The 55108-nt window shown below is 71.1% G+C and carries 59 protein-coding genes and 1 pseudogene (2 of these 60 running past the window's edge); 33 read left to right on the top strand and 27 right to left on the bottom strand.

Features of this window, described 5'->3' with window-relative positions; all coding sequences use genetic code 11:
- On the bottom strand, positions 1-15 hold the 5' end (the start) of the coding sequence (locus OG417_RS18400; RefSeq protein ID WP_329257215.1) for a hypothetical protein. It extends 264 nt beyond the left edge of the window; only the first 15 of its 279 coding nucleotides appear in the window; the start codon lies at positions 13-15; its stop codon lies beyond the left edge, outside the window.
- Between the two features lie 172 nt (positions 16-187).
- Between OG417_RS18400 and OG417_RS18405 the strand changes: the two genes are divergently transcribed.
- Positions 188-1393, top strand: a complete 1206-nt coding sequence (locus OG417_RS18405; protein ID WP_329257218.1) for a DUF1906 domain-containing protein — start codon at positions 188-190, stop codon at positions 1391-1393.
- Positions 1394-1475: 82 nt separating this feature from the next.
- On the opposite strand, the gene OG417_RS18410 is transcribed toward OG417_RS18405, so the two are convergent.
- Entirely contained in the window at positions 1476-2438 is a 963-nt protein-coding gene (locus OG417_RS18410; protein ID WP_329257221.1) for a MerR family transcriptional regulator, read from the bottom strand.
- 98 nt (positions 2439-2536) lie between these two features.
- On the opposite strand from OG417_RS18410, the gene OG417_RS18415 reads away from it, so the two are divergent.
- The 7 genes from OG417_RS18415 (at position 2537) to OG417_RS18445 (ending at position 9693) form a co-directional block, all read left to right on the top strand.
- The gene (locus OG417_RS18415; RefSeq protein WP_329257226.1) at positions 2537-3757 is read left to right on the top strand and encodes a glycosyltransferase; all 1221 of its coding nucleotides are present in this window, start codon (positions 2537-2539) and stop codon (positions 3755-3757) included.
- 244 nt (positions 3758-4001) lie between these two features.
- Positions 4002-5255 carry a GAF domain-containing sensor histidine kinase gene (locus OG417_RS18420; protein ID WP_329257229.1) on the top strand — a complete coding sequence of 418 codons (1254 nt, stop codon included), beginning with the start codon at positions 4002-4004 and terminating at the stop codon, positions 5253-5255.
- 25 nt (positions 5256-5280) lie between these two features.
- Positions 5281-5454 carry a CopG family transcriptional regulator gene (locus OG417_RS18425; RefSeq protein ID WP_329257232.1) on the top strand — a complete coding sequence of 58 codons (174 nt, stop codon included), beginning with the start codon at positions 5281-5283 and terminating at the stop codon, positions 5452-5454.
- Between the two features lies 1 nt (position 5455).
- Positions 5456-5800 carry a VOC family protein gene (locus tag OG417_RS18430; RefSeq protein WP_329257234.1) on the top strand — a complete coding sequence of 115 codons (345 nt, stop codon included), beginning with the start codon at positions 5456-5458 and terminating at the stop codon, positions 5798-5800.
- A gap of 5 nt (positions 5801-5805) precedes the next feature.
- The gene (locus OG417_RS18435) at positions 5806-6663 is read left to right on the top strand and encodes a class I SAM-dependent methyltransferase (protein ID WP_329257237.1); all 858 of its coding nucleotides are present in this window, start codon (positions 5806-5808) and stop codon (positions 6661-6663) included.
- Positions 6664-6869: 206 nt separating this feature from the next.
- Positions 6870-8258, top strand: a complete 1389-nt coding sequence (locus OG417_RS18440; protein ID WP_329257240.1) for a glycine--tRNA ligase — start codon at positions 6870-6872, stop codon at positions 8256-8258.
- A gap of 139 nt (positions 8259-8397) precedes the next feature.
- Complete coding sequence (locus OG417_RS18445; RefSeq protein ID WP_329257244.1) at positions 8398-9693, top strand: SGNH/GDSL hydrolase family protein; 1296 nt, start codon at positions 8398-8400, stop codon at positions 9691-9693.
- A gap of 82 nt (positions 9694-9775) precedes the next feature.
- Here the strand turns inward: OG417_RS18445 and OG417_RS18450 are convergent, their stop codons facing one another.
- A complete protein-coding gene (locus OG417_RS18450; RefSeq protein WP_329257247.1) occupies positions 9776-10693 on the bottom strand; it encodes an SDR family oxidoreductase in 918 nt (305 codons plus the stop codon).
- Between the two features lie 165 nt (positions 10694-10858).
- Here OG417_RS18450 and OG417_RS18455 point away from each other — a divergent pair, with 165 nt between their 5' ends.
- The 3 genes from OG417_RS18455 to OG417_RS18465 all read left to right on the top strand — a co-directional run bounded on the left by OG417_RS18455 (position 10859) and on the right by OG417_RS18465 (position 13016).
- Entirely contained in the window at positions 10859-11467 is a 609-nt protein-coding gene (locus OG417_RS18455; RefSeq protein WP_329257250.1) for a TetR/AcrR family transcriptional regulator, read from the top strand.
- Between the two features lie 20 nt (positions 11468-11487).
- Positions 11488-12114, top strand: coding sequence for a hypothetical protein (locus OG417_RS18460; RefSeq protein WP_329257253.1), 627 nt, complete (start codon positions 11488-11490; stop codon positions 12112-12114).
- A gap of 188 nt (positions 12115-12302) precedes the next feature.
- Positions 12303-13016 carry a hypothetical protein gene (locus OG417_RS18465; protein WP_329257256.1) on the top strand — a complete coding sequence of 238 codons (714 nt, stop codon included), beginning with the start codon at positions 12303-12305 and terminating at the stop codon, positions 13014-13016.
- Positions 13017-13022: 6 nt separating this feature from the next.
- Here the strand turns inward: OG417_RS18465 and OG417_RS18470 are convergent, their stop codons facing one another.
- Together OG417_RS18470 and OG417_RS18475 are read right to left on the bottom strand one after the other, a co-directional pair.
- A complete protein-coding gene (locus OG417_RS18470) occupies positions 13023-13568 on the bottom strand; it encodes a GNAT family N-acetyltransferase (protein WP_329257259.1) in 546 nt (181 codons plus the stop codon).
- Positions 13569-13609: 41 nt separating this feature from the next.
- Entirely contained in the window at positions 13610-14542 is a 933-nt protein-coding gene (locus OG417_RS18475) for a MerR family transcriptional regulator (protein ID WP_329257263.1), read from the bottom strand.
- Positions 14543-14584: 42 nt separating this feature from the next.
- Between OG417_RS18475 and OG417_RS18480 the strand changes: the two genes are divergently transcribed.
- The 3 genes from OG417_RS18480 to OG417_RS18490 all read left to right on the top strand — a co-directional run bounded on the left by OG417_RS18480 (position 14585) and on the right by OG417_RS18490 (position 17495).
- A complete protein-coding gene (locus OG417_RS18480; RefSeq protein ID WP_329257266.1) occupies positions 14585-15265 on the top strand; it encodes a Fic family protein in 681 nt (226 codons plus the stop codon).
- A 68-nt stretch (positions 15266-15333) separates the two neighbouring features.
- Positions 15334-15771, top strand: coding sequence for a MarR family winged helix-turn-helix transcriptional regulator (locus OG417_RS18485; RefSeq protein WP_329257268.1), 438 nt, complete (start codon positions 15334-15336; stop codon positions 15769-15771).
- Positions 15771-17495 (top strand): MFS transporter, encoded by a 1725-nt coding sequence (locus OG417_RS18490; RefSeq protein WP_329257270.1) that lies wholly within the window; start codon positions 15771-15773, stop codon positions 17493-17495. The genes OG417_RS18485 and OG417_RS18490 overlap by 1 nt, the downstream gene beginning before the upstream one ends.
- A 6-nt stretch (positions 17496-17501) precedes the next feature.
- On the opposite strand, the gene OG417_RS18495 is transcribed toward OG417_RS18490, so the two are convergent.
- Positions 17502-18128, bottom strand: a complete 627-nt coding sequence (locus OG417_RS18495; RefSeq protein ID WP_329257272.1) for a TetR/AcrR family transcriptional regulator — start codon at positions 18126-18128, stop codon at positions 17502-17504.
- Positions 18129-18258: 130 nt separating this feature from the next.
- On the opposite strand from OG417_RS18495, the gene OG417_RS18500 reads away from it, so the two are divergent.
- Entirely contained in the window at positions 18259-19710 is a 1452-nt protein-coding gene (locus OG417_RS18500; RefSeq protein ID WP_329257275.1) for an amidase, read from the top strand.
- Here the strand turns inward: OG417_RS18500 and OG417_RS18505 are convergent.
- The gene (locus OG417_RS18505; RefSeq protein ID WP_329257277.1) at positions 19695-20756 is read right to left on the bottom strand and encodes an epoxide hydrolase family protein; all 1062 of its coding nucleotides are present in this window, start codon (positions 20754-20756) and stop codon (positions 19695-19697) included. The genes OG417_RS18500 and OG417_RS18505 overlap by 16 nt on opposite strands.
- A 38-nt stretch (positions 20757-20794) precedes the next feature.
- Here OG417_RS18505 and OG417_RS18510 point away from each other — a divergent pair, with 38 nt between their 5' ends.
- A complete protein-coding gene (locus OG417_RS18510; protein WP_329257280.1) occupies positions 20795-21355 on the top strand; it encodes a TetR/AcrR family transcriptional regulator in 561 nt (186 codons plus the stop codon).
- 15 nt (positions 21356-21370) lie between these two features.
- Here the strand turns inward: OG417_RS18510 and OG417_RS18515 are convergent, their stop codons facing one another.
- Complete coding sequence (locus OG417_RS18515; RefSeq protein ID WP_329257283.1) at positions 21371-22090, bottom strand: DJ-1/PfpI family protein; 720 nt, start codon at positions 22088-22090, stop codon at positions 21371-21373.
- Positions 22090-23025 carry a GlxA family transcriptional regulator gene (locus tag OG417_RS18520; RefSeq protein ID WP_442875752.1) on the bottom strand — a complete coding sequence of 312 codons (936 nt, stop codon included), beginning with the start codon at positions 23023-23025 and terminating at the stop codon, positions 22090-22092. The genes OG417_RS18515 and OG417_RS18520 overlap by 1 nt, the downstream gene beginning before the upstream one ends.
- A gap of 168 nt (positions 23026-23193) precedes the next feature.
- Between OG417_RS18520 and OG417_RS18525 the strand changes: the two genes are divergently transcribed.
- A complete protein-coding gene (locus OG417_RS18525) occupies positions 23194-24045 on the top strand; it encodes an SAM-dependent methyltransferase (RefSeq protein WP_329262378.1) in 852 nt (283 codons plus the stop codon).
- Positions 24046-24262: 217 nt separating this feature from the next.
- Here the strand turns inward: OG417_RS18525 and OG417_RS18530 are convergent, their stop codons facing one another.
- The 3 genes from OG417_RS18530 to OG417_RS18540 are packed head-to-tail and all read right to left on the bottom strand — an operon-like array spanning position 24263 to position 25415.
- Positions 24263-24415: a DUF397 domain-containing protein gene (locus OG417_RS18530; RefSeq protein ID WP_329257290.1), complete on the bottom strand. Its 153-nt coding sequence runs from the start codon at positions 24413-24415 to the stop codon at positions 24263-24265.
- 35 nt (positions 24416-24450) lie between these two features.
- Complete coding sequence (locus tag OG417_RS18535; RefSeq protein ID WP_329257293.1) at positions 24451-24603, bottom strand: DUF397 domain-containing protein; 153 nt, start codon at positions 24601-24603, stop codon at positions 24451-24453.
- Entirely contained in the window at positions 24600-25415 is an 816-nt protein-coding gene (locus OG417_RS18540; RefSeq protein WP_329257296.1) for a helix-turn-helix domain-containing protein, read from the bottom strand. The genes OG417_RS18535 and OG417_RS18540 overlap by 4 nt, the downstream gene beginning before the upstream one ends.
- Positions 25416-25556: 141 nt before the next feature.
- Between OG417_RS18540 and OG417_RS18545 the strand changes: the two genes are divergently transcribed.
- The 6 genes from OG417_RS18545 to OG417_RS18570 all read left to right on the top strand — a co-directional run bounded on the left by OG417_RS18545 (position 25557) and on the right by OG417_RS18570 (position 30480).
- Positions 25557-26015: an ATP-binding protein gene (locus OG417_RS18545; protein ID WP_329257299.1), complete on the top strand. Its 459-nt coding sequence runs from the start codon at positions 25557-25559 to the stop codon at positions 26013-26015.
- Between the two features lie 487 nt (positions 26016-26502).
- Positions 26503-26859, top strand: a complete 357-nt coding sequence (locus OG417_RS18550) for a helix-turn-helix domain-containing protein (RefSeq protein WP_329257302.1) — start codon at positions 26503-26505, stop codon at positions 26857-26859.
- A 77-nt stretch (positions 26860-26936) separates the two neighbouring features.
- Positions 26937-27524 (top strand): TetR/AcrR family transcriptional regulator, encoded by a 588-nt coding sequence (locus OG417_RS18555; protein WP_329257303.1) that lies wholly within the window; start codon positions 26937-26939, stop codon positions 27522-27524.
- The gene (locus OG417_RS18560) at positions 27521-28345 is read left to right on the top strand and encodes an alpha/beta fold hydrolase (RefSeq protein WP_329257305.1); all 825 of its coding nucleotides are present in this window, start codon (positions 27521-27523) and stop codon (positions 28343-28345) included. Before OG417_RS18555 ends, OG417_RS18560 begins: the two co-directional genes overlap by 4 nt.
- A 77-nt stretch (positions 28346-28422) precedes the next feature.
- Positions 28423-29073: a PadR family transcriptional regulator gene (locus OG417_RS18565; RefSeq protein ID WP_329257308.1), complete on the top strand. Its 651-nt coding sequence runs from the start codon at positions 28423-28425 to the stop codon at positions 29071-29073.
- 207 nt (positions 29074-29280) lie between these two features.
- Positions 29281-30480, top strand: coding sequence for an FAD-dependent oxidoreductase (locus OG417_RS18570; RefSeq protein ID WP_329257311.1), 1200 nt, complete (start codon positions 29281-29283; stop codon positions 30478-30480).
- A 180-nt stretch (positions 30481-30660) separates the two neighbouring features.
- Here OG417_RS18570 and OG417_RS18575 read toward each other — a convergent pair whose 3' ends face one another.
- From OG417_RS18575 to OG417_RS18585, 3 genes are all read right to left on the bottom strand, one after another.
- Positions 30661-30948: a winged helix-turn-helix transcriptional regulator gene (locus OG417_RS18575; RefSeq protein WP_329257314.1), complete on the bottom strand. Its 288-nt coding sequence runs from the start codon at positions 30946-30948 to the stop codon at positions 30661-30663.
- A 79-nt stretch (positions 30949-31027) separates the two neighbouring features.
- The gene (locus OG417_RS18580; RefSeq protein ID WP_329257317.1) at positions 31028-31411 is read right to left on the bottom strand and encodes a hypothetical protein; all 384 of its coding nucleotides are present in this window, start codon (positions 31409-31411) and stop codon (positions 31028-31030) included.
- A 147-nt stretch (positions 31412-31558) separates the two neighbouring features.
- Positions 31559-32446, bottom strand: a complete 888-nt coding sequence (locus tag OG417_RS18585; RefSeq protein WP_329257320.1) for a helix-turn-helix transcriptional regulator — start codon at positions 32444-32446, stop codon at positions 31559-31561.
- A 304-nt stretch (positions 32447-32750) separates the two neighbouring features.
- On the opposite strand from OG417_RS18585, the pseudogene OG417_RS18590 reads away from it, so the two are divergent.
- Positions 32751-33494 (top strand): annotated as a pseudogene (locus OG417_RS18590) (zinc-binding dehydrogenase); the annotation flags it as partial.
- A gap of 14 nt (positions 33495-33508) precedes the next feature.
- Positions 33509-33919, top strand: a complete 411-nt coding sequence (locus OG417_RS18595; RefSeq protein WP_329257323.1) for a (R)-mandelonitrile lyase — start codon at positions 33509-33511, stop codon at positions 33917-33919.
- A 6-nt stretch (positions 33920-33925) separates the two neighbouring features.
- On the opposite strand, the gene OG417_RS18600 is transcribed toward OG417_RS18595, so the two are convergent.
- Positions 33926-35812, bottom strand: a complete 1887-nt coding sequence (locus OG417_RS18600) for a glycoside hydrolase family 15 protein (RefSeq protein ID WP_329257325.1) — start codon at positions 35810-35812, stop codon at positions 33926-33928.
- Between the two features lie 233 nt (positions 35813-36045).
- Here OG417_RS18600 and ppdK point away from each other — a divergent pair, with 233 nt between their 5' ends.
- The gene (ppdK, locus tag OG417_RS18605; RefSeq protein ID WP_329257328.1) at positions 36046-38697 is read left to right on the top strand and encodes a pyruvate, phosphate dikinase; all 2652 of its coding nucleotides are present in this window, start codon (positions 36046-36048) and stop codon (positions 38695-38697) included.
- Positions 38698-38745: 48 nt separating this feature from the next.
- Positions 38746-39597 (top strand): YdcF family protein, encoded by an 852-nt coding sequence (locus OG417_RS18610; protein WP_329262381.1) that lies wholly within the window; start codon positions 38746-38748, stop codon positions 39595-39597.
- Positions 39598-39613: 16 nt separating this feature from the next.
- On the opposite strand, the gene OG417_RS18615 is transcribed toward OG417_RS18610, so the two are convergent.
- Complete coding sequence (locus OG417_RS18615) at positions 39614-40576, bottom strand: zinc-binding dehydrogenase (RefSeq protein ID WP_329257331.1); 963 nt, start codon at positions 40574-40576, stop codon at positions 39614-39616.
- A 107-nt stretch (positions 40577-40683) separates the two neighbouring features.
- On the opposite strand from OG417_RS18615, the gene OG417_RS18620 reads away from it, so the two are divergent.
- Positions 40684-41319, top strand: coding sequence for a TetR/AcrR family transcriptional regulator (locus OG417_RS18620; protein ID WP_329257334.1), 636 nt, complete (start codon positions 40684-40686; stop codon positions 41317-41319).
- A gap of 38 nt (positions 41320-41357) precedes the next feature.
- On the opposite strand, the gene OG417_RS18625 is transcribed toward OG417_RS18620, so the two are convergent.
- Positions 41358-41795, bottom strand: coding sequence for a helix-turn-helix transcriptional regulator (locus tag OG417_RS18625; protein WP_329257337.1), 438 nt, complete (start codon positions 41793-41795; stop codon positions 41358-41360).
- Between the two features lie 75 nt (positions 41796-41870).
- Complete coding sequence (locus OG417_RS18630; RefSeq protein WP_329257340.1) at positions 41871-42815, bottom strand: ABC transporter permease; 945 nt, start codon at positions 42813-42815, stop codon at positions 41871-41873.
- Positions 42816-43142: 327 nt separating this feature from the next.
- Between OG417_RS18630 and OG417_RS18635 the strand changes: the two genes are divergently transcribed.
- The 3 genes from OG417_RS18635 (at position 43143) to OG417_RS18645 (ending at position 45459) form a co-directional block, all read left to right on the top strand.
- Positions 43143-44150, top strand: coding sequence for a chitinase (locus OG417_RS18635; protein WP_329257343.1), 1008 nt, complete (start codon positions 43143-43145; stop codon positions 44148-44150).
- 80 nt (positions 44151-44230) lie between these two features.
- On the top strand, positions 44231-45181 hold the full coding sequence (locus OG417_RS18640; RefSeq protein WP_329257347.1) for a chitinase: 951 nt from the start codon (positions 44231-44233) through the stop codon (positions 45179-45181).
- Positions 45182-45219: 38 nt separating this feature from the next.
- A complete protein-coding gene (locus OG417_RS18645) occupies positions 45220-45459 on the top strand; it encodes a hypothetical protein (RefSeq protein ID WP_329257350.1) in 240 nt (79 codons plus the stop codon).
- A gap of 39 nt (positions 45460-45498) precedes the next feature.
- Here OG417_RS18645 and OG417_RS18650 read toward each other — a convergent pair whose 3' ends face one another.
- The 8 genes from OG417_RS18650 to bioB all read right to left on the bottom strand — a co-directional run bounded on the left by OG417_RS18650 (position 45499) and on the right by bioB (position 52343).
- On the bottom strand, positions 45499-46056 hold the full coding sequence (locus tag OG417_RS18650; protein WP_329257353.1) for a GNAT family N-acetyltransferase: 558 nt from the start codon (positions 46054-46056) through the stop codon (positions 45499-45501).
- Positions 46057-46077: 21 nt separating this feature from the next.
- The gene (locus OG417_RS18655) at positions 46078-46536 is read right to left on the bottom strand and encodes a hypothetical protein (protein WP_329257357.1); all 459 of its coding nucleotides are present in this window, start codon (positions 46534-46536) and stop codon (positions 46078-46080) included.
- Between the two features lie 41 nt (positions 46537-46577).
- On the bottom strand, positions 46578-47108 hold the full coding sequence (locus tag OG417_RS18660) for a DUF805 domain-containing protein (RefSeq protein WP_329257360.1): 531 nt from the start codon (positions 47106-47108) through the stop codon (positions 46578-46580).
- Between the two features lie 67 nt (positions 47109-47175).
- Positions 47176-48123, bottom strand: a complete 948-nt coding sequence (locus OG417_RS18665; protein WP_329257363.1) for a hypothetical protein — start codon at positions 48121-48123, stop codon at positions 47176-47178.
- Between the two features lie 90 nt (positions 48124-48213).
- Positions 48214-49134, bottom strand: a complete 921-nt coding sequence (locus tag OG417_RS18670; protein WP_329257366.1) for an MmpS family transport accessory protein — start codon at positions 49132-49134, stop codon at positions 48214-48216.
- Positions 49135-49230: 96 nt separating this feature from the next.
- Positions 49231-50703, bottom strand: coding sequence for a M48 family metallopeptidase (locus OG417_RS18675; protein ID WP_329257370.1), 1473 nt, complete (start codon positions 50701-50703; stop codon positions 49231-49233).
- Positions 50704-50747: 44 nt separating this feature from the next.
- Positions 50748-51284, bottom strand: coding sequence for a GNAT family N-acetyltransferase (locus OG417_RS18680; protein WP_329257375.1), 537 nt, complete (start codon positions 51282-51284; stop codon positions 50748-50750).
- 3 nt (positions 51285-51287) lie between these two features.
- Positions 51288-52343 (bottom strand): biotin synthase BioB, encoded by a 1056-nt coding sequence (bioB, locus tag OG417_RS18685; RefSeq protein ID WP_329257378.1) that lies wholly within the window; start codon positions 52341-52343, stop codon positions 51288-51290.
- A 271-nt stretch (positions 52344-52614) separates the two neighbouring features.
- On the opposite strand from bioB, the gene OG417_RS18690 reads away from it, so the two are divergent.
- The gene (locus OG417_RS18690) at positions 52615-53853 is read left to right on the top strand and encodes a deoxyguanosinetriphosphate triphosphohydrolase (RefSeq protein WP_329257380.1); all 1239 of its coding nucleotides are present in this window, start codon (positions 52615-52617) and stop codon (positions 53851-53853) included.
- Positions 53854-53911: 58 nt separating this feature from the next.
- Positions 53912-55108: the 5' portion of an NAD(P)/FAD-dependent oxidoreductase gene (locus OG417_RS18695; protein WP_329257384.1), read on the top strand. It continues 45 nt past the right edge of the window; the window shows 1197 of its 1242 coding nt (coding positions 1-1197); the start codon lies at positions 53912-53914; its stop codon lies off the right edge, out of view.

The raw sequence follows: 55108 nt of genomic DNA on the forward strand, positions 1-55108 counted from the left end.
CTGCAGGTCATTCATCATCGGCCTCCCCGCCGTTGTGAGGCGGGAGCGTAGCAGCGGCCGAGCCGCGCGCGCCGGGTAAAGAGCCGGGCGAGTCCGCCCGAAAGACCGCACAAGTACGCCGCGCGCTCCCGTCCTCCGGTGCCTCCCATGCCGATCATGGCCGGGACGACGACCACGGGGAGACGCGATGCGACGTGCCGGCCTGCTCGCCTGCCTTCTGGCAGCGCTCGTCCCGACACCCGCGGCCCACGCGGACACGACCGTCGACTACCAGGGCCTGCGGATCAGCGTGCCCGCCGGCTGGCCCGTGTACCGCCTCGGCCCCCGCTCCACCGAGTGCGTGCGCTTCGACCGGCACGCGCTCTACCTCGGATCGGCGGGGACGGACCAGTTCTGCCCGGCGCACGTCGTCGGCCGTACGGAGGCGCTGCACGTCGAACCGCTCACCGAGCAGACGGCCGCGTTCGCCACGGGCATGATCAGCGCCGTCCCGCCGTCGTCCGTGGCCGGAATGCCCGCCGTGACGGTGACCGACACGGCGGCGGGGGAGATCCGCGCGGCCGTCCCCGGCGCCGGGGTGCTGATCACCGGCTCGTACGGCGCCGGACCCGGCGCGGGGGAGTTGCGCCGCCTGATCGCGGGGATCACCCCGGCGGCATCCGGCCCGGTCCCGCTCGCCGGCGCCGCCGGGGAGCGGCGCAGCGGCGACCGCCGCCGGTGGGTGACGGGCGCGGGCTTCGACACCTGCTCGGCGCCGTCGCTGGCCGCGATGCGCGCCTGGCGTGACGACTTCGTCGCGGCCAACATCTACATCGGCGGCCCGGCACGCGCGTGCCCGGACGGGCGGCTGTCCCGCCACTGGGTCAGGGCCGTACGGGCGATGGGCTGGCGCCTGATCCCGACGTACGTCGGCCCGCAGGCGCCGTGCACCTCCTCCCGGCCGCGTTTCTCCCCGTCGACCGCGGCCCTGGCCGGCCAGCTCTCGGCCGTGGACGCGACGCACCGCGCCGCCGCCCTCGGCCTGCCGCCCGGGTCGCCGATCTACATGGACCTGGAGGCGTACGGACGCGGATCGTGGTGCCGGCAGGCGGTGCTGACGTTCGTGGACTCGTGGACCAGGGGCGTGCGGGCACTGGAGTACGTCCCGGGGCTGTACAGCAGTGTGGCGTCGGGCATCCGCGACGTGGCCGAGGCGGACGGCATCAGCCGCCCCGAGGCCGTCTGGTTCGCCCACTGGGACCACAAGCCGAACGTGTGGGGCGACCGGCTCATGCGCGATGAGTGGTGGGCGGACCACCGCCGCATCAAACAGTTCCGCGGCGACCACGTGGAGAAGCACGGCGGCGTGAAGCTCAAGATCGACAGCGACGCGGTCGACGGCTACGTCGGTTAGAACGGACGATCCGCACGACGGGCCACAGCCGCGTCTCATCTCACCTGTCTGCTTTGTCGCCGCGGCTCGAAGGGGCCCACGCTCACGGCGCGGATGGACGGTTCGCGGTCAGGGGGACGCCGGCGACCTGCTGGTGCAGGGCGGCGAGCGGCGCGGCGAGATGTCCAGGGCCGGAGGTGGTGGGGCACGGCGGGGTCTGGCCGGTGACGGCGACGACCTGCCGCCAGTAGCGCAGCGAGAACGAACCGGCGCGCGCTCCGTGGCGGTACCGGGCGCGTAGATGGGCGCGGAACGCCGGAGTGTCGTCGTGATCGCCGACGCGGGCGTAAGCGCCCACGAAGTGGTCGAGCGCCTCGGCGTGCCGGTCCGGGCAGCCGGCGACCAGGGCCTCGGTGGCCAGCGTGCAGGCGTCCAGGACACCGGCATAGAACGACGCGACGTCGCCGACCTGGTGCCGCTGTGGTTGCCGCCGCCGGTCGTCGCCGACCGCCAGGGCGTGGAGTTCGGCGTAGGCGAGGACCGACGAGGCGCTCGGGACGGCCGGTGGCGCGGGCACGGCACCGTCGATGACGGATTGCGCCAGGCGGTGCGGCAGACCGGGCGGAAGTGCCCAGTGCCAGTAGCGCACCAGGCGGTCGTGGGCATCGTCGAACCTGCCCACCCCGGCGAGCAGTGACAGGCGGTGCGGTTTTTCCGGCGCGGGGCAGTCGGTCAGGGCACGAAGCATCTCTTGGCGCCACGTCATCTCACGCACCTTCGCCTGGACCGCCTCCAGCTCGCATGCGAGGAGTTCATCAAGCGAGCGTTCCCCGGCCGTCATCGCGCCGATGGCGGCGATGGAGGCGCCGAGCGCACGGAGACGCTGGATCAGCCGCAGCCGGGACAGCGCGTCCGCGGCGTACCTGCGATGGCCGCCGGGGCTGCGTCCGCTCTCGGGCAGCAGTCCGGCGTCGGAGTAGTAGCGGATGGTCTTCACCGAAAGCCCGGTACGTGCGGCCAGCTCGCCGATGCTGACCGTGTCCCGGCCTTGTGTGTCGTGCGTCACAGCTTGTTGAACCTCCACCGTGCAGGAGCCTTTAGCGTGCCTGCGGCCGCCGCCCTCCGCGGGTGCCCAGGGCGGCCATCGCCGACAAGGAGCATTGAATGCGAATTCTGATCGTCACCGCCGGTTCGCGGGGGGACGTCGCACCGTTCACCGGCCTGGGGCGGCGTCTGCTGGATGCCGGACACCAGGTCACCGTGGCCGCTCACCCTCCCTTCGCCGGGCTCATCGCCGCCTGCGGCCTGGAACACCGGCCGTTGCCGGGCGACCCCCAGGAGCTCATCCGCGCCAGAACCGCGGCGACGTCGCCGCAGGACGCGCGGGCGGTGACGACGGATTTTCTGGATCGCCTGGCCGACGGTGTGGCGGCGGCCGTGGCGGAAGGTACCGATCTGATCCTGACCGCGTTCGGTCCGGCGGCGCTCAGCCGCACGGCCGGCGAGGCGTTCGCCACGCCCGTCGTCGGCGCCTACCTCGCACCTTCCTTCGCCACGGCGGAGTTCCCGCTGCCCGGCGTGCCGGGCGCCGACGACCTCGGCCCGGACGGCAACCTCGCCGCGGGACGAGAGCTCTTGGCGCGGGCGCAGGCGCTCCAGGCGGGTGTCGTGAGCGGGCTGCGCATCCGCCTTGGGCTGCCCGCCGTCCCGCCGGCGCCGGACGCGGGCATCCGGCCGGTCTTCCACGGCTTCAGCCCGTTGGTGGTGCCGCGCCCGGCGGACTGGCCGGCCCGGGTGGAGGTGGCGGGTTACTGGTGGCCCGCCCGGCCGAGTGACTGGCGCCCCCCGGCCGAGCTGGTCGACTTCCTCCAGGCCGGTCCGCCTCCGGTGTTCATCGGGTTCGGCAGCATGGCGCCGGGCCAGGGGGCGGAGCTGGGCGAGCTGGTGGCGGCGGCGGTGGGCCGGGCGGGAGTGCGCGCGGTGGTGCAGGCGGGATGGGCCGGGCTGAGCGCGGCCGGCGACGACGTCCTGGCGATCGGCGATGTCCCGCACGACTGGCTGTTCCCCCGCACGGCCGCCGTCGTCCACCACGCCGGAGCGGGCACCGCCGGGGCCGGACTGCGCGCCGGGGTACCCGCGGTGCCGGTACCCGTCATGGCCGACCAGCCGTTCTGGGCGGCCCGGCTGCACCGGCTCGGGGTCGCTCCCCGCCCGCTGCCGTTCCCGGAACTGACCGCCGATTCCCTCGCCGAGGCGATCACGGCCGGTACGGCCGGGCCGCATCGACGGCAGGCGGCCGAGCTCGCGCGTCGCATCGGTGCGGAGGACGGCGCCGCCGCGGTGCTTGCCCACATCGGCGCCATGTGCGACGGCCGAGGCCGATGAGGCCGGGGCGTGCCAGACGGGGGCGGGCCGGCCGTCGATGTCCGGCACGTGCCGGAAAGCTCAAGATCGACAGCGACGCGGTGGACGGTTACGTCGGTTGGACCGGTGACTCCTGGTGACCGCCATGGCCGTACGCGCCCGGCCGGCCGCCGCGCGGGCTCTGTCCGCAGCCGCCCGGCACCCGTAGAGTCGTACTGAAGAGTTATCCGATATCGCCTGGTCAACTGGGGCAAGCAGTGGATCGATGGCTCTTGTTCCCCCGGGCGGCGGCTGCGGCGCGAAGCACGTGATTCGCCGCCTGCGAGGTCTGTGGAGATCCCTCCACACCGCGGCGCGGGCTCTGCCGGTCGGCTGCGGCGAGGTCCGCCGGCTCGCGGATGAGCGGGGCGCGTTGCAGCATGTCGCGACCTTGGTGGCGCGCGGCGCCTCCCCGTCAGTGATCTTCAAGGCCGCCGCGGGAGAGCTCGGCTCCTTGCTGAACGCCGACTACACCGCGATCAAACGGTACGAGTCGGATCAGACGGAGTCGGTGGTCACGCTGTGGCGTGCTCCCGGCTCACCTCCCGCCAAGGTTCCGTTCGGCGGGCGATGGCCGGTCGGGCACGACGCCGCTTCGGCGGCGGTGTGGCGGAGCCACCGGCCGGTCCAGATGACGACCGAGTCCTTCGACGACCGGTTCGCCGACTGGCTCCAGGAGCAGCGGATCGGCCGGGTGGTGGTCTGCCCGGTCATCAGCGGCGATCGCCTCTGGGGGACGATGAACGCGCTGTACCTCGGCTCGGAACCGCTGCCCGACGACACCGAGGAACGCATGGACAGGTTCGTGGAACTGCTGTCCTGCGCGATCACCCAGGCCGAAACCCGCACGGAGCTCGTCGCCTCGCGCGCTCGGCTCGTCACCACGGCCGACGCCACGCGTCGCCGTATCGAGCGCGATCTGCACGACGGGCCACAGCAGCATCTGATCTCACTCTCGCTCCGCCTCCGCGAGGCCGAGTCGGAGATTCCGCCCGAGCAGCGGGAGGCCAGACGGCACCTGTCCGACACCGCCCGGGACCTGTCCGCCGCGCTCACCGAACTCCAGGAGATCGCCCGGGGCCTGCGCCCGCCGCTGCCGGCGCGCCGGGGCCTCAAGGGCGCGCTGAGAGGGCTGGTGGCCCGGTCTCCCGTGCCGGTCGAACTCCACGTCGACGCGGACGATCGCCTGCCGGAGCAGGTCGAGGTGAGCCTCTACTACGTCGTATCCGAGGCGCTGACGAACGTCTTCAAGCACGCGCACGCGTCCGTGGTGCACATCGATCTCACCGAAGAGGACGCCGAGATCCGCCTCAGCGTGCGTGACGACGGGGTCGGCGGCGCCGACCGGTCCGGCGGCTCGGGCCTGACCGGGATGACGGACCGCGTCGAAGCGCTCGGCGGCACCATGCGCGTCACCAGCCCCACCGGGCAGGGAACATCGCTGGTCGTCACGATCCCGTCCGCTCGCAAGCACGACTAGCCCGCTAGTTTGCTAGCATGCGAGCATGGGCGACGAGGACGTCAAGCAGTTCAACGTGTACCTGCCGATCGGGCTGATCAAGCAGGTGAAGCACCAGGCCATCGAGTCGGGCCAGTCCCTTTCGGCGCTGGTCGCCGACGCGCTGCGTGCCTACCTCGCCGACGCCCAGGGGCAGCGACCGTTCGAGGAGGAGAGCTGACATGACGACCGAGGGCATCGAGGCGGTGTTCCTGACCACTCACAACTGGGGCAAGGCGGCGAAGTTCTTCCAGGCGCTGGGGTTCGAGCTGGAGTTCTCGACCGACCACGACTCCGGGCAGCTGCGCAACGGCGACGGCCCGTACGTGTTCATCGCCGAGGTCCCGGAGGACCAGGAGCCCCAGGCGCGGCTCGTCCTGAAGGTGGCGGACGCGGACGCGTTGCGCCGGGACCCGGCCGTCGAGGTGGTCACACCGTTCGAGGACACCCACTACGGCACCCGGGAGATGACCGTGCGCGACCCCGACGGGCGTCTCTGGAGCCTGCAGGCTCCGGCGGGAAGGTGAACGCCGTGGCGGGCGAGGAGGCCGTGGCGCCGGACCACACCGCCGTACGGGTGGCGCTGTGGCGGGCGATGCACGTCCAGGCCGACGCGCCGCCGCACGTGATCGAGGACGAGGTCGGCCTGCGCCTGGTGGACCCCGATGACGGCTGGCGGGGCCGCCCGGACATGGACCCGCGGGCCACCGCCGGGTACCGCGCGTCCATCGTGGCCCGTGCGCGGTTCATCGAGGATTTGGTCGCCGAGCAGGCCGGCCGCGGTGTCGGCCAGTACGTGATCCTGGGCGCGGGCCTGGACACCTTCGCCCAGCGCAGGCCGGAGTTCGCCGACCGTCTGCGGATATTCGAGGTCGACCGGCCCGGTCCGCAGGAGTGGAAGCGCCGGCGGCTGGCCGAGCTCGGCCACGGCGTCCCCGAGTGGCTGCGGCTGGTGCCGGTCGACTTCGAGGAGGACGGATCCTGGTGGGGGCGGCTACCCGCGGCCGGCTTCGACCCCGGCCGCCCGGCGGTCGTCGTCTCGACCGGCGTCACGATGTACCTCACCAAGGACGCCAACGCCGCCACACTGCGCCAGATCGCCGGGTTCGCCCCCGGCTCGACGCTCGCCATGACGTTCCTGCTGCCGGCCGGCCTCCTCGACGCCGCCGACCGTCCGGGACTCCGGGCGGCCGAAGGCGGCGCGCGGGCCTCCGGCACACCGTTCGTCAGCTTCTACACGCCGGAGGAGATGCTGGCGGCGGCGCGTGACGCGGGGTTCGCCGCCGTACGGCACGTGCCGGGCGCCTCGCTCGCCGAGCGCTACTTCGCCGGACGGGCCGACGGCCTGCGCCCGGCGAGCGGGGAGGACCTGCTCGTGGCCACGACCTGACGACGGCCCGGCCGGTTCCGTGGCCGGGGCGGGTGGTGCGGGATGACACTCCGGTGGCGTCGCGGGGCGTTTCGGGGCGTGGCATCACCGGTGGTGTCCTAAGCTGATCCTGGGCGCCGAGGCCGTCACCGCAGGTCGGTGAGGTCGGGCGCCATACGTCGTATTTCGCGGAAAACCGCCGACCGCCAGCCGGATGGAGATCACTCATGGCCCGTCGTTCCGATGTGATGGAGACCATCGTCAACCTCAGCAAGCGCCGGGGTCTGGTCTTCCCCTCCAGTGAGATCTACGGCGGGCTGCGGGCGTCCTGGGACTACGGGCCGCTCGGCGTCGAGCTGAAGAACAACGTCAAGCGCCAGTGGTGGAAGTCGATGGTGCAGGGCCGTGACGACGTCGTCGGCCTCGACTCCTGCGTGATCCTCGGCCGTGAGGTCTGGGAGGCCAGCGGCCACGTACGCGAGTTCACCGACCCGCTGACCGAGTGCCAGTCGTGTCACAGGCGGCACCGCGCCGACCACCTCGCCGAGGCGTACGAGGCCAAGCACGGCAAGGCCCCGGAGAACGGCCTGGCCGACCTGGTCTGCCCCGACTGCGGCACGCGCGGCGCGTTCACCGAGCCCCGGGAGTTCAGCGGGCTGCTCAAGACCTACCTCGGCCCGGTGCAGGACGAGTCCGGCCTGGCGTATCTGCGGCCCGAGACGGCGCAGGGCATCTTCATCAACTACTCGCTGGTGCAGCAGGCCGCGCGCCGCAAGCCGCCGTTCGGCATCGGGCAGATCGGCAAGTCGTTCCGCAACGAGATCACGCCGGGCAACTTCATCTTCCGCACGCGCGAGTTCGAGCAGATGGAGATGGAGTTCTTCGTCGAGCCGGGCACCGATGAGGAATGGCACCAGTACTGGATCGACACCCGTTTCCAGTGGTACGTCGACCTGGGCATCAACAAGGAGAACCTCCGGCTGTACGAGCACCCGAAGGAGAAGCTCGCCCACTACGCCAAGCGCACCGTGGACGTGGAGTACCGCTTCGACTTCCCGGGCAGCGAGTGGGGCGAGCTGGAGGGCGTCGCGAACCGCACCGACTACGACCTGTCCACCCACGCCAAGCACTCCGGCCAGGACCTGTCCTTCTTCGACCAGGAGAAGAACGAGCGGTACGTCCCGTGGGTGATCGAGCCGGCGGCCGGCGTCGACCGGTGCGTGCTGACGTTCATGATGGACGCCTACAGCGAGGACGAGGCGCCGAACGCCAAGGGCAAGATGGAAAAGCGCGTGGTCATGCGCCTTGACCACCGCCTCGCGCCGGTCAAGGTCGCGGTGCTGCCGCTGTCGCGCAACGCCGACCTGTCGCCGAAGGCGCGTGACCTGGCCGCGCAGCTCCGCCGCAGCTGGAACGTCGAGTTCGACGACGCGGGTGCGATCGGCCGCCGCTACCGCCGCCAGGACGAGATCGGCACGCCGTACTGCGTGACCGTCGACTTCGACACGCTCGACGACAACGCCGTGACCGTACGCGAGCGCGACTCGATGGCCCAGGAGCGCATCGGCCTCGACCAGGTGGAGGCCTTCCTCGCCACCCGCCTCCTCGGCTGCTGACCCCCCGCCCGGGCCCCGGGCGATGAGGGGCCGGACGTGACGGCGCCGCCTGCCCGCGCGCCGTAGGACTCGACGAGTGCCGTCGGGGGCGTTTTTTGATGCTTTACGGCTTTTAATGACAAATGTACGTTCATAAGTCATGAAGCGAATTCGCATGGGGAAACTCGCCGCGGCGATCGGCGTTTTCCTGGCAGCCGCCGGCATCACCGGCTCCAGTGGGTCCGCGAGCGCGGACGGCGCGTCACACGGTGGCAAGGGCGCGTGGTTCACCTCGTGGGCGCAGTCGCAGCAAGGCCTGGCGAACACCATGCTGAAGAACCAGTCGGTCCGTATGATCACGCATCTCAGCCAGGGCGGCGACGCGCTGCGGGTGCGGATCCAGAACCAGTTCGGCACCTCTCCGCTCACCGTCGACGCGGTCGCCGTGGCCGTCAGCGGTGACGGCGCCGCCATCGTGGGCGGCAGCCATCCGGCGACGTTCCCGGGTCCGGACCACCGCGCCGTCACCTCGGTGACGATCGCGCCGGGCGGTGAGGTCTGGAGCAATCCGATCCGGATCGGCACGCGACCGCAGGACGACATCGCGGTGAGCATGTACCTGGCCGGCCAGGCGGTGCCGGGCCTGCACGGCTCCGCCCTGCGGGACAACTACGTCACGGCCGCCGGAGCGGGGAACCACGTGGCCGACGCCTCCGGCGCGGCGTACACCCAGAAGGTCACCTCCACCTACCTCGTCAGCGCCGTCGACGTCCGCAACACCCACCTGGCCGGCACGGTCGTGGCCTACGGCAGCTCGGTCGTGGACGGTACGGGCAGCACCAACTGCGGCCCCGGATGCACCGTCACGGGCAACAACCGGCGGTGGGCCGACGACCTCGCCCGCCGCGTCGTCACGGAGTTGCCCGCCCGCCGGCAGGTCGCCATCGCCAACGCCGGCATCGGCGGCACCACCAGCTCGCCCGAGTGCGTGCACGAGCCCGACGGGGTCAAGGGCCTGGAGGCCGCCGCGCGGCTGGACCGCGACGTGCTCGCGCTCCACGGCGTGACCGCGGTGATCTACTACTACGGCACCAACGACCTGCAGGACGACTGCACCGCGGACCAGATCCTCAGCAGCTACGACACGGTGTTCCAGCGTCTCCGGCAGGCCGGGGTCAAGGTGTACGTCACGCCGATCACGCCCCGGCCCATCTACACCGACCAGATGAACCTCTACCGCTACGCGGTCGACAGCTTCGTGCACAAGTGGAACGACTGCAGCGACCACTGCGACGAGGTTCTCGACTTCGACCAGGTCCTCAAGGACCCGCTGCACCCCAACGCGATCAACCCGTCGTACGACAACGGCGACGGGATCCACGCGAACATCGCCGGTCAGCAGGCCATCGCGGACAGCATCTCGCTGCCGCTCCTCGCGCGTTCGGGCGACGGCTGACGGAGGCGGTGCCGGGCCGTCCCGTCGTGCGCGGCAGAGTCTTCTCAGCGGTGACGAGGGGACGGCCCCGGCGTAGCCCTGATCAGGGCGTGGGCGCGGGCTGGGCGAAGTAGTCGCCGTTCTGCAGGTCTTCCAGCAGGGTCGGGTGGGTCGGCGACCACCCGAGCAGCGTCCGGGTGTGGGTGCTGGAGACGGGGATGTCGGCGCCGTACACGGTGGCCATGAACGGGCTGTCGAAGTGCGCGGCGGCCTCCTCGGGAGTCAGGGACACGGTGGGCACGCCGAGGATCTCGCCGATCTTTCCGGCGATGCTCTTGAAGGCGACCGCGGCCTCGCCGGTGCCGTGCAGCACGCTGCCCGCCGGCGCCTTCTCCAGCGCGAGGCGGAAGAGGCCGGCCGCGTCGACGCGGTGGACCGCGGGCCAGCGGTTGGCGCCGTCGCCGATGAACGCGGAGACGCCCGTCTTCCGGGCGGTCGCGATCAGCATCGGGATGAATCCGTAGTCGCGGGGGCCGTGAACCGTGGGCGCGAGCCGGACCACGCAGGCCCTCACTCCCCGCCCGGCGAACCCGAGGCACGCCTGCTCGCCCGGGATCCGGAAGGCGGCGAACGAGTCCGGGTCGGGCGGGTCCTGCTCGGTGCTCACCCGCCCGGCGGGCATGACCAGGGTGCCCGACGTGCTGATGAACGGCTTGCCGGACCCGACCAGGGCCTCGCCGAGCGCGTTGATCGCCGTACGATCGCGTCTGACCAGGTCCTCGGGGTCGGCGAAGTCGCCGCCGAAGGCCATGTGCAGGACGCCCTCGGCCTGGGCCGCGCCGGTCCGCAGGCTCTCGAGGTCTTCCAGTGAGCCACGGTGCGGCCGGGCCCCGAGCGCCTCCAGCCGGGACGCGGCGGTGTCGGAGCGAGCCAGGCCGGTGACCGTGTGACCCGCCGCGATGAGCTCGGAGACGACGGTGGGACCGGTGAGCCCGGAACCGCCGGTGACGAAGACATGCATGACGCTCTCCCTGAGCGGATGATGACAGAGGATAACGACAGAGACTGTCGCTACCTCGGAACGCTACCACGTAACGTCAGAGTCTGTCGCTACGTGCTCTGGGGCCGGCGCGCCCTGGGACGGTCGTAATGACAGCCTCTGTCGATACCGGCCTATACTGGGGAGATGCCGCGCGATGGAGGGCCGGCGCGCCTGCGCCTTCAGCAAGCAGCCCTCGACCTGTACGCCGAACGCGGCTTCGACCGGGTCACGACGGCCGAGATCGCCGCGCGGGCCGGCGTCACCGAGCGCACCTTCTACCGGCATTTCGCCGACAAGCGCGAAGTCCTCTTCGACGGTGAGAAGACCGTGCGCGACGCCCTGGTCGCCGGAGTGGCCGGCGCCCCCGACTCCCTGGCTCCGCTGCCGGCCCTGCTGTGGTCCCTCCGTACGGTGGTGCCCCTGCTGGAGGGCAACCGCCCGTTCTCCGTGCCGAGGCATCGCATCATCGCCGCGACGCCGGCGCTCCGCGAGCGAGAACAGGCGAAGAACGCCGGCATGACCGAGGCCCTGGCGAGCGCGTTGCGCGACCGGGGCGCGTCCGAATCCACCGCCTCACTGGTGGCCCACGTCGGCATGGCCGCCTTCACCCACGCCGCCGCCGTCTGGTTCCTGGACCCTGATCGCGACCTCGACGGGCTCCTCTGCGACGTCTTCGGCGAACTCCACCCCCTCACCGCGCCCCTGGCCGCCGCCGGCGCACCTGAGATTCCCGCGAAGGCCGCGTCGAGTTAGCTTTCGGATAGGGTCCGGTGGTGACCGATCGCTGGCTCGAAATCGACTGGAAAGCGAATCTCCCCGACAAGCACGCGATCGCGCGTTCCAGGGAACGCCTGAGATTCGAACAGGTCTTGCTCGAACATTCCGCGATCGATGCGATGCTCGCCGAGTTGCGACGGCTGTTCGCGAACGGCGGCGCGCTCTTCGCATCGTTCCGGGCGGTCGACGACGACGAGGTGGCCCAGTGGTTCGCCAGCCATAACCGCCTGGAAGAGTACGGGTTCTTCGAGCACTTCCTGACCTCCGAGGCGGTCCGGACCGCGCTGCCGGAGCTGGGGGCGCCGCATCGGCTGGACAAGAAGTCCCTGGGTTGCGAATGGCTGCCCGGAAACTCTTTCGCCCTGGACGGGATCCTGGCGGCACTGCTGTACGCCGGCGGCTGCTACGAGAAGTTTCACGGCTCACCCGTCGAGGCCAAGCGCATGGCCGGTGATTTCGTCCACGCCATCATCGAGGACCGCTACGACGAATTCCTGATCCATCACACGGAGCGAGCCTGGGCCGGCTTCTTCGACCGATACATTCCCGCGAACAACACCTTCGTCATCGTCGACAAAAGGAACGCGCGGATCACCCTCCTCTGCCTCGCCGACGAGGATTAGGAGCGCGCGAGCCCGCCGCCCGGTTCAGCCGTCGCAGACCATGCTCGCCCGGGGAATGCCCCACGGCCACCTCAATGTGCCTCCCGTCGGCGAGCTTCCCGAGATCCGCCGTTCCATCGACTTCCTCGCGGCCGCTCTGCGCTGAAAACCCTCCGCGTGGACGGTCGCCGGCGTGTCATGCTCGCGGCATGGACCACCGGCTGACCCCGCGGACGCTCACCTGGGACGAGGTCGACCCGGGACGCCACCCGTTCGACGCCGCCTCGGCGCATGAGGTCGTACGGGGACTCGCGCCCGCGTCGGCGGTGCCGGCACGCCCCGCGGGCCAGGCCGGACAGCGGCACGTCATCGCCTGGTCGCACGAGGTCGGCGCGGCGTGGGCGGACTCGATGACACGTGCGCTGATCGAGCGGTACGGGCGGTGGGCGGCCGGATGGCGCTGGGCCGTGGACGAGGGCGACTTCGGCGGAGGCCCCGTCCAGACCTGGTGTTGCCCGAACGACTCGATCACCGGTGCCGACGAGACCGTGGCCTGCGTGGCGGACTCGCTGGTCGAGTGGCGCGGGTGGTTGGACGACCTCGCGGAACGGTTCGAGCGCTTCCCGCTGGGCGACCCCGTCGACAGGGACGAAGTGTGGGAGCGCGCCGCCGTGCACCTGGTCCACCACGTGGTGGACCGTACGGGCGCGGGCGACGCCTGGTACGGGCACTGCGCGCAGGTGCTGACCTGGTTCCTGGCCCGGTGGGGTGTCGCGGACGGCGTGGCCGGGCACCTGGTCGACCAGGCCATCGGCGGCCGGTTCGAGAGCTGGGTCGGGCCCGCCGAGACCCTGGTGACCGACGTCGCCGAGCGGTTCGCCCGCGCCGCCGAGGACGCGGTCGCCGCGCCGGACCGCGACTGACGGGCGTCAGGCGTCCCCGCGCCGTACGTGCAGATGACCCTCGCGGGGAAAGCCGGGCGGCAGCGGGGGCAGGGTTCGGTCGAAGTCGTACCCGCTCTTCTCAGCCACGCGGCACGAGGCCGCGTTGTCCACCTGGTGCAGGAGTTCGAGACGCTCCAGGCCGCCGGTCCCGAAGGCGTCGAAGGCCCAGCTCGTGAGAGCCTCCAGAGCGCGGGGAGCCACGCCACGGCCGCGCGCGTACGCCGCGGTCCAGTAGCCCACCTCGGCCGACGGTTCGCCGGGAGTCACGTCCTTGAGGACGACGTTGCCGACCAGCGATGCGCCGGCTGAGGGGTCGAGGACGGCGAAGCCGAACCGTTCTCCCGCCGCCCATTTCCGCTCTTGAGCCTGTACCCATCGCATCGCGTCGGCGTGGTCCTCCACGGCAGAGCCCGTCCAGCGGCGGAGCACGGGATCCCGATGCGCCTCGACCAGTGAGGGCACGTCCTCTGTGCGCCACGGACGAAGAATGAGAGCGGGCGCGGCCGTACGCAGGATGACGGTGTCGCTCACCGGCCGATCGTACGCGGCGGCGTTCCGCCCCGACGCCTCCACTACCGTTCGATCCTTACGCGCACGGCCTGGGCGGACCAGCCGAACGCCGGGGCCACACTCTCCGGGGCGGGCCAGCCGTTGATCACGGCGAGCGACCGGAGGTACCGATCCCGGCGAGGGTCGGTCACGCTCTCCAGCCGGGCCAGCAGCCGGCGGCGAAGCTCGGCGTCGTCGGGCCGGTCGAGGAGGTTCGCGTAGTGGTCCGTCAGTGCCGCGACGATCGGATCGGCGCGGCGCGAGGCCGGGGCGATGCCGGCCGCCAGGGCGGGAACGGCCTGGTCCTGGACGACCGCGGCGAGGTCGCGGCGCGGTCCCGTGATCGATGCCCGTTCGGCCGCCTGGTCCTCCGCCATCCGCCGCATGCCGGCGCGGAAGTCCGGGTCCAGTGCGAGCTCGGCCCACTCGACCCAGGCCCGGACCTGCTCGGCCTCGGGGTCGCCGGGCAGCTCCGGGGTCATCGAGCGCATGATCCCCGCGAACGTGGAGCCGACGCCGAGACCGCCGAAGACGGCGTCGAGGAAGTCTCCGATGAGATGCCGGCGTTCGTCCTCGGACAGCCGGGCCAGCTGGTGCATAAGATCGGTCTCCTCATCGGTGAGTCCGCGTTCGGCCACCGCCGTCAGCACCGCGTGCCGCAGGCGCAGGGCGCAGATCTGCGCCGCCAGGGCTTCGGCGTGCGTCGCGGCGGCCTCGGGAAGGGAGAGCTCCCGGTCGACAACCTTGCGGATCATGGGGAGGTCCAGTCCCAGGCTCCGCAGGGTCCGTACGAGGTTCAGGCGCGCGACGGCATCGATGCTGTAGAGGCGGTAGCCGGCCGGGCTGCGGTCCGTCGGCGCCACGATTCCGCGATCGGAGTAGAACCGGATGGTCTTGACCGTGAGACCGGTCCGCCGGGCCAGCTCGCCGATCGGGTACAGAGTGTCGCCGTCCATGCCCTTCAGCCTGGCATCTCCCCTTACGGGAGACTCAAGCCGGTGCGTCTGCCGGGCCGGGCCGTGACCGGCGACCACCTGCGCAGCTGGTGCGAGATCCGCGAGCGCGTGGCCTGGCGGGAGGTCCGCCACAGATCCGGCGGGCCGGACGGCTCGGTACACGGGCGCCGGGACGGGATCGTCCATCGGATCGCCACGGTCGAGAACGCGCGCGACCCGCTACGGGCGCGACGGCTGCTGGTCGCGTACGAGCGGGTGCGGGCAGACGCCGCCGCGGGCAGGACTCTTGACTTCGGGCTGCTGGCGGATTGGCAGCGGACCGTCCTGGGCGTGCCTCGCGCGCCGTTCCGCAGCGGCGTGGCCTTCGCCAAGGGCGGCCGGGAGCGCTACGGGCTCGACGAGGACACACCCGAGCGGTTCGCGGCGTGCCTGGCCGACAGCCGGGAGGACGGGGTGCCGGTCGCGTCGCGTGCCGCCCGTGCCTACCTCGACGTCTGCTTCTTCCATCCGTTCTCCGACGGCAACGCGCGTGCGGCACTGCTGACCCTCGCCTTCGTCCTGGCCGAGGAAGAGATCGTGCTCGACCAGGTCGGACCGCTCGTACAGCTCCGGCGGCACGCCGACGACCTCGACGGCGCCAGGGGAACGGCCGAGCTGGTCGGCACGCTCATCGACGGCACCCGGCGCCGCCGCGACGGAACGTCCCACGCCGCCGGCGGATGACCCCTCGGCGAAGCCCTTCCGCGCCGGCACATTGATAAGGCCAGTCTTATCAGGCTAGCCTTACGGACATGACGGATGATCTGGGCGCGGAGGACGTCGCCGCGGCGCTGCTCGTCAGCATGAGCCTGTTCCGCAGACGGATGCGGCAGGTGCCGGTTCAGGAGGAGCTCACCCTTCCCGAGACGGCCGCGCTCTCGCGGCTCGACCGTTCCGGGCCGACCACGGCGAGTGCGATGGCCCGCGCGGAGCAGATCAGTCCGCAGTCGATGGGTGCCACGCTCGGCGCTCTCGAGTCGCGCGGCCTGGTCGACCGGCGGCCCGATCCCGAGGACGGCAGGCGCGTCGTGCTGTCGGTGACCGAGGCGGGCCGGGCGCTGCTGCGCGACAAGCGCACCGCGCGGATCCAGCAGATCGCCCAGGTCCTGGCCGCCGAGTTCACCCCAGAAGAGCTGCGTCGGCTCATGGCGGCGGTGCCGCTGATCGAGCGCCTCGCGCAGAGCATCTGATGGCGTCCACCGCGCGGCCGGGCGACCGTGACCGGCTCGACGACCGGGTACGAGACGACGAGCGGGAGCGGCCGGGGGACCGGTACAAATGGGTCGCCCTCGCCAACACCACGGCGGCCGTGTTCATGGCCGTGCTCGACGGGTCGATCGTCCTCATCGCGCTACCGGCGATCTTCCGCGGCATCCACCTGAACCCGCTCGCGCCCGCCAACGTCGGCTACCTGCTCTGGATGATCATGGGCTACCGGCTCGTCCAGGCGGTCTTCGTCGTCCCCGTCGGGCGGCTCGGCGACATGTACGGCCGGGTGAAGATCTACAACGCCGGGTTCCTCGTCTTCACCGTCGCGTCGATCCTGCTGTCGTTCGACCCGTTCCAGGGGCAGCGCGGGGCGATGTGGCTGATCGGCTGGCGGATGCTCCAGGCGATCGGCGGTTCCATGCTCACCGCCAACTCCGCCGCGATCCTCACCGACGCGTTCCCCGCGCGGCAGCGCGGTTTCGCGCTCGGCATCAACCAGGTCGCGGGCCTGGCCGGGCAGTTCGTCGGCCTCGTGGCCGGGGGACTGCTGGCGATCTGGGACTGGCGCGCGGTCTTCTGGGTCAACGTGCCGGTCGGTGTCTTCGGCACCTGGTGGGCGTACCGCCGGCTCCGCGACAACGGCGAGCGCAACCCCGGCCGCATCGACTGGTGGGGCAACATCACGTTCGCCGTCGGGCTGAGCGCGGTGCTCGTCGCCATCACCGAGGGCATCCACCCGTACGGCCATCACTCCATGGGCTGGACGAACCCCACGGTGTACGGCGCGCTGATCGGCGGCGTCCTGCTCCTCGCGGTGTTCGCCGTGGTGGAGACCAAGGTGGCGCAGCCGATGTTCCAGATCGGGCTGCTGCGCATCCGGGCGTTCACCGCGGGCAACGCGGCGAGCTTCGCGACCCGCCTGGCCCAGGGCGGCCTGCAGTTCATGCTGATCATCTGGTTGCAGGGCATCTGGCTGCCGCTGCACGGCTACGACTACAGCGACACGCCCCTGTGGGCCGGGATCTTCCTGCTGCCGCTGACCGGCGGGTTCCTCGTGGCCGGGCCGATCTCGGGGCTGCTGTCGGACCGGTTCGGCGCCCGCGGGTTCGCCACGGCCGGGATGGTGGTGTTCGGCGCCAGCTTCGTCGGGCTGATGCTGCTGCCCGCCGACTTCTCGTACGGGGCGTTCGCCCTGCTCATCGCCGCCAACGGCATCGGTACGGGCATGTTCAGCTCGCCGAACTCCTCGGCCATCATGAGCAGCGTGCCCGCCCGCCAGCGCGGCGCGGCGTCGGGGATGCGCTCGACGTTCCAGAACTCCGGCACGTCACTGTCGATCGGGGTGTTCTTCTCGCTGATGATCGCGGGCCTGGCGGGCAGCCTGCCGCACACGCTGACCGGCGGCCTTCAGCGGTACGGCGTGTCCGCCGGCGTCGCCCACCAGGTCGGCGCGCTTCCGCCGGTGTCGTCGCTGTTCGCCGCGATCCTCGGCGTGAACCCGATCGAGTCGCTGCTCGCGCCCACCGGAGCCCTGCCCACCCTCTCCCCGGCGAACCGCCAGACCCTCACCGGCCGGGAGTTCTTCCCGCACCTGATCGCGGCGCCGTTCCACCACGGCCTCGTCGTGGTCTTCGCCGTGTCGGCGGTGCTCGCGGCCGTCGCCGCCTTCGCCTCGCTCATGCGAGGTGGACGGCCTCGGGACTAGCGCGGGTCAGTCGGAGGTCGCCCGGGATGTGCCGAGGGGAGAGCGGTGCTGATCTACGATCGCCTCGACGATCCTCATTAGTCGATCACCTGCCTGATCGATGCTTCCGTTCTGCGTGCTGACCTGGGCGCCTTCGAGCACGAAGGTGATCTCGGCCGCGGCCTGCTCGGGGTCGGGCAGCCCGGCCTCGGCGCACATGCCGACCAGTCTGCGGGTCTGGCGGGCCTTGTGCTTCTCGATCACTTGCCGTGCGGGATGGGAGCGGTCGGGCAGCTCGGCGATCGAGTTGATGAACGGGCAGCCCCGGTGCGAGATCGCCGGCAGTCCCTCGGCGATGAAGCGGGCCAGGCCCAGGATCTGCTCCCTGGGCCGGCCAGGGTGTTCGGCCTCGACCCGGTCGAAGGCCGCCTGGTAGTCGGCGGCGACGATCCGCAGCCACTCCGCGACCAGCGCGTCCTTGGTTTCGAAGTGCCGGTAGATCGCCATTTTGGTGGTCTCGGCCTTCTCGGCGATCGCCTGGACGCCCACCCGCCGGATCCCCTCGCTTTGGAACAGTTCTTCCGCCGCGTCGAGGATGCGCTCACGGGGCGGCAGTTTCGCCACCCTGCTCGGCCTTCTGGCGGTCGGTGCCATGACTGCTCCGTAGATGTCCAGTCCCATCGTGGGATCCCTCACTCCCCGCTACGATACCAGCCAGTCCCCCATGATACCGTCCGGTATCACAAGAGACCCAGAGGTATCGTTTTTCTGCAGGGGAGTGACAGTGAGAATCGCCGAGTATGCGAGCTTCGACGCGGTCGGGCTCGCGGAACTGGTGGCCGAACGCGAGGTGACCCCGGCCGAACTGGAGGCAGCCGCACGCGAGGCCGCGCAGGCGGTCAATCCGCGGATCAACGCCATCGTGGAGACATGGCCCACCGACGACGACCCCGACCCGGGCAGCACACCGCTGGCCGGGGTTCCTTTCCTGATCAAGGACATCGGAGTCTCCATGGCCGGGAGACGAATGGAGCTGGGCAGCCGTCTCGCGGTGGGCAACGTCGCCGGTGCCGACTCCTTCCTGATGCGGCGCTTCCGTCGCGCCGGCCTCGTGACGTTCGGGCGTACGGCGACACCGGAGCTGGCCTACAGCACCACGACGGAACCAGTGCTGTACGGCGCGACCCGCAACCCGTGGAACCTGGAGCGGAGCGCAGGGGGATCCAGTGGCGGCGCGGGTGCGGCCGTCGCCGCCGGGGTGGTCCCGATCGCACACGCCACCGACGCCGCCGGCTCGCTCCGCATCCCCGCCGCCTACAACGGCCTCTTCGGGTTGAAGCCCACCCGTGGCCGGGTCTCCATGGGTCCGGATGTCGACGAGAGCTTCAACGGCCTGGCCGTGCACGGCAGCGTCAGCCGCACGGTACGCGACAGCGCGGCACTGCTCGACCAGATCCGCGGCCCGGAACCGGGCGACCCCTACTTCGCCCAGGAGCCGTCCCGGCCGTACGCGGAGGAGGTCACCCGCCACCCGGGCTCGCTGCGGATCGGCGTCCTCGCCCAGGCGTGGGGCGGACGCCGCACCACCCCACCGGTCGCCGATGCTCTCTCTCGCACCGTAGGCCTGCTCGAATCCCTCGGCCACCAGGTGGAGGAGGTCAAGGTCGACCTCGGGGTCGACTGGGAGGAGTTCGTCCTGGCCGCCGCCCGTCAGTGGACGGCGAATCTCACGGCCTCGATCGATGAGCTGGCCGCCGCCTTCGACCGGCCCATCGACTCCTCAACCCTCGAGCCGCCCACCCTTGCCGGCTACCACTACGGACAGCGGGTCAGCGGAGCGCAGTTCGTCACCGCTCTCGCCGTCCGGAACCGGATCGCCCGAAGCCTGGCACGGTACTTCGACACTCACGACGTGCTGCTCACCCCGACCCTGCCGGAGCTCCCCGTGCCCTTGGGCACCCATGCCGAGGACGTCGAGGCGCTGGACGGCCTTGGCTGGCTTCGCCGCATCCTCGACCTCGCGCCGTTCACCACGGCGTTCAATGTGGCGGGCACGCCCGCCATGTCCGTGCCGGTGACGGCCGATGCGGAGACGGGGCTCCCGATCGGTATGCAGTTCGCTGCCGGCTACGGGCTCGAAGGCCGCCTCTTCCGCCTCGCCGGACAACTCGAGCAGGCGAGCCCGTGGTCGGGCCGAACCCCCGCGGTGTGGGCAGGGAATCACACGGGCGGCTGAGGAGCACTCGTGGAGAGCCGGACCGCCCGGTGTACGTCGTCGGCGTAGGCCCGGGGCTGTTCCCAGGCCGCGAAGTGGCCGCCGGCACGGTGTTGCACATACTCGCGAACGTTGAGGAACGCCTCGGCGTAGCTTCGCGGCTCCGGCTTGCTGTCGTGCGGGAACACCGAGAGCACGGTCGGCGTGTCGACCCGGCCGGGGAGGGGGACCGGTTCCGCGTAGGTGGCGAAGGAGGTGCCGATCGTGCCGGTGACCCAGTAGGCGGTGACCCAGGTGAGGAGCTCGTCCGTCGTGAAGGCCGAGTCGTCGGACCAGCACTCCAGTTTCTCGACGATCCACGCCGCGAGGCCCGCGGGTGAGTCGCCGAGGGCGACGGCGAGCGTGTTCGGCCGCGTCGACTGCTCCGCGATGTACCCGCCCTCGGTACGGAACCACTGTGCCGCCCGGCCGAGGTAGGCCGCGGCGTCGGGCGCGAGTTTCGCCGGGTCCGCGGTGAGGACGCGCTGCGGGGCGACGTTGGTGAGGTGCAGGGCGGCCACCCGGTCCGGGTGTTCGGCCGCGAGGATCTCCGCGACGGTGCCGCCCACGTCGCCGCCGGACACCGTGTACCTCGGGTAGCCGAGCTCATCGAGAGCGTCCGCGACGATCCCGGCGATCCGGTCGACCGACATGCCGGGCGTGGTGAGCGGGGCCGCGAACGGGAAGCCCGGCAGCGCGGGAACCACCACGTGCAGGTCGGTGAGCAGAGGCAGGACGCGCTCGAACCGCAACACCGAGTCCGGCCAGCCGTGGAGCAGCACGACGACCGGGGCGCCGGGATCCTCGGACCGTTGGTGGATCACACGCAGGTCGGTGTCGCCTGCCCGTACCGTCACCCAGGGGAGTTCGCCGATGCGGCGCTCGTGTACGCCCCAGTCGTACCCGTTCGCCCAGCGCTGGAGTAGTTCGTCGAGGCGGGTGCCGGTGATGCCGCGCGTCTTGTCGTCGGTCCACGGGCTGGTGACACGCCGCGTCCGCCGGAGTCGTTCCCGTACGTCCTCGTTCATGTGTATCAGCGTACACATAGATGTGTACGCTGATACACATGAGTTCGCGCAACGCGGCCGCCACCAGGCAGCGGATCCTGGAGCACGCGCAACGCCGGTTCGCCCAGCACGGGTACGCGGCGACCACGGTCAAAGGCGTGGCCGACGCGGCGGGCGTGTCGCCCAACCTCATCACGCGCTATTTCGGCGGCAAGGACGGCCTCTTCCTGGCGGCGACCCAGGTGGAGATCCCGGTCTCCGACTCGTTCGGCGGCGACCGTTCCGCGCTGGGCTCGCGCCTGGCGGCGAGCATCGTCCAGCGCTGGTTCGGTGCGTCCGGGGAGGATCCGCTGCTGGTGCTGCAACGCGCGTCCGGCGAACGCCCGGAGGCGGCCGAGGCGCTGGCCGCCTTCCTGGACACCAACTCGCTGGAGCCGCTGCACCGCTACCTGCGGGACAGCGGCCTGGACGACGCGAGCGCCCGCAGCCGGGCCGCGGCGATCGACGCCTTCGTGCTCGGCGTCTCGACCCGCCGGCGGGTCCTGCGCTCCGAACTCGGCGACCCCGCTGACCTCCAGGCCTGGCTGAGCGCCACCATCCAACGCCTCGCCGACGGGTGATGCACGACGGCCACTTCAAGAATGCGTGTGGCCGCGGAACGATTCGATGGCCTGGCGCCACGGCGCCTGCGGCACGGCGATCGCGTCCTGGCCGTCGGCGACGGCCTGGAGCAGTTCCGCTCGCGCCTTTTCGCGTACGGTCTCGGCGGCCTTGCTCGGATGACCGGCGTCGAACGGCGGCCGTGGGTCGTACTCGGCCATGAGCTGGATGACCTCGGCGCGCTCGCGGCCGCAGACCTCGCCGGCCAGCCACAACGCCAGATCGATGCCCGCGGACACCCCTGCCGCGGTCGCGATCCTTCCCGACCGTACGATCCGCTGGTCGGGCCGGGGCTCGGCGCCCAACGTGGCCAGCATCGGCTGCACGAGCCAGTGCGTCGTCGCCGGAACCCCCTCCAGGATGCCCGCCGCCGCGAGGATCAGCGCTCCCGAGCAGACCGAGGTCGTCCAGGCGGTCGTCTCGTGCACCCGGCGCAGCCAGCCGGTCAGCTCCTCGTCGGCCATCGCGGTGGCGGTCGCGACCGACGATCCGGGCACCAGCACGATGTCCGGCGCCGGCGTCTCGGCGTACGAATGCGTGACGCCGAGGAACAGTACGCCGCTGTCGGCCACGACCGGCCCGGGCTCCGCGCCGACGAACCGTACCTCCGCGTCGGGCATGAGGTGGAGCACCTCGTACGGGCCGACGGCGTCCAGGGCGGTGATCCCGGGATACAGCACGATGGCGATCTGCATCAACGAACCTCCGGTGAGGGATGGGCGGACTGGAAACGGTCGCGGTAGTCGCTGGGCGCCACGCCGAGCACGCGCAGGAACGCGCGGCGCATGGTCTCGTCGCTGCGGAACCCGCTGCGCTGCGACACACCCTCCACCGGGAGCGCCGAGCGTTCGAGCAGGTCACGGGCGGCCTCGACACGTACGCGCTCCACGAACCTCGCCGGCGTGGTGCCGGTCTGCTCGCCGAACAACCGTCCGAGGTGGCGTTCGGACATGTGCGCGCGCTCGGCGAGACGCGGCACGCTGTGATCGGCGGCGGGGTCGGCGGTGATCGCGTCGAGCACCGGGCGAAGCGGCGAGTCGGCCGTGACCCCGTGGTCCAGGCGCGCGGAGAACTGGGACTGCCCGCCGGGTCGTTGCAGGAAGACCACCAGCCCACGGGCGACGCTCCTCGCCACCTCCGTGCCGTGGTCCGCCTCGACCAGCGCGAGCGCGAGATCGATCCCCGCGGTCACCCCGGCGGAGGTGTACACGTCGCCGTCCCGTACGAAGATCCGGTCGGGCTCGACGGTGATCTCCGGATACCTGCGGGCCAGCTCGCCGCACACCAGCCAGTGCGTGGTGGCCGACCTTCCGGCCAGCAGACCCGCCGCCGCGAGCAGGAACGCGCCACTGCACACCGAGCACACCCGGCGGGCCCGGCGCGCCAGAGACCCGACGGCGTCGAGGAGTTCCGGCGTGGTCGCCGCGTCGAACCCGAACCCGCCCGCCACGATCAGCGTGTCCACCGGATCATCGACGTCGGAGAGCCCGGCGTCCACCTCCAGCCGCAGGCCCGAGTCCGAGCGCACCGACTCGCCGTCCGGCGAGGCCACGAGCAACCGGTAACCACGCCCGCGCAGCCCCACCGTCGCGAGCGCGAACACCTCGGCCGGCCCGACGGCGTCGAGCATCTGGATACCGGGGTAGACGACGAGCAGGACGAGACGATCGGGGCAGGTCACGGACCCAGCGTCGCCGGTCCCGGGGGATGGCGGCAAGGACGACCATCCCTCGGATTCGGACATCGGCTCGATGGGCGGAAGTGACCGTGACTGGTGATCTTCCGCGCCATAATGGCCATGGATATCGGTCTATTCTCGTACGGGGGGATTTTATTGACGCGCGAAGTCAGGTCTCCGGTCGACCCGACAAAGGCCAGCATCGCCCGCGTGTACGACGTGTTCCTCGGCGGTAAGGACAACTTCGAGGTCGACCGCGCGGTCGCCGGGCAGGTCATCGAGCAGATTCCGCAGACCCTACGGTTCGCGCAGGACCACCGCGCCTGGCTGATCCGGGCGGTGCGCTTTCTGACGAAGGCCGGCATCGACCAGTTCCTCGACTGTGGCTCGGGCCTGCCGACCGCGGAGAACACGCACCAGGCGGTGCAGCGCGTCAACCGTGACGCTCGTGTCGTGTACGTCGACATCGATCCGATCGTCGCGTCCCACGGGCGGGCCCTCCTGGAGGAGAACAAGAACACCCGTTTCGTGGTGGGCGACCTCACGCGTCCCCGCGAGCTGCTGAGCGACCCGGCGATCAGCGAGTTCCTGGATCTGGACCGTCCGCTGGGGCTGATCCAGTGCTCGACGATTCACCATGTCGCGGACGAACAGCGCCCGCACGAGATCATGCGGGAGTATGTCGATCTCTTGCCGTCCGGCTCGTACCTGGCTCTGACGCATTGGCACGACCCCGCGGACGGCAGCGAGGGCAGCCGGATCGCCCAGTACATCTCCGAGGTGTTCAACAACAGTTCGATGGGCTCGGGAAGTTTCCGGAGCCGAGCGGAGATCGAGCGATTCTTCACCGGAATGGAACTCGTCGAGCCCGGCCTGACCCTCTTGCGCGACTGGTGGCCCGACGGCCCGAACCTCACACCGCCCGACGGCGTCGACCACATCGTCCTCGCGGGCGTGGCCCGAAAGCCATGACCACCGACCGAGTCCGGGCCGCCGCCTGACAGCGGCCCGACCGCCGCGACGAGGAACTGCCTCAAAGCCCCGCCGCCGGGGACACGCGCCGCCGGGGACACGCCCCGCCCACCCAGGGGGCCGATCCCACTTCCATTGTCCAGGGATCTCCCGCGCCGGGGAAGACGGCGGGACGAGGCTGTGGACAACCCACGGCCCAGCCCCATTGAGACAGGCGCTAATCCTGAGCCGACTCCACCACGGCGACCTCGACACACTCGTCGCCACTCGCTCCGCTGCGGCTGCTCTTCCGCCAGAGGGCGGCGACCTCGACGCAGTTGCCTCCGCTGCCTCCGCTGCGGCTGCTTTTCCGCCAGTCCAGGGAGTTCATAGGCGCTCCAAGGTGGACTCGATCAATTTCCGGGACTAGTCCCGAGTCGACTCGACCACGGCGACTTCGACGCAGTCGCCGCCACTCGCTCCGCTGCGGCTGCTCTTCCGCCAGAGGGCGGCGACTTCGACGCAGTTGCCGCCGCTCGCGTCGCTGCGGCTGCTCTTCCGCCAGTCGAGGGAGTTCATAGGCCCTCCAGGATCGACTCGATCATTTTCCGGGACTCCGCCACGGGGAGGGCGTGCCCCCTGATCAAGTCGTACCTTACTTGGAAATCGGACACACCGGCAGCGTCCTCCACGACCTGGCCACGCCCGGCCGATTCGGTGTAGGCGATGTCAGCCTCGTTCTCAAAGCTCAGAAGCACGAGGTCGCCGCCAAGGCCGACGTGCGAGGCCGCGTCCTGTGGCACCACGTCGATCATGACGTTGGGGCGCTCGGCCAGTTCTAGCAGGTGCTTGAGCTGGCCTCGCATCACGTCCCGGCCGCCGAGCATGCAGCGCAGGGCTCGTTCGTCCACGGTGGCCCACAGACGCGGCGGCTTTTCCCGGGTTAGGATCGCCTGCCGTTCCATACGCGCGTTCACGAATTGATCGACCGTGTCCGGTGGTTGCATGGCCAGTAGAATCGCGCGTGCGTATTCCTCGGTCTGGAGGAGTCCTTGAAGGAGGACGAGACTATAGGTTCGTACCGTCCCCGCCCTGCCCTCCAGGTCGACATATTTGGAGAAACCCGGCGGTAGCGCGGCCAGGCGGCGGGTCTCCATGATCAGTGTCCACAGTCGCACGAAGAGGCCGTTGGTCTTGAAATAGGTATCGCAGTCTTCGGCGAACTGCTTGGAGGGTATGTTCTTACCTCCCTCGATCTGGCCGATGAGCTGGGGAGTGTAGCCGAGCCGCTCGGCCAGCTCCACCTTGGACATCGTGCAGCGCCAGGCCGTTAATTCGGCGGCGAACGCACGGATGGCCGGGACTTCGTACGGCTCGCGTTGGGCGACCATGGGACCTCCGAACGAAACCGGATCTGGCTGGTTTCGTTAATCTAGAAAGGGGGCGATGAATCGGTGTCCTTCGGTTCGTAGCTCAGTGTAATCACTCGTGTGAGTCTGGTCGCCGGATTTCAGAAAATGAAGAGGCGGAAATTGCGAGTGATACCCGAGACCGAAGAGACGGCATGGCCACCCCGAATCGGCGAGAGCCGGATCCACCGATTCCCCCTCCCGCCGCATCCGATCGCGGCCGAACAGGCCCGGCTCCTGACGAAGATGGCGCTCGCCGGGTGGGGACTCGACGAGGCCCTCGACAACGCGCTGATCGTCGTCGCCGAGCTGGCCACCAACGCCACGAAGACCGGCGAGGTGTTCCGTCTCTCGCTGACCCGCCAGGGCGGCACCGTACTGATCGAGTTCTGGGACACGAGCGAGGCCCTGCCCGACCGCCGGCGGCGTTCGATGGACCGGGTGGACGGGCGCGGCCTGCTGCTGGTGGAGGGTTGCTCGAAGGACTGGGGCTGGCGACTGGAGGAACAGGGCGGCAAGACGGTGTGGGCCCTCTGCGACGCCGGCCCAGCGGAGCCCCCACCGCCCAGCCCACGCATGTGACCTTCGGCCCCCGCGCGACCCCGCCCCTGCGTGGCCCCACCCATGCACGGCGGCGCTTCCACGCGCCCGCGCTCCTGCGTGGCCCCGCTTCTGTGCGACTGCGCTCCTGTGTGGCCCCGTTCCCGCGCGACTGCGTTCCCGCGCGACTGCGTTCCCGCGCGACTGCGTTCCCGCGCGACTGCGTTCCCGCAGGACCCCGTTCCCACGCGACCCCGCTCCTGCGTGGCCCTGCTCCTGCGCGACCGCGCTCCTCCGTGGCCCCGCTCCTGTGTGACCGCGCCCCCGCGTGACCCGGCCCGTGCATGACGCCGCCCGTGCATGACCCGGCCCGTGCATGACCCGGCCCCGTGCGTGGCCCCGGCCTCGCGTGGCCCCATCTCGACCTGTGGCCTTGTCTCCAGGTGGGACACCGCTCCACGGGTGGCCAGCCCTGGGTCCCGTACGTGTTCCCCGTTTTTTCAGACCGACCTCTCCCCGGAAAGAAATCGTGCTCCCCGACGAGTTCCCTCCCAACGACGATCTGCTCAAGCCGCGTGAGGTCGCCGAGTTGTTCGGCGTCCGTACGACGACGATCGCCCGCTGGGCCCGTGAGGGCCGCCTGTCGCCCCTGCGTACGCCGGGCGGCCACCGCCGCTACTCCCGCGCGAGCCTGCGCGCTCTCCTCGCCGACGCCCGAGCCGCCGACGAACCGGCCGCCGCCGACGACGCCGTACGCCTGTACGAGCAGGGCTGGAGCATCCGCCAGGTCGCCCAGCGGTTCGACGTGAGCTACGGGACGATGCGCCGCCTCCTCCTCGACAGGACCACCCTGCGCACCCGTGGCGGCCGCCTACCCGGCGACTGACGCGAAACCCGCTTGCGCGGCCGAGCCTTCTCTTCCTAGGTTTTTACCTAGAGACCCTAGGAAGCGGGAGGTGGCGCATGGTTCGTGCCGGGCTCAGTGCGGTCAGGCTCACGGAGGCGGCGGCGGAGATGGCGGACGAGGTCGGGTTCGAGCACGTCACCGTCTCGGCGCTCGCGCGCCGTTTCGGCGTGAAGGACGCCAGCCTGTACTCCCATGTGAAGAACATCCGGGACCTGCGCGTACGGGTCGCGCTGCTCGCCGGTGAGGAGATGACCGAGCGCATCGCCATCGCGGTGGCGGGGCGGGCGGGCAAGGAGGCGCTCGTCGCCTTCGCCGACGCGTACCGGCGGTACGCGCTCGACCACCCCGGCCGCTACGCGGCGACCCAGATGCGGATCACGCCGGAGGAGGCCGCCGGGTCGGTGGGGCTGCGCCGCAGCATCGAGCTGACCCACGGCATGCTCCACGCCTACGGCCTGGCCGAGCCCGACGTGACCGACGCCGGCCGCCTGCTGCGGGCCACCTTCCACGGCTACATCCACCTGGAGCTGGGCGAGGGTTTCAACCACCCTCGCGACGTCCAGGAGTCCTGGTCGCGCTCGCTCGACGCGCTTCACGTGCTCCTGGAGAACTGGCCGTCCCGACGAGAAGAAAGCACACGATGAACACGCCCCTGACCGGCACGCTCACGGTGCCCGGTGCCACCCTCCACTACGAAAAGCGCGGCAGCGGACCGGTCCTGCTGCTGATCCCCGGCGGCGCCGCCGACGCCGGGCTGTACGCGGGCATGGCCGCGGACCTGGCCACCCGGTACACCGTGGTCTCCTACGACCCGCGCGGCCTGTCCCGCAGCCCCCTCGACGGCCCCCTCGCCGACCAGGAGGTGGCCGTGTGGAGCGACGACGCCCGCCGGCTGCTCGACCTGCTCAGCCCGCACGAGGAGGTCTCCGTGCTCGGCTGCAGCTCCGGCGCCATCGTGGCGGTCGACCTGCTCGCCCGGCACCCCGGCCGGCTGCGTCGCGTCGTCGCGCACGAGCCGCCGCTGCTCGAACTCCTCGACGACCCGGCTCCGCACCGGGAGCTGTTCGCCGAAGTGCGTGAGGTCTTCCGCGCCGAAGGGGCGGGACCGGCGATGGCCCGGCTCGGCGAAGGGCTGGGGGGCCGGCCCTCGGCGGAGGCGACCGAACCGCCGCCCGAGATCCAGGAGATGGCCCCCCGGATGCACGCCAACCTGCCGGTGTTCCTGGGACACATGCTGGTCCCGTTCTCCTCGACCGTTCCCGACCTGGCCGCGCTCCGTCCCGCCGCCCGCAAGCTGGTGCCGGCGGCCGGGCGCGACTCGCGCGCCCAGGTGCCGCTGTACGGGCCGGTCGCGCGGCTCGCGGAGCTGCTCGGATCCCAGGTCGTCGAGTTCCCGGGCGGGCACCTCGGGGCGGTCGAGTCACCGAAGGAGTTCGCCAAGGAGCTTCTGGCGGTTCTCGACTGATCTCGCGCGGATCCGGCCTTGCGGGCCATTACTCGTATGCGTATATTCGTATACGAGTAAAGCGGAAGGCGGGCGTCATGGTCGAGAAGCGCAAGGTCGGCAATCTGTTGGCCCTCGCGGTGCTGGCCACGGTCTACACCCGGCCCATGCACCGGTACGAGATGGCTTCGGTGATGCGTGCCCGTGGCAAGGACCAGGACATGGACGTCAAGTGGGGCTCGCTCTACACCGTGGTCCAGAACATGACCAAGCACGGCTTCCTCGAGGTCGTCGGGACCGACCGGGCGGGCGCCCGCCCGGAGCGCACGATCTACGCGATCACCGAGGCGGGCAAGCGCGAGCTGGTCGACTGGACCCGGGAGCTGATCTCGGTGCCGCGGACCGAGCACCCGAGGTTCGCGGCGGGTCTCTCGGTGCTCGCCGTGCTGCCTCCGCAGGAGGCGATCGCCCTGCTCCAGGAGCGGCTCGGCCGCCTGGAGGAGTCGATCGGCGACCAGCGGGCGGCGCTCGCGCGGACCGGCGACGAGGGCATTCCCCGGCTGTTCCTCATCGAGAACGAGTACGGCCTGGCGATGCTCGAGGCGGAGGCGGCCTGGAGCCGCTCGCTGCTCGACGAGCTGACGTCCGGTGCGTTCCCGGGCCTCGACGTATGGCAGGCGTGGCATCAGACCGGCGAGATGCCCGACGAGATGGCGGAGATCGCCGAGAGGGGGCTGCCACCGGACTGAGGGTCGAAGGCCGGTTCCACGATCTGCCCCGGTGGCGGTGCGGCAACACCGCCACCGGGACCTTCCTCGAACCGATGCCCGCGTACACGAACCCGGCCACGAGGCGGCAACCGAAGGATATCCGGGTTCTCACGCGGGGGCGGTTCGCGCTCACCCACGAATCAGCACGTCGGCGCCCCGCGCCGGCGCACCCCACAGGAGAGAACCATGTCCAACGTACGTACCGCGGTCGTCATCGGCGGCGGGATCGCCGGTCCGGTCGTGGCCACCGCACTGGCCAAGGCGGGGATCGAGGCGACCGTCCACGAGGCGTACCCGGCGGATTCGGACGGCATCGGCGGCGCGCTCGCCCTCGCCCCGAACGGCCTCGCGGCGCTCGGCGTCATCGACGCCGACGACGTCGTCCGTGCCATCGCCGTCCCGATACGGCGGACGGCGATGACGTTCGGCAGGGGAGAGCCCCGCGCGCTGCCCGGCCTGCGGGACGTGGCGCCCCTGCAGGTGGTCGAGCGCGGCGACCTGCACCGGGTGCTGCGGCAGCGGGCGCTGGAGGCCGGTGTGCGGTTCGCGTACGGCAAGCGCCTGGTGGGCGCCGACGACGGGCCGGGCGGCGTCACCGCGCGGTTCGCCGACGGCTCCAGCGCCGACGCCGACGTCCTGATCGGGGCCGACGGCGTCCGCTCCACCGTACGGACGCTGATCGACCCGGACGCGCCCGGCCCCGACTTCACCGGCCTGCTCGGCTTCGGCGGGCACGCCGACGTCGACCTCGACCTCGAGCCCGGAACGATGACCTTCGCGTACGGCAGCCGGGCGTACTACCTGTACTGGCCGCAGCCCGGCGGCGGGATCGCATGGGGCGCCAACCTGCCCTCGCGCACGTACATGACGCTGAGCGAGGCGCGGGCGATCCCGGCGGAGAAGTGGCTGCGCACGCTGCGGGAGACGTACGCGGGCGACGTCCCGGGCGGCCGGCTGGCCGAACGCACGGTCCCGGAGACCCTGCAGGTCGTCGGGGCGCTCCACATCATGCCGCCCGTGCCGCACTGGCACCGCGGCCGCATGGTGCTGGTCGGCGACGCCGTGCACGCGCCCTCCAACAGCACCGGACAGGGCGCCTCGCTGGCCATCGAGAGTGCGATCGAACTGGCCCGCTGCCTGCGCGACCTGCCCGACCCCTCCTCGGCGTTCGCCGCGTACGAACGCCTCCGCCGTACGCGGGTCGAGAAGATCGCGGCGCGTGGCCGGAAGGTCAACAGCACCAAGACCCCGGGCCCGGTGGCGCGCCGGGCCATGTCGGTGCTGATGCCGCTCGCGTTCAAGGCCATGAACATCGAGAAGTCCATGGGCTGGGAACAGCGCCACACGATCGACTGGGACGCCCCGGTGGCGGAGACGGTGGGCTGACCCGGGTTCACGTACGGCCCGGTCCGGAACCGCTCCGGACCGGGCCGTCGCGGTGCCCGCTCAGGGGGAGAGGACGAGCCGGCGGCCCATCGGGTTCGGTCTTTCGACGGGCCGCCGGCGCAGGGGTTCCACCCCGACCACGCTCACCGCGTGAGCCCGTCCCGGGACGCGGATCGAGGCTCACCGGTCGGTGTCAGTGAGATCGCGGCTCCAGTCTCGTGCCCAGGCCAGCACCGGTTCCAGGCTGCGGACGAGGTCGTGGCCGGTCGCGGTCAACACATAGCCGTCGCTGACCCGCTCGACGATCCGGGCTTCGGTGAGTTCACCCAATCGCCGGGTGAGCACGCTCGACGAGAGATCGTCGCAGGCGGCGCGCAGCCCGCGGAAGGTCAGCGGCCGGGCGGCCTGCTCGAGTTCCCAGATGACCCGCAGCGTCCACCGCCGCCCCACCAGGTCGAACAGGGCCATGATCGGCCGCCCGGTCGTCGACCCGCGAACGGGCCGTCCGGGCCGTGGTGTGGTCGCCATCGCTCGCGTACCGCCGCGCTCACGCCCGGGCCGGCAGCGGCGAGCGTTCCAACGCCTCCCGCATTCCGCCGATCGCCGTCCTCAGCGCCGCGTACGGCCGCAGGAACAGGGTCACGTGCGTCAGTTCCCCCGTTTCGGTCCGCTCCTCACGCACGATGCCCTGCACCTGCCGATCGCCGACGCGGGCGGTGAAGGCGTACACGCCGTCGCGCTCGTCGCCGTACGCTCCGGTCTGGTCGACCTCTTCGAGCAATTCGGCGATCAACCCGAGGAGGTGCGACGCGTTCGGACGGCCGTGGTAGTCGGCGACCGGACTCGAGAACGTCACGGCCTCGGCCAGGACGTCGTGGAGCGAGTCGCCGTCACCCGACCGCCAGGCGGCCAAGACCGAAGAGTCATTCATGCCTCTAATATAGAGGCACCGTCACTTCCTCGGCCTGGTGTCCGAGCAGAGGGCTCGACGAGATCTGGCCCGGTCCCGGAGGCGAAGCCCCGGAGGCGTACGCCTGGTAGAGCCGCGCCGCGACCCGTCTCTCGGGCTGCGTGGGGTTCAGCCGGTGGATCGGCGCGTGGGTGAGCCGGCCTGTTCGGTGGCGGCCCAGGAGGCGAGCAGGCGCAGGGCCTCCTCGGAGGGCGATCCGGGTTCGGCGGTGTAGACGGTGAGGGTGAGGCCGGGTTCGGCGGCCATCTCCAGGCCCTCGTAGGCCAGAGTGAGCTCGCCGACGACCGGGTGATGGAACCGCTTGGTGCCGGTGCCGTGGTGGCGGACGTTGTGGGCGCCCCAGCGGGTGCGGAACTCCTCGCTGCGGGTGCACAGCTCGCCGACGAGGTCGTGCAGGTCCTTGTCGTGGGGGTTGCGGCCGGCTTCGGTGCGCAGGATGGCCACCGCCATGTCGGCGAAGAGGTCCCAGTCGGGGTAGAAGCGCCGCGAGGCGGGGTCGAGGAAGTTGAAGCGGGCGAGGTTCGCCTGGTTGCCGGGGTCGGCGTAGATGTCGCCGTAGAACGCGCGGCCGAGCTGGTTGGTCGCGAGAACGTCCATGCGGGCGTTGCGCACGAACGCGGGCCCGGCGGTGATCGCGTCGAGGGTCCACTGCAGGCTGCGGTGCGGCGTCCACTGCCGTGCTGGGCGGCGCCGGGGGCGGGTGAGGGCGTCCGACCCGTCGGCGGCCTGGGCCAGATTGAGGAGATGGGCGCGTTCGGCGTCGTCCAGTTGCAGGGCGCGGGCGACGGCCTCCAGAACGGCCGGGGAGACACCGGCGAGGTCGCCGCGCTCGAGTTTCGCGTAGTACTCGACGCTCATGTCGGCCAGGGCCGCGACCTCGCTCCTGCGCAGCCCCGGCACGCGCCGCCTGCTCCCGCTGGGCAGCCCGGCCCGCTCCGGAGTGATCTTCGCTCGCCGCGAGGTGAGGAACTCGCGGACCTCGTCACGGTTGTCCACACCTCGACCGTACGACCTGCGCGCCGTGGGAGGGGTGTACCGGGAGTACACCTCTCGCTGGTGACTCGCTGACCGCGCGCAGAGCCGGTTACCTGGAGGACGTGGCACTTCCCACCTGCGGCGCGACGGCGCCGCGTCCGGGGGAGCGCCCGCCCGGGACGCGCGTACGAGGACGGCGCCGCCGCCCTCGAACCCCCCGGTACACGACCGCATACGGGCACCAGCGGCGTGCCCTTTCCTCACCGGACAAGGAGCCCCCCATGCGCGGAGCAGTGATCCACGCTCCCGGCGATGTGCGCTTCCCTGCGCGAACTGCCGCAACGGCTTCCAGTCCAACTGCCTCGACCGGGAGTTCATGAGCACCTGCCAGGCGGAGTACGTGCGCATCCCCAACGCCCACGGCACCCTGGTCGCCACCGAGGAGGTGCCGGGCGAAGAGTTCTGGCCCGGCCTGCTGGCCGTCTCCGACGTCATGGGCACCGGCTGGTGGGCGGCCGAGGCCGCGGAGGTGAAGCCGGGCTCCACCGCCGTGGTGGTCGGCGACGGGGCGGTGGGCCTGTGCGCGGTGATCGCCGCGAAGGAGATGGGCGCGGAGCGGATCATCGCGATGAGCCGCCACGAGAGCCGCCAGAACCTCGCCCGGGAGTTCGGCGCCACCGACATCGTCACCGAGCGCGGCGACGAGGGCGTCGCCCGCGTCAAGGACCTCACCGGCGGGATCGGCGCCGACGCGGTGCTGGAATGCGTGGGCACCGCCCAGGCGATGCGGCAGGCCCTGGGCTCGGCGCGGCCGGGCGGCGACGTCGGCTTCGTCGGCGTCCCCCACGAGGTGCAGGTCGACGGCCAGGAGCTCTTCCACTCCCACGTCGGCCTCCGCGGCGGCCCCGCCCCCGTACGCCGCTACCTGCCCGACCTGATCGACCGCGTCCTGTCGGGCCGGATCGACCCGGGCAGGGTCTTCGACCTCACCCTGCCCCTGGAACAGGTCGCCGAGGGCTACAAGGCCATGGACGAGCGGCGCGCCGTCAAGGCGCTCCTCAAGCCCTGACAGAGAGAACGACCATGCAGATCACCCGAAGCTCGATCGACACCGTCAAGGGCCCGGCCGACTGGTTCACCGGCGACGTCTACATCGACACCGTCGCCGCCGCACCCGAACCGTCCCGGGTCAGCGCGAGCCTGGTGCACTTCACCCCCGGCGCGCGCACCCACTGGCACCGCCACCCGCTGGGCCAGACCGTCTTCGTCACCGAGGGGGTCGGCCTGTGCCAGCGCCGGGGCGGCCCCATCGAGGTCATCCGCCCCGGCGACCGCGTCCTGTTCGAGGCCGGTGAGGAGCACTGGCACGGCGCCGCCCCGAACCGGCTGATGGTCCACCTGGCCATCAACGAGAGCGACGCCGACCACGACGTCGTGCACTGGCTGACCCCCGTCACCGACGAGGAGTACGCCACCGCCCCACCTCGAACGTGAGGGCGGTCAGACGAAGGGGGCGCGGGGTTCGCGGCGTTCGGCGCGGATGACCATCATCACCGCGTTGATCAGGGCCAGGTGGGTGAAGGCCTGCGGGAAGTTGCCCAGGTGGCGGCCGCTGTGCACGTCGATCTCCTCGGCGTACAGCTGGAGCGGGCTGGCGTAGGACAGGATCTTCTCGCACAGGGCGATCGCGCGGTCCAACTCGCCGATCAGCACGAACGCCGAGACGAGCCAGAACGAGCACATCGTGAAGGTGCCCTCGCGGCAGCCGCCGAAGCCGTCGTCGGTCTCGTGGGGCCAGTAGCGGTAGACCAGGTCGTCCTCGGTCAGCTCGTCGGCGATCGCGAAGACGGTCGCGCGGACCCGTGGGTCGTCCGGGGGCAGGAAGCCGACCAGCGGGATCAGCAGCGCCGACGCGTCGAGTGCGGTCGTGTCGTAGTGCTGGACGAACACCCCGCGCTCGTCGACGGCGTTCGCCAGGATGTCGGTGTGGATCTCGTCGGCGGCCTCCTGCCACTCCATCGCCCGGTCGGTGTCGCCACGGATCAGCGCGAGCTGCGCGCCGCGGTGGGCGGCCACCCAGCAGAAGAGCTTGGAGGAGGTGAAGTGCCTGCGCTCGCCGCGCACCTCCCACATGCCGTGGTCCGGCTCGCGCCAGTGCGCCAGGGCGACCTCGACCTGCTTGACGATGATCGACCAGAGCCGGTCGTCGAGCCGGTCGCGCTTGCGGACGTACAGGAAGATCGAGCCGATGATGCCGCCCCACACGTCGTGCTGTCCTTGCAGGTAGGCGCCGTTCCCGACGCGTACGGGACGGGCGCCGTCGTATCCGGTGAGGTGGTCGAGGACGGTCTCCTCCAGGTTCGCGCGGCCGTCGACCCCGTACATGATCTGCACGTGCCCGCCGGCGGCCTCGGCGACGTCGGCGATGAAGTAGAAGAAGTCGTTGGCCTCCCAGTCGAAGCCGAGCGTGTAGAAGGCCCACAGGGCCATCGTCGCGTCGCGGATCCAGGTGAAGCGGTAGTCCCAGTTGCGGTCGGCCCCCGGCTTCTCGGGCAGTGACGTGGTCGGTGCGGCGACGACCGCGCCGGTCGGCGCGTACGTCAGGCCCTTGAGGGTGAGCGCGCTGCGCTGGAGGTGGCCACGCCAGGGGTGGTCGGGGAACCTGCCGCGGTCCAGCCAGTGCTGCCAGTGGTGCACGGTCCAGATCAGCCGGCTCTGCGCCTCGTCGTAGGTCTTCGGCGGCGGGTGCTCGCTCCAGGAGAGCGTGACGAAACGGGTGTCGCCCTGTTTGAGGAGCGTACGGGCGGTGGCGAGGGAGCTTTCGAAACCGACGTTCATGTCGGTGGCCAGCCGCAGCTCGACACCGTCGGCGGAGGCGACCGCCTCGTGGTAGCCCGGCCCGGCGTACTCCCAGGCGGCCGGCACCCGGCCGTAGTCGAACACCGGCAGGCAGTCCAGGCGCAGCTGGACCTGGCCGTTCACGCAGCGGATCATGCGCAGGAGCACGTGGTCGGCGTCGTAGTCGGTGGGCGCGCGCCGGTGCGTGTGCGAACGCTCGGTCTCGTGGTGCCAGGGGCCCATCAGCAGGGTGTCGAGGACGACCAGCCAGCCGCCGGGCGTCCACCAGGTGGTCTCCACCACCAGCGTGCCGGGGATGTAGCGGCGGGCGGCGGGCACGTCCACGCCGGCCGGGCCCACGCGGAAGTAGCCGGCGTCCCGGTCGAGCAGCGAGCCGAACACACTCGGGGAGTCGAACTTCGGCAGGCACATCCACTCCACGTTGCCGCTCGGTGCGAGCAGCGCGGTGGTCTCGGCGTCGGACAAGAAGCCGTACTCCGCGATGGGGGCGAAGGGCTCGCCCGTGCCCCCGTCCGTCACGGGCCTCATGGCGGCATCATCCCCAGAGAGGGGCGCGGGTATGTCCATACTCGCAGCCGCCCGAAAGTAGATCATCCTCGGGGGTTATTTGGGTATATCGCCGGGAATGTCGGTATTGGAATAGACCACTTTGCCTACTCTGACCTGCGGAAATAACCATGAAAGCCGACAGTGACGGGCGAATCACGGAGAGGTGGGTAGAGTCACCGCATTCGTCGCGCCGGGAGTGAGGAAGCGTCCCAATGCCGAAGTATGTGTACGACTTCACCGAGGGCAACAAGGATCTCAAAGACCTGCTTGGTGGCAAAGGCGCCAACCTCGCCGAGATGACCAACCTGGGCCTGCCCGTGCCGCCCGGATTCACGATCACTTCGGAGGCCTGCCGCTACTACCTGGACCACGAGGCCATGCCCGAGGGGCTCGACGCGGAGGTGGGCCGCCACCTGGAGGCGCTGGAGCGGGAGATGGGCAAGCGCCTCGGCCAGCCGGACGACCCGCTGCTGGTCAGTGTCCGCTCCGGGGCGAAGTTCTCGATGCCCGGCATGATGGAGACGGTCCTCAACGTGGGGCTGAACGACGAGTCGGTGCACGGCCTCGCCGAACGCTCCGGCAACGAGCGGTTCGCCTGGGACTCCTACCGCCGGCTGATCCAGATGTTCGGCAAGACCGTGCTGGACATCGACGGCGACCTGTTCGAGACGGCCATCGACGAGGCGAAGGCGGCCAAGGGCGTCGAGTCCGACCTCGACCTGGACACGGATGACTTCAAGGGCCTGGTCGCGACGTACAAGACGATCGTCCGGGAGCACGCCGGGCGGGAGTTCCCCACCGACCCGCGCGAGCAGATGGACCTGGCGATCAAGGCGGTCTTCGGCTCCTGGAACGCCCCTCGCGCCATCCTCTACCGCCGGCAGGAGCGCATCCCGGCCGACCTCGGCACCGCGGTCAACATCGTCGCCATGGTCTTCGGCAACCTGGGCATGGACTCCGGCACCGGCGTGGCCTTCACCCGCGACCCGGCCTCCGGCCAGCAGGGCATCTACGGCGACTACCTCCAGAACGCCCAGGGCGAGGACGTCGTCGCCGGCATCCGCAGCACCGTGCCGCTGGCCGAGCTCGAACAGATCGACAAGAAGTCCTACGCCGAGCTTCTGCAGATCATGGAGACGCTCGAGAACCACTACCGCGACCTGTGCGACATCGAGTTCACCATCGAGGGCGGCAAGCTCTGGATGCTCCAGACCCGCGTGGGCAAGCGGACCGCGGCCGCGGCGTTCCGCATCGCCACCCAGCTCGTCGACCAGGAGCTCATCGACGAGGACGAGGCCGTACGCCGCGTGACCGGCGACCAGCTCGCGCAGCTGATGTTCCCCCGGTTCGGCGAGGTCGCCGACGACGTCAAGAAGATCACCGAGGGCATGGGCGCCTCGCCCGGCGCCGCCGTCGGCAAGGCCGTGTTCAGCTCCGGCCGCGCCGTCGAGCTGGCCGACGACGGCGAGGACGTCATCCTCCTGCGCCGCGAGACCAGCCCGGACGACCTCGACGGCATGATCGCCGCCCGCGGCATCCTCACCTCCCGCGGCGGCAAGACCTCGCACGCGGCGGTGGTCGCCCGCGGCATGGGCAAGACCTGCGTGTGCGGCGCGGAGGAACTGGAGATCGACGTCAAGGCCCGCCAGGCGACCGCGCCCGGCGGCGTGACGATCAAAGAGGGCGACGTGATCTCCATCGACGGCACCACCGGCGCCGTCTACCTCGGCGAGGTCGCGGTCGTGGACTCGCCGGTGGTCCAGTACTTCGAGGGCACGCTCGCGGCCTCCGACGGCGACGAGCTGGTCGCGTCGGTGGACCGGCTCATGCGCCACGCCGACTCCCGGCGCCGCCTGGCCGTACGCGCCAACGCCGACAACGGCGAGGACGCCGCCCGCGCCCGCAGGTTCGGCGCGCAGGGGATCGGGCTGTGCCGGACCGAGCACATGTTCCTCGGCGAGCGCCGCCAGTACGTCGAGGACCTCATCCTCGCCGAGACCAAGGAGGACCGCAGCGCCGCCCTGCGGGCCCTGGAGCCGCTGCAGAAACAGGACTTCAAGGAGATCTTCGCGGCGATGGACGGCCTGCCGGTGACGATCCGGCTGATCGACCCGCCGCTGCACGAGTTCCTGCCCGACCTGACCGACCTGACCGTACGGGTCGCCACCGGAGACGCCTCCTCCGACGACGAGCGGCTGCTGGAGGCGGTGCGCCGGCTGCACGAGCAGAACCCCATGCTCGGCCTGCGCGGCGTACGGCTCGGCGTGGTGATCCCCGGCCTGTTCGGCATGCAGGTACGCGCGATCGCCGAGGCGGCGGCCGAGCTCAAGGAGGCCGGCAAGGAGCCGCACGCGGAGATCATGATTCCGCTCGTCGGCGCCGTGCAGGAGCTGGAGTACATCCGCGAGGAGGCCGAGAAGGTGCTCGCCGACGTCGGCGTCGAGGCGCTGATCGGCACGATGATCGAGCTGCCCCGCGCCGCGATGACGGCCGGGCAGATCGCCGAGGCCGCCGAGTTCTTCTCCTTCGGCACCAACGACCTCACCCAGACCACGTGGGGCTTCTCACGCGACGACGTGGAGTCGGCGTTCTTCGGCCGCTACCTCGAACTCGGCATCTTCGGCGTCTCCCCGTTCGAGACCCTCGACGTCGACGGGGTCGGGCGGCTGGTGCGCATCGCCGCGGAGGAGGGCCGGGCGACGCGACCAGGCCTCAAGCTGGGCATCTGCGGCGAACACGGCGGTGACCCGGAGTCGGTCCACTTCTTCCACGAGGTCGGCCTGGACTACGTCTCCTGCTCGCCGTTCCGCATCCCCGTGGCACGCCTGGAGGCGGGCCGCGCGGCGATACAGTCGAAGGGGTAGCGAGCGTCACCGAACCATCGGCCCGTCACACTCGTCTGACCGGTCGTGATGGATGGAGGAGCGATCACCGGACGACCGGACGGCACCGAACCGACCCTTGAGATCCGCCGGGAGACCGGCGGGTCACCGCGCACGCGGGTCGACCTGCCCCGGCGGCAGGCCGACCCGACACGCGAGGATCTGCCCCGGCGGCCCCGCGCCGTGCCGGAGGCGGACGAGCCCCTGGTCCCGTACGACGAGCCCCGCGGCCCGTACGAGGAGGGCGGTGGGGGTGAGCGGCGTCGGCGGCGCGGGCCGTGGCGCTGGGTGGTGCGGACCTTCTTCCTGATCGTCGCGATCGTGGTCGGCACGCCGCTGGCCGCCGGCTTCTACGTCTGGTACGTCGCGCGGGAGGACGTCCGTACGCACTCGGACGCGATCATCGTGCTGGGCGCCACCCAGAACAACGGGACCCCCGGCGACGTGCTCGAATGGCGGCTGCGGCACGCCCTCACCCTCTACAAGGACGGTGTCGCGCCGCACATCCTGACGGTCGGCGGCAACCAGCCGGGTGACCACTACACCGAGGCGGGCACCGGGAAGACCTGGCTCAACGAGCACGGCGTGCCGGCGAGCCGGCTGGTCGCCGTGCCGACGGGCAAGGACACGCTGCAGAGCATGGTCGCGGCGGGGGAGGAGTTCCGTAAGCTCCACTGGCACACCGCGGTCATCGTCACCGACCCGCCGCACGAGCTGCGCTCCCGCACCATGGCACGTGCCAACGGGATCAAGGCGGTGACGTCGCCGACGCGCAGCGGCCCGATGGTCTACTCGCGCGACACGCAGGTCCAGTACATCATGCGCGAGACCGGCGGCTACCTGTACTTCCAGCTGATCGGCCGCTGGCGCGACGAACCCTAGAGGGAGCGGGCGAGGGTCATGGCGTCAGCACGATGCGGCCGAACACCTCGCCGGCGTCCATCTTCCGGTGCGCCGACACGGCCCGGTCCAGCGGCAGCAGCTCGTGCACGACCATCTCCAGCTCGCCACGGCCCGCGGCGGCGAACTGCCCGGCCCTCACGGCACGCCGATCGGACACCGGCACGGTGTCGGCGCTGAAGGTGGCGAACGACATCGACTTGCGGAACGCCGCCATCATCGTCATGCCGAAGTCCGCCGGCGGCGGACCCCCGACCATGCCGACGGCCACCATGCGCCCGTTCGGGTTGAGCCTGGCGAAGAACGAAGGCAGGTCCGCTCCGGCGACGATGTCGACGATGACGTCGTAGCCCGGGGGAGCGTCCGCGTCTCCCTCGCCGGAGCGGTCCAGCACGTGGGTCGCGCCGAGCTTGCGCAGGCGATCGCCGCGCTCGGCCGAGGACGTCGTGACCGCCACCGCGCCGGCCCCACCACGAGCGGCGAGCTGGACCGTCGTGACCCCGATGCTGCCGGCCGCGCCGCGGACCAGCACCGACTCTCCGGGGGCGAAGTGGGCATGGGCGAGGGCGAAGTGGGCCACCACCCCCGAGCCTCCGAGCGTCACCGCGTCGACGGCCGACAGGCCCGCCGGCAGGGGGAGGACCTCCTCGATCGAGGCGACCGCCTGTTCGACGTAGCCGCCGCCCACGCCGGTGAACGCCCACACGCGCCGGCCGATCCATGACGTGTCGACGCCGTCGCCGACCGCCGTCACGGTGCCCGCCACCTCGCTGCCGGGGATGTGGCCCTCCGCGAAGCCGTAGTCGGCGAGGGCACCGCTCCGGATCAGGACGTCGACGCCGCCGACACCGATCGCCTCAGTGGCGATCAGTACCTGTCCGCCGGCGGGGGCCGGGACCGGGAGGTCGATGACCGCCAGGCCCGAGGGACTTCCGAACGACTGGATCGCTACCGCCTTCAATGCTCGCCTCCATGTACCGGGTTCACGCGGCGTTCTGGGATCACGCAGCGTTTCCATCCGTCCGGACGCTAACGGACGCCCCCGTCCGGTTGGCTAAAGTGAGAGCGGTGACCGACCGTTTGCCTCACATGCTGCGCTCCGACGCCCTGGACAACCGTGAGCGCATCCTCGATGCGGCCCGCGCGCTGTTCGCCGCGGAAGGTCTGAACGTGCCCATGCGGGAGATCGCCCGGCGTGCCGGGGTCGGCCCCGCCACCCTCTACCGCCGGTTTCCGACCAAGCAGCTGCTGCTCACCGAGGCGTTCACGGACGAGATGCGGGCGTGTCACGCCATCGTCGAGGAGGGCCTCGCCGAGCCCGATCCGTGGCGCGGCTTCTGCCTGCTGCTGGAGAGGATCTGCGAACAGCACGCGCGCAACCGGGGCTTCACCGCCGCCTTCATGTCGGCCCTCCCCGATGCCATGGACTTCGCCGCGGACCGCGAACGGGTGCTGAAGTCGATCGCCGAACTGGCCGGCCGTGCCAAGGAGACCGGCCGGCTACGCCCCGACTGGGTGCTGGACGACCTGTTCCTCATGCTCATGGCCAACCGGGGCATCCACGCCCCCTCGACGGCCGCCCGGGTCGCGGCCTCCCGGCGCTTCGCCGCGCTCATGATCCAGGCGTTCCAGGTCTCCCCGGAGCGCTCGCCGCTACCGCCGGTGGCCCGGTTGGCGCCCCTGGAGCCACGCGAGAACGCCTGACGGCGACATCGAGCGTCGCGGTCTCTGGAGTGAGTGCGCTAGGCGGCCGCTTCTCGGTCTTTGCCCGTCGCGCCCCGGGTGGGCCGGGTGGGCCGGGTGGCGACCTTCGCCACGCAGGCGGGCATGGCCGCCATGGCGCCGTGCTCGCGGAGCCGGTAGGCGCTCGGCGTCTCTCCCACGATCTCGGTGAACCGGGAGCTGAACGAGCCCAGCGAGGTGCAGCCGACCGTCATGCACGCGTCGGTCACGCTCATCCCCGCGCGCAGCAGCGCCATCGCCCGCTCGATCCGGCGGGTCATGAGGTAGCTGTACGGGGTCTCGCCGTAGGCCGCCCGGAACTGCCGCGCGAAGTGCGCCGGTGACATGAGCGCCTGCCGGGCCATGGTCGCGACGTCGAGCGGACGTGCGTACTCCCGGTCGATCAGATCCCGCGCGCGACGCAGGTGCGCGAGCTTGGCGAGGTCCTGTGCGGCCATGGCAGGAGAGTACCAATCCGCACCGTCAAAGCGCCGCTGACCTGTTAGGACGGATTCTTTCCCGGAGGTCGCACGTCAGGTGAGGCGTACGCGGGGGTCGAGGAGGGCGTAGGCGGCGTCGACGAGGATGTTGGCGACCACGGTGCCCAGGGCGGCGAGCAGCACGACGGCCATGATGACCGGCAGGTCGCCGGAGGTCATCGACCGTACGGTGAGCTCGCCCATGCCCTGCAGGCCGAAGACGGTCTCGGTGACCAGGGCGCCGCCCAGCACCGCCCCGAGGTCCATGCCGAACTGCGTGACGATCGGCGTCAGTGCCGATCGCAGGCCGTGGCGGTAGACCACCCGGCGTTCGGACAGGCCTTTCGCGCGTGCCGTACGGACGTAGTCCTCATCGAGCACGTCCAGCAGCGAGCCACGGGTCAGCCGGGTGTAGACGGCCGACTGCAGCAGCGCACCCGTGATCCACGGAAGCATCAGGTGGTAGAACCACTCCACCGGGTCCTCGTGGAGCGGGACGTACCCGCCGAGGGGGAAGACCGGCAGCTTGAAGGCCAGCAGGTAGAGCAAGGTCGCCGCGGTGACGAAGACCGGCACGGACATGCCCAGGATCACGAGCAGTGTGATGCCCCGGTCCATGACGGAGCGCGCCCGGGTCGCGCTGACGACCCCGGTGACCACCCCGGTGAGGAGCCACAGCACGGCGGCGCCGCAGACCAGCGACACGGTGACCGGCAGCGCGTTCTCGATCAGCCCGCCGACCGGGCTGCGGGTGGCGTACGAGTAGCCGAGGTCGCCCGACAGCAACCGCGTCACGAAGTGCCAGTACTGCAGCGGCAGGGGTTCGTCCAGGCCCATCCGGTGGCGGAGCAGCGCGAGCGTCTCCGGGGTGGCGGACTTGCCGGCGAACCGTGCGGCCGGGTCGCGGGAGGTGGCGAAGAACAGCAGGAACACGACGGTGGTGACGAGCCACATGACGAGCACGCCGGACAGGACCCGGCGGATCAGGAAACGAAGCATCGCCCGCGGCCTCCCGTCCGGGGAACAGCGCCATCCACCGACCTCCAGCCGATCAAACCATACGTCGCCGCCGAACGGGGCCTCCATCCCCGGCCCGTTCGGTTCACGCCCGAGGACCGTCCACCGGCCGCGCGCCCGGAGCGCCGATGGGCACGATTCTTAGGAAACTTTCCTTTTAGATATTGACGGATCCTGACCGGATCTAGTGCACTCTTGTCAATGCCGCGTCGGCACGGTGCGGGTACGGGGGCGCGCCCGGACGCCGCGACAGCGACTGCCACCCGCGACCCCTGCCCGCCCTCGTGCGGGCGCCCGCAAGGAGGACTCGTGCGTGTCCGCCACCGCGCATGGGCGGCCCTGGCCGCCTGCCTGCTGCTCCTCACCGCCCGCCCCGCATCCGCCTCGTCCGCTCCCCGTGCGGCGGCGGCTCCGCTGCGCGCCGCGCCGTACTTCATGCCGCTGGACAACGACCCCCAGCCGATCTCCGAGATCACCGGCAACGTCCGGCAGCTCATCCTGGCCTTCGTGCTCGCCCCGTCCGGTGGCGGCTGCACGCCGACCTGGGACGGCACGCGATCCGCGCTGAACGACACCACCGTGAAGGCCGACGTCGACGCGGTACGCGCGGCCGGCGGTGACGTCGCGGTGTCCTTCGGCGGCTACAACGGCGTCGAGCTCGGCGCCGCCTGCCCGGACGCCTCCTCGCTCGCGCAGGCGTACCAGCAGGTCATCGATGCGTACGGGCTCACGCACATCGACCTGGACATCGAGGGCGACGACCTCGGCGACGTCGCCGGAGAGACACGCCGGTTCCAGGCCGTACGGATGCTGAAGCAGAACGCCGCCGCCGCGGGGCGCGCCCTCGACGTCTCCCTGACCATGCCCGTGACCACGGTCGGGCTGAGCGACCTGGACCGGGCCGAGATCCAGCGGGCGAAGGACAACGGCGCGGACATCGACACGTACGCGGTCATGGCGTTCGACTACGGCGGTCCCGCGGCGACCATGGCGGCCGACGTGGAGAAGGTGATGGAGGCCGCGCACGCCCAGCTCGCCGCGCTGCGGCCCGACCTGTCCTCCGACGAGATCTACGCCCGAACCGGCCTGACGCTCATGAACGGCCACACCGACCAGCCCAGCGAGCTGTTCACCACCGGCACGTTCACCACACTGCTCGGCTACGCGAGCGCCCACCACCTCGCCCGGCTGTCGTTCTGGTCCCTCAACCGGGACCGCGCGTGCACCGGAAACGTCGGCTGGGTCGACGGCGCGTGCAGCGGCGTGGACCAGCAGCCGTACGACTTCGCCCGGATCGTCGCCCGGTTCACCGGCTGAGCCCCGGTTCCCGGTCGCGGCGTCCCGCCAGGCCGCGGCCGGGAACCGGTCATCCCCCGCATCGAAAGGTTCCCCGCCCCATGAAGAGAGTCATCCTCGGAGCACTCCTGCTGCCCCTCGCCCTCCTGCTGTCGCCCGCCGCGCCGGCGCACGCCGCCGCGGGCTCCGGGCGGTTCTCCCCGTACGTGGACATCACGATGGCCACGCCCACGCTTCGGGACGTGGCGAACGCGACCGGCCAGAAACACTTCACGCTCGCCTTCGCCCTGGCCGACAGCGCCGGCTGCGACCCGTCCTGGGGCGGCACGGTGGCGCTGAACGACTCGCGTGTCATCGGTGAGGTCAACGACCTCAAGGGCGTCGGCGGCGACGTGACCGTGGCCACCGGCGGCGCCGCCGGGCCGTACCTGGAGAACACCTGCTCCTCCAGCGCCGCGCTGGAGGACGCGTACAAGAAGGCGCTGGACGCCGTGGGCGGCAACCGCCTGGACGTCGACGTGGAGGCCGCGATCCCGGTGGCGACCGTGAACACGGCGCTCAAGCAGCTGCAGAGCGAGCGCGGCACCGCCATCACCTACACGCTGCGGGTCCAGGGCCAGGACTACGGTGTGGACCCGTTCTCGGTGCAGATCCTGCAGGACGCCGCCTCCCGCGGGCTGAACGTCACGGTCAACCCGATGCTGATGGACTTCGGCTACACGGGCGACTGGGGCAGCGCGATAATCTCGGCCGCGAACGCGACGCTGGCCCAGATGAAGCAGATCTGGCCGGGAAAGAGCGACGCGGACCTGAAGGGCATGCTGGGCCTGACCCCGATGATCGGCAAGAACGACACGGGCCCGACGACCACCCAGGCCATCGCCCGCCAGGTGCTGAGCTACGCCCAGTCGAACCACGTGGGCTACATCGGCTTCTGGTCGGTCGGCCGGGACAACGGCGGCTGCCCGAACGGCAGCGTGTCCCCGACGTGCAGCGGCATCAGCCAGAGCACCTACGAGTTCACCGACATTTTCACGGGTTTCACCGGGTAGGTCGGTTCCGGCCTAGCAAAACCGTTCTGTTCGGTCCGGTGGCGACCGGTGCGCGCACCGACATGGGGATCGTCCCCAGGTTGGTCACCGAGCACCACCTTCGCGCCCGCTGCGACAGGCCGGCCGACGTCCTGGCCACCTCACTGGCACGGCGGTCCGTCCTGTGCGGCCTGATCAGCGCCCAGAGCGCGGTGCTGGAGCGCAACATCGTGGTGCGCCGCACGACGGAGGTGACCATCTCCGGACTCCTCGCACGCCGGCGGAAAGAGGACGCGTGAGGGCCGCCGTGCGTCCCCGGCGGGCGGGAGGGCGTGCCGTCAGCGGCGCGTGCCCTCCCAGTCGGCTCTGGTCAGGGCGTACTCGGCCACGCCGTGCTCGGTGCCTTCGGTGGTGCGCACCGTTCTCGTGTGCACGAGTGTCAGGCCGGCCTTCTCCAGCACGCGCCGGGAGCCGGCGTTGATCGTCATCGTCTCCGCGACCACGCGGTCGACGCCGAGCTCGGTGAAGCCCTTGTGGATCAGCGCCCGCGACCCCTCGGTCGCGTAGCCCTTGCCCCACGCCGGCCTGCGCAGCCGGTAGCCGAGTTCGATGTCTCCGTCACGGGGGCCGTTCCGGTACGGCCGGAAGTGGAACCAGCCCAGGAATCGTCCGGTTGATCTCTCCTCCGCCGCCCAGGCTCCGAGGTCTTCGAACCGCTCGTAGTAGTCGAGGATCGTCGGCAGGATCCGGCCGCGGACCTCCTCCCGGGACGTCGGCCGGCCGCCGGTGAGGAAGCGCATGACCTCCGGATCGCTGTCGAGCTCGACCAGGTCGTCCTCGTCGGCCTTGGTGAAACGGCGCAGTGTGAGCCGGCCGGTCTCCAGGAAGATTGACATTTGTCGATTATCAGCCGTCGGTCACTTCCCCGGGCGCAGGGAGATGACCGCTTTGGACCCGTCGGAGGCCACCACGGTCATGACGAGCTGTTGCTTGCCGGTGGGGCCGACCCACGATCCGCTGTAGGGGGGTTCCAGCCATTTCAGGCGCCCGCTGCCGCCGATCGGATAGGTGTAGCGCCACGTGGAGTCGGAGGGGTCGAAGGAGAAGGTCTTGAAGCCGAAACGGGGGTCGAGCGGGATCTTCGTCCGCTTGGTGACCAGGATCTCGCAGCTTCCGTCGTGACAGGCGCGGACGTTCTTGCCGTCGGCGGCCTGCGGGAAGCCGGGGGTCCGCGCCGGGGTCCGGCTCGCGGCGACGGTGGGGCGGACGGGTGTCTCCCGCGGCTTCTGGTCGCCTCCGGATCCGCTTCCGCAGCCGGCGGCCGTCAGGGCGAGGAGGATGACGGCCGGTACCGGCCGCGTCACGCTTCTGTCCATGACGCCGCATACTCGCATCGACTCGCCGGGACCGGTCCCGATCAGGCGACGGCGACGTCGACGACGCGTCCCCGCTCGAACGTGAGCATCGTCTCCCGGCCCTCGTCCGGCAGTCCCAGATAGTGCCAATAGCCGCGCGCGGGCGCCTCCGTCGTCTCATGAGGCTGTCCGAGCAGCCGGGTGACCTGCCACCTGGTCATGCCCCGCCGTACGGTGGTGTTTCCGCCGAAGGGCACGGGCGGTGGGCCGTACCGGTTGTCGACCGCGTGACCGCGCTCGCAACAGAAGACGAGCAGCGCGATGGAGACGAGCGGCACGAAGCCCAGGAAGTAGAACCAGCCGGTCCGCCCAGTGTCGTGCAGCCGGCGCACGGTGACGCCGAGCACGGGCGCGACGAGCGCCAGAGGAACGAGAAGCAGGAGCTCGGATCCGACCAGTGCACCTACAAACCCCGCCAAATACCAAGAAATCAGGTACAGCAGGTAGAACAGCCAGCATTCAGCTCGTGAGGCCCTGCCTCGCCAGTCGAAGCTCTGCCTCAGTGCGCTTTCGATCGCCGCTACGAATGCCATGTGCCGCCCTCCCAGGACGGGCACGGTAGACCGGCCGTTCCGGGCCCCCTCCCGGAATGGCGGACGCTCAGCCGACCGGCTCGTACGCGGCGGGCTGGGCGCTCGAGTCGGAGTCGTCCTCGGGGATCCCGCCCTTGCACTCCACCAGGCCGCCCGCCGTGGGGCGCTGCGCGTCGACCGGGACGCCGTCGACCAGGATGAGGCAGCCCACCTTGGTCTTCGCCGAGGCCGTCTGCACCCGCAGGCTCGCCAGGTGGGGCTGGGTTCCCGAGCCCGTCGCCATCGACACCTTCCGTATCCACGGGATGCGGGTGTTCTCCACCGAGCCGCCGCTGTTGATGTCGGTGAAGTCCTCCCACCAGATCGAGGTCGCCCGGCCCAGGCCGATCACCTCGTACTCCACCTTGTGGTTCGTGCCGGTGTCCTTCGTGCCGGCGAGGGGGAGGCGGTGCAGGACGAGGTCGGCCAGGGCCGTCAGGACGCTGCGCGGGTCGCCCTCCTTCTTGCCCCGGGCGCCGCTGAGGGTGATGCTCAGCACCAGCCCGCCGCGGCGTACGCGGATCTCGTGGGCGTTCTGCTCGGCGGTGCCCACCGCCCAGTTGTCGAACCAGCTCTCGTCGGCGAGGGCCACGACGTTCTTGGCGAGCACCGACGAACGGTGGCCGGAGGCCAGTTGCCGCTTGTGGTCCTCCAGGTCGGCGGCGAAGTAGTACCGGGCGGCCTCGGCGGTCGGCTTCAGGGCGATCGTCATCGCGTCGATCGACTGGTACGTGCAGTCGAGCGTGTTCGTGCGGTCGTTCACCGTGCCCGACACGCCCGCGCGCCGGGCGTGGCCGAGTTTGGCGTAGTCCGCCTTGGTCAGCAGCCCGCACATCTCCTTGGTGACCCGGTCGCCGCCGGACGGCTGCGGCCAGCCGCCCGGCGGCGGCTCGGCGGTCTGGTCGGCGCCGCCCGTCAGACGGCATCCCGTCAGGACGAGCGTCAGCGCGAGCGCCAACGGAAGACCACGCCTCATCGCCAGGTTCCCCCCTTGTTTCGGCAAACGCCTACAAAGGACGCGAGAGGCGGTCGATCGGTGTACGCCGGTGACGGTTTTTCTTCGCGCTCACTTGGGCGGCGTGAACGACCGCATGCAGTTCGCGAAACCGCCGACCTTCGGCTGTTCCTGGACCACGGTCTCGCCGTCGACGGAGATGTTGCATCCGATCGCGGCCAGCGGCGAGCTGCTCGTGGCGCTCAGGTTGAGCATGACCTGGGCCTGGCCGGTGTAGATGAGCGGCTTCTCGACGTGCCAGGGCAGCTTGACGTTCTTGAGCGTCGTCGTCTCGCCGGACGTGGGGTCGTTGAAGACGATCTGCCGGGCCCGGCCCGCGCCGGCCACCGCGAACTCGGCCTTGTGCGTCTTTCCCGTGTCGGTCCGGCCGACGTTCGGGATGCGCTGGAGCACCAGCCCGGCGAGGCCGGTCAGCACCGTACGCGGGTCCTTCTCGCTCTTGCCCTTGAGCCCGCTGAGGACGATGCCGACGATCAGCGACCCCCGCCGCACGCTGATCTCGTACTCCTTGAACTGTGAGTCGGCCGTGCCGAGCGTCCAGTAGTCGAACCAGCTCTCGTCGGCGCCCTGGACGACGTTCGTGGCCAGGACCGTCGGACGGTGGTCCTCGGCGAGCCGCTCCTTGTGGTCCTTCAGGCCTGCGGCGTACTGCACCTTGGCGGCCTCCGCGGTCGGCTGGAGGCCGAGGCTCAGCTCGTCGTTGGTCGTGTAGAGGCAGTCGATGGCGTTGGGCGCGTTGTCGACGCGCTTCTGGGAGATGACCGGCAGCCGCTCATGGCCGTACTTCGCGTAGTCGTCATCGGTGAGAAGCCCGCACATCTGCGGGGTGAGCTGCCCGTTCACCGGCTGCGGCCAGCCACCCTTCGGCGGTCCGCCGCCGCTGTCTTTCGGGTGCCCGCCCGAGGACCCCGACCCGCACGCCGTCAGCGCGGCCGTCAGCACGAGCGACACCAGCGTTGCCCCGCGTTTCACCCAAAGCTCCCCGTGTGGATATCCGGTTTTTCGCGGACATCAAACCAGGAGACCGGCGGAGACAGGGGTGATCCGCGCGAAGACGTGCGTTTCGCATTAAGGGTGCGCGTCGGCGGTGACGCCATAACGGGCCAAACACTCAAATAGGGCATTCACCTGCCGGGGGTCGTCGACCGCGTTCCGTACGATCCCGGAAAGGTCGATCTCGTCGCCGTTCGGGTCGCGGAGCTTCGCCAGGTCCGACCAGGAGAAGACATATCGGGCGCGGCCCGCCTGGATCAGCAGGCCCTCGAAGGCCCGGGCCACCACGCGCGAGACCAGCTCGGCCGTGTCGTCCCCCCGCCAGCCCGCCCTCCGCAGGCGTGCGCCCAGGTCGCCGGCGCCGCCGCCCGCCAGCACCCGCAGGACCGTGTCCACGGTCGGCCGCGGGGTGTTCGTCATCGCGCCGACCGCCTCGAACACGTCCTTCAGCGACTCGGCGTTGGAGGCGCTCCACAGCCCCCGCTCGATGATCTGCGGCCATTCGAGGACCGGCAGCCGCAGCGCCTCCGGAGTCAGCATCGACGCCTGCGTGGCCATCGCGGCCCGCTGCGGGTCGGCGAGGAGCGCCAGCGCCGGCCGGGGGTCGGGGCGTACGGACGGCTCGGGCAGCCGGCCGATCGCGGCGAGACGCTCGGCCAGGCTCGGATGCGAGTCGTACGGTGAGCGCTCCTCCGGGGCGTTCACCACCTTGGCCAGCTCACCACCCATGCTCGGTTCGTGGAAGAGCGAGTAGAAGCCCGCGAACAGGTCGGCCGGCCGCGCCTGCGCCGGACCGATCATCCGTAGGTGGTTGCCGACGTAGAACTCCCAGGCCGCCGCCGCGGCGCGCACCTTCCGCAACGCGTCGCCCATCGCCCGCCGGCCCGCGACCGTGACGGCCGAGGCGTCCGCCTCCAGCTCCTGCCGGCGGGAGACCGCCTGGGAGACCCGCAGGTAGACCGTCGCGTACGCCGTGAAGAACGTCCGGATGATCGCGTGTTCCCCCAGCCGCTGGATCGTACGGATCAGCGCCGTACGGCCCCGGTAGGTGATGCCGCCGAGGCGCGTGTGCGAGCCGCTGTAGTGGCCGAGCTCGTGACAGAGGACCGCGCGCAGCTCGTCGGCGCCGAGCGTCAGCATCAGCGGGACCCCGACGTACATGTGACGCCGCCCGCGGATCAGCCCGAGCAGGCGGGCGTCCTCGCTGACGGCGGCGTTGACGTCCGGAACGAGACGGATCTCGTCCGGCACCCGCGTGCGGACCCGCCCGGCGAGCTCGGTGACCGTACGCCACAGCTCGGGCTCGTCCTGCGGGCTCACCGCGGCGCCGGGCTGGTCGGCGTCCTGCCGGCGGCCGACGACGAAGACGCCGCGCAGCATCGCCAGACCGCCGAGCGTGGCGACGGCCGCGACCTTGAAACCGCCCGCGTGGCCGTACCGGACGGCGTAGTAGTCGAGGACCGCGATGCCGGCCGTGATCGCGGCGACGAGGACGTAGAACCCCGCGAGAAGCACGACGGCCACCGCCGCGCGGAAAGTCGTGATCATTTGCTGGCCTCAGGGGGGAGTCGCCGACGGGGGATAGCAGGACTTTAAAGGGTCCGGCGCTCCGATGCCTCGGCGCGACGCTGATAGAGGCTGGCGGTCCAGGGCCCGGGTGCCGTTCCCGCGCCGGGCACGGTGACCTCGACGTCGTCGACGTGCTGGAAGCCGAGGTGTTCGTAGAAGGCCCGCAGCGCGGTGTTGCCCGCGCCGCAGTCCAACCGCAGCCATCGGCGCCCACGGGCCGCGACCAGCTCGCCGGCCCAGTCGAGCAGCCGGGCCCCCAGTCCGTCGCCGCGCGCCGCACGGGCGACCGCCAGCCGGTGAACGTATCCGGCGTCCGGCGGTCGATCACCCCAGAACCGGGCGTCCGCCCAGTACACCGCGAGGGTGCCGACCGGGTCGCCGTCCCGCCAGGCCAGATAGGTGTCCCGCCGCAGCACGGACGCGCGGACGATGTCCTCGGGGAACGGGTGGGGCCACTGATCGACGCCCCGGGCGGCCAGCCAGCCGGCGGCCTCGCTCAGCAGGGCGTTGACCAGCGGTGTCTCCGCCTCGGTCGCGCGGGTGACGGTCGGCGCGGCCACCGGTCAGGCGTTGGAGGGCAGGTCGGTGCCGGCGCCGCGCCGGCGCAGCGCGACCAGGTCGTGCCGCGCGGCGGGCAGGGTCTGCTCGTCCAGGCCCTCCACGGTGAAGCCGGCGTCCGCGATCATCTGCCGGTCGTCCTCTCCCGGCTGGCCCTCGCTGGTCAGGTAGTCGCCGAGGAAGATCGCGTTCGCCAGGTGCAGCGCGAGGGACTGCTGGCCGCGCAGGTGGATCTCCCGGCCGCCGGCCAGCCGTACCTCCACGTCGGGGAAGAAGAACCGGAACAGCGCCAGGATCCGCAGGCACCGCGTGGGAGTGAGCTCCCAGCGCCCGCCCATCGGCGTCCCCTCGAAGGGGATCAGGAAGTTGACCGGCACCGAGTCGGGGTCCAGCTCGCGCAGGCGTACGGCCAGGTCGACGATGTCCTCGTCCGACTCGCCCATCCCGAAGATCGCCCCCGAACACGGGGACAGCCCCTCGGCCATGGCCTGGCGTACGGTCTCGATCCGGTCCGCGAACGTGTGCGTCGTGCAGATCCGCCCGTAGTTCTCCTCGCTGGTGTTGAGGTTGTGGCTGTAGGCGTACGCGCCGGCCTCGCGCAGCCGTGCGGCCTGGCCGTCGCGCAGCAGCCCGAGGCACACGCAGATCTCGACCTGCGGCCGCCGGTCCTTGATGGCCTCGACGCGCTCCACCACCCGGGCGATGTCCCGGTCGCCGGGACCGCGCCCGCTGGCCACCAGGCACACCCGCTTCGCCCCCGCCTCGACCGCGCGGTCGGCGGCCTCGGCCACCTCCTCCGCGCCGATCCAGGAGTACTTCAGGATGTCGGAGGACGAGCCGAGCCGCTGCGAGCAGTACGAACAGTCCTCCGGGCACAGACCGCTCTTCATGTTGATGATCGTGTTGAGTTTGACCCGGTGGCCGAAGTAGTGACGCCGCACCCGCCCGGCCGCCGCCACCACGTCCAGCAGGTCGTGCTCGTCGGACAGCACGGCGAGGGCCTCCGCCCGGCTGGGCGCTTCGCGGCGAATGGCCCGGTCGGCCAGCGAGTTCAGGATCACGCGCCCAATGTAGGCAGCGCGTCGCCGCGGGTACCACGTGCACGATCCACAAGACCACGGTCGGTGACTTTGTGCTCCGCTCACAAGGCCGGCTTCAGGTGGTTCCGTTGCCCGTGCACGTACGCTCGGAACTCCATGACCGAGCGGAGCGAGGGAATCGAAGACGCGGCCCCGTGGTCACGCCCTCCGACGCAGGAGGACCCATGACCGAGCGGAGCGAGGGAATCGAAGACGCGCCCCTGTGGTCACGCCCTCCGACGCAGGAGGACCCATGACCTATACCGGACGCGATCGGGAGCGCTGGGCGGACGAGCCGCCGAAGCGGCGCGAGCGCACGCCGTTCGAACGCGACCGCGCCCGCGTGCTGCACAGCGCCGCGCTGCGCCGGCTCGCGGCCAAGACGCAGGTGGTCGAGCTCGCCGCGAGTGACCGTTCCGACCACTACAGCCCGCGCACCCGTCTCACCCATTCGCTCGAATGCGCGCAGATCGGGCGCGAGCTGGGCAAGGCGTTCGGCTGTGACCCGGACCTGACCGAGGTGGCCTGCCTGTCGCACGACCTGGGGCACCCGCCGTTCGGGCACAACGGCGAGGCGGTGCTGGACCAGGTCGCCGCGGCGTGCGGCGGGTTCGAGGGCAACGCGCAGAGCCTGCGGCTGCTCACCCGCCTGGAGGCCAAGTCGTTCGCCGCCGACGGCAGCAGCGCCGGCCTCAACCTGACGCGCGCCGCCCTCGACGCCGCGATGAAGTACCCGTGGCCACGCCGGGAGGGCGACCGCAAGTACGGGGTGTACGAGGACGACCGGCCGATCTTCGCCTGGGTGCGCGCGGGCGCGCCGGGGGAGCGGCTCTGCTTCGAGGCCCAGGTCATGGACTGGTCCGACGACGTGGCCTACTCCGTGCACGACCTTGAGGACGGCCTGCACGCGGGCCACGTGCGCCTCGACGCGCTCGCCGACCCGGCCGAACGCCGCGCGGTGTGCGCGCTGACCGCCTCGCTGTACTGCGACGCGTCACCGGACGAGCTGGAGGAGCGCTTCGCCGCGCTGGTGGCCGAGCCGTACTGGCCGCCTCGCTTCGACGGCACGCTGCGCACACTCGCCGCGCTGAAGAACCTCACGAGCGAGCTGATCGGCCGCTTCTGCCGCGCGGCGGAGGAGGCCACGCACGCCGCGTACGGGGAGGGACCGCTGACCCGGTACGCGGCCGACCTGATCGTGCCGCGCGAGCAACGTCTGGAGTGCGCGCTGCTGAAGGGCGTCGCGGCCCACTACGTGATGCACCGCGAGAGCCACGCGAAGGTCCAGGAAGGCCAGCGCGAGGTGATCGCCGAACTGGTCGAGGCGCTGTCGGCGGACGCGCCGCGCCGGCTGGCCCCGGTGTTCCGCGACTTCCACGCGGCCGCCGCGGACGACGCCGGCCGGCTGCGCGCGGTCGTCGACCAGGTCGCCTCCCTCACCGACACCGCGGCGTCGGCCTGGCATCGGGAACTCCTCGGCCGAACCTCCTGATCCCGGCATCCTCCGCACGAGATACTGGGAGCCACCGTGATCTGACGTGGAGGTGCCCATGCCCGAGGAGACCTTTGTCATCGCCGGAGCGAGTCTGGCCGGGGCGAAGGCGGCGGAAAAGCTGCGCGAGGAGGGATTCGCCGGGCGCGTCGTGCTGATCGGCGACGAACAGCGCCGGCCGTACGAACGGCCTCCGCTCACGAAGGGTTTCCTCACCGGCAACGACCCGCTCGACCAGGCGTACGTGCACGAGGAGTCCTGGTACGGCGACAACCGCGTCGAGCTGCGGCTCGGCACGGCGGTGACCGCCGTCGACCGCGCGAACCACGAGGTGCGGCTCGCCGACGGGGAGCGCATCGGCTACACCCGGCTGCTGCTCACCACGGGCGCCTCACCGCGCCGCCTCGACGTGCCCGGCGCCCGGCAGGACCACGTGCACTACATCCGCACCGCCGACGACTCCGAGCGGCTGCGCTCCATACTCATCTCCGGGGACCGGCGGGTCGTCGTGGTCGGCGCGGGCTGGATCGGCCTGGAGGCGGCGGCCGCCGCTCGCGGGTACGGCAACGACGTCCACGTGGTCGAGCCGGAGGCCACGCCGCTGCACCGCGTCCTCGGGCCCGAGCTCGGCGAGGTGTTCGCCGCCGTGCACCGGCGGCAGGGGGTGGAGTTCACCCTCGGCGACGGCGTCGCGGAGATCACCGAGACCTCGGTCGTCACGGGCACCGGCACCGAACTGCCCGCCGACGTCGTGATCGTCGGCATCGGCGCGGTGCCGAACACCGCGCTCGCCGATGAGGCGGGGCTGGAGGTGGACAACGGCGTGCTGGTCGACGCGGCGCTGCGCACCTCCGACCCGGACGTCTTCGCCGCCGGCGACGTCGCGAACGCCCAGCACCCGCTGCTCGGCCGCCGCATCCGCGTCGAGCACTGGGCGAACGCCCTGAACGGCGGGCCCGCGGCGGCCCGCTCCATGCTCGGCCAGGACGTCTCCTTCGACCAGGTGCCCTACTTCTACACCGACCAGTTCGACCTCGGCATGGAGGCCTCGGGCGACTGGGCCGGCGACTACGACGAGGTGGTGTACCGCGGCAAGGACCCGGCCGCGTACGTCTCCGGCGACTCCGACGACCTGGAGTTCATCGCGTTCTGGCTGTCCGGTGGACGCGTCGTCGGGGGGATGAACGTCAACGTCTGGGACGTCACCGACGACATCCAGGCGCTCATCCGCTCCGGCAAGCCGGTGGACAAGGAC

Source organism: Actinoallomurus sp. NBC_01490 (assembly GCF_036227085.1).
Taxonomy (GTDB): Bacteria; Actinomycetota; Actinomycetes; order Streptosporangiales; family Streptosporangiaceae; genus Actinoallomurus; species Actinoallomurus oryzae.

Excerpts from the sequence above, each read along its gene's own strand:
- OG417_RS18485 (WP_329257268.1), top strand. The coding sequence starts at position 15,334 with ATGACGGATGATCTGGGCGCGGAGGACGTCGCCGCGGCGCTGCTCGTC.
- OG417_RS18565 (WP_329257308.1), top strand. The coding sequence starts at position 28,423 with ATGGTCGAGAAGCGCAAGGTCGGCAATCTGTTGGCCCTCGCGGTGCTG.
- OG417_RS18580 (WP_329257317.1), bottom strand. The coding sequence starts at position 31,411 with ATGAATGACTCTTCGGTCTTGGCCGCCTGGCGGTCGGGTGACGGCGAC.
- OG417_RS18440 (WP_329257240.1), top strand. The coding sequence starts at position 6,870 with ATGGCCCGTCGTTCCGATGTGATGGAGACCATCGTCAACCTCAGCAAG.
- OG417_RS18530 (WP_329257290.1), bottom strand. The coding sequence starts at position 24,415 with ATGAACTCCCTGGACTGGCGGAAAAGCAGCCGCAGCGGAGGCAGCGGA.
- OG417_RS18560 (WP_329257305.1), top strand. The coding sequence starts at position 27,521 with ATGAACACGCCCCTGACCGGCACGCTCACGGTGCCCGGTGCCACCCTC.
- OG417_RS18490 (WP_329257270.1), top strand. The coding sequence starts at position 15,771 with ATGGCGTCCACCGCGCGGCCGGGCGACCGTGACCGGCTCGACGACCGG.
- OG417_RS18455 (WP_329257250.1), top strand. The coding sequence starts at position 10,859 with ATGCCGCGCGATGGAGGGCCGGCGCGCCTGCGCCTTCAGCAAGCAGCC.
- OG417_RS18540 (WP_329257296.1), bottom strand. The coding sequence starts at position 25,415 with ATGGTCGCCCAACGCGAGCCGTACGAAGTCCCGGCCATCCGTGCGTTC.
- OG417_RS18630 (WP_329257340.1), bottom strand. The coding sequence starts at position 42,815 with ATGCTTCGTTTCCTGATCCGCCGGGTCCTGTCCGGCGTGCTCGTCATG.
- OG417_RS18430 (WP_329257234.1), top strand. The coding sequence starts at position 5,456 with ATGACGACCGAGGGCATCGAGGCGGTGTTCCTGACCACTCACAACTGG.
- OG417_RS18405 (WP_329257218.1), top strand. The coding sequence starts at position 188 with ATGCGACGTGCCGGCCTGCTCGCCTGCCTTCTGGCAGCGCTCGTCCCG.
- OG417_RS18610 (WP_329262381.1), top strand. The coding sequence starts at position 38,746 with ATGGATGGAGGAGCGATCACCGGACGACCGGACGGCACCGAACCGACC.
- OG417_RS18665 (WP_329257363.1), bottom strand. The coding sequence starts at position 48,123 with ATGAGGCGTGGTCTTCCGTTGGCGCTCGCGCTGACGCTCGTCCTGACG.
- OG417_RS18690 (WP_329257380.1), top strand. The coding sequence starts at position 52,615 with ATGACCTATACCGGACGCGATCGGGAGCGCTGGGCGGACGAGCCGCCG.
- OG417_RS18425 (WP_329257232.1), top strand. The coding sequence starts at position 5,281 with ATGGGCGACGAGGACGTCAAGCAGTTCAACGTGTACCTGCCGATCGGG.
- OG417_RS18655 (WP_329257357.1), bottom strand. The coding sequence starts at position 46,536 with ATGGACAGAAGCGTGACGCGGCCGGTACCGGCCGTCATCCTCCTCGCC.
- OG417_RS18640 (WP_329257347.1), top strand. The coding sequence starts at position 44,231 with ATGAAGAGAGTCATCCTCGGAGCACTCCTGCTGCCCCTCGCCCTCCTG.
- OG417_RS18575 (WP_329257314.1), bottom strand. The coding sequence starts at position 30,948 with ATGGCCCTGTTCGACCTGGTGGGGCGGCGGTGGACGCTGCGGGTCATC.
- OG417_RS18465 (WP_329257256.1), top strand. The coding sequence starts at position 12,303 with ATGGACCACCGGCTGACCCCGCGGACGCTCACCTGGGACGAGGTCGAC.
- OG417_RS18595 (WP_329257323.1), top strand. The coding sequence starts at position 33,509 with ATGCAGATCACCCGAAGCTCGATCGACACCGTCAAGGGCCCGGCCGAC.
- OG417_RS18535 (WP_329257293.1), bottom strand. The coding sequence starts at position 24,603 with ATGAACTCCCTCGACTGGCGGAAGAGCAGCCGCAGCGACGCGAGCGGC.
- OG417_RS18570 (WP_329257311.1), top strand. The coding sequence starts at position 29,281 with ATGTCCAACGTACGTACCGCGGTCGTCATCGGCGGCGGGATCGCCGGT.
- OG417_RS18475 (WP_329257263.1), bottom strand. The coding sequence starts at position 14,542 with ATGGACGGCGACACTCTGTACCCGATCGGCGAGCTGGCCCGGCGGACC.
- OG417_RS18625 (WP_329257337.1), bottom strand. The coding sequence starts at position 41,795 with ATGGCCGCACAGGACCTCGCCAAGCTCGCGCACCTGCGTCGCGCGCGG.
- OG417_RS18555 (WP_329257303.1), top strand. The coding sequence starts at position 26,937 with ATGGTTCGTGCCGGGCTCAGTGCGGTCAGGCTCACGGAGGCGGCGGCG.
- OG417_RS18525 (WP_329262378.1), top strand. The coding sequence starts at position 23,194 with ATGGATATCGGTCTATTCTCGTACGGGGGGATTTTATTGACGCGCGAA.
- OG417_RS18415 (WP_329257226.1), top strand. The coding sequence starts at position 2,537 with ATGCGAATTCTGATCGTCACCGCCGGTTCGCGGGGGGACGTCGCACCG.
- OG417_RS18450 (WP_329257247.1), bottom strand. The coding sequence starts at position 10,693 with ATGCATGTCTTCGTCACCGGCGGTTCCGGGCTCACCGGTCCCACCGTC.
- OG417_RS18600 (WP_329257325.1), bottom strand. The coding sequence starts at position 35,812 with ATGAGGCCCGTGACGGACGGGGGCACGGGCGAGCCCTTCGCCCCCATC.
- OG417_RS18650 (WP_329257353.1), bottom strand. The coding sequence starts at position 46,056 with ATGTCAATCTTCCTGGAGACCGGCCGGCTCACACTGCGCCGTTTCACC.
- OG417_RS18515 (WP_329257283.1), bottom strand. The coding sequence starts at position 22,090 with ATGCAGATCGCCATCGTGCTGTATCCCGGGATCACCGCCCTGGACGCC.
- OG417_RS18445 (WP_329257244.1), top strand. The coding sequence starts at position 8,398 with ATGAAGCGAATTCGCATGGGGAAACTCGCCGCGGCGATCGGCGTTTTC.
- OG417_RS18660 (WP_329257360.1), bottom strand. The coding sequence starts at position 47,108 with ATGGCATTCGTAGCGGCGATCGAAAGCGCACTGAGGCAGAGCTTCGAC.
- OG417_RS18520 (WP_442875752.1), bottom strand. The coding sequence starts at position 23,025 with ATGCTCGACGCCGTCGGGCCGGCCGAGGTGTTCGCGCTCGCGACGGTG.
- OG417_RS18510 (WP_329257280.1), top strand. The coding sequence starts at position 20,795 with ATGAGTTCGCGCAACGCGGCCGCCACCAGGCAGCGGATCCTGGAGCAC.
- OG417_RS18495 (WP_329257272.1), bottom strand. The coding sequence starts at position 18,128 with ATGGCACCGACCGCCAGAAGGCCGAGCAGGGTGGCGAAACTGCCGCCC.
- ppdK (WP_329257328.1), top strand. The coding sequence starts at position 36,046 with ATGCCGAAGTATGTGTACGACTTCACCGAGGGCAACAAGGATCTCAAA.
- OG417_RS18675 (WP_329257370.1), bottom strand. The coding sequence starts at position 50,703 with ATGATCACGACTTTCCGCGCGGCGGTGGCCGTCGTGCTTCTCGCGGGG.
- OG417_RS18420 (WP_329257229.1), top strand. The coding sequence starts at position 4,002 with ATGGCTCTTGTTCCCCCGGGCGGCGGCTGCGGCGCGAAGCACGTGATT.
- OG417_RS18505 (WP_329257277.1), bottom strand. The coding sequence starts at position 20,756 with ATGAACGAGGACGTACGGGAACGACTCCGGCGGACGCGGCGTGTCACC.